Origin of the sequence: Amycolatopsis sp. lyj-90, assembly GCF_046549035.1 — a bacterium.
Lineage (GTDB): Bacteria > Actinomycetota > Actinomycetes > Mycobacteriales > Pseudonocardiaceae > Amycolatopsis.
The window spans coordinates 565,837-622,449 of sequence record NZ_JAJPWP010000002.1; the positions used below are offsets into that span (position 1 = coordinate 565,837).

The window sequence follows — 56,613 nt, forward strand, 5'->3', positions numbered from 1 at the left end:
CCAGCAGTTGGTCTCCGAGGTCCGATATCTGCTGGGGTCCGGCCTTTCGGGCGAGGTCGGCGAGGGTTGTCTCCGCGTGCTCCCGATCCTCCACCGATACCTCGGCCGGGATTTTCCGCAGGATCTCCACGATCTGCTTGATCCGCTCCTCACCGATCGCACCCTCCGCCGCCGCAACAGCGGTCGCCGGTGCGAAGGCCGGGATCTCCGAGCCATCCAAAGCGCGCGTCGGATTCAGATCGATGGCACGCTTCACATACGGCCGCGCCTCGCCCTGGCTCAGTCCGGCGATATCGGCGAACCACGCCAACGTCGTCCCATAACCGTATAAGTCTTTCGCGCCCCGAGAATCAATCTCCGCCAAATACCGCCCCAAACCCGCGGACGCCACCCGCATCACCTGCAAGAACTGCTGCACGCCATGAGCAAGCTCCAGCTTGCCAGCGCGCCACAACTCCTGCGGCAACTCGGGAATAAAGGTCTCGGACACACCACAATAATACCGCACATCTATCGAACATGTGTTCGTAATTTTAGGCAACAAGCAGACCGCGCATTCACCACTAAAGAGGGATTCGGCAAAGTCACTCGATCACACGTCGCGAGCATGCTTGAGCGAAGGAGTCCGCGCGATCTCGAGTCTCCCGAGTGCGCAGCAAACGGATGACTGCTCGGCGAACTGCGAACTCGGCGGCCGGCGTGCCCGCGCCAAATCGCGCTGTTTCGCGAACCCGCCGCGGCGGTACTCCTCTCGGTGTGCGGCCGTGCACCGACTGACCGGGGGTTGGGATGGATGTCGAGAAGATCACGAAGCGTGGGTATGTCCGGACACTGGTGTGGTGGCCGTTCCTGCTGGTCGTCCTTCCCTTGTTCTTCGGTGTCGGCCTTGCCGTCCGCATAGCGCTTCATCACTGGGTTTTCGAGCCGAAGCTTCTGTTCGACGCGATGCCCCAGGCGATCATGATGTGGCTGGGGCTCGCCGGGCTGTGGCGCTATCGGATCCGCAAGGAGGGGAGGCGGTAGACCTGCCGGAGAAGCAGCGCTCCGCGGCCTTCCTGAGGTGGCCGAGCCAGGCGGCGAGGGAGTCGCCGAGCGCGGCCCGCATGCCGTCGACGTCGGCGAGCACGGGGTCTCCGTCCCATGACTCCTCGGTGTGGACGCGCACCGAGGACCCGATCACCTCGAACGTCCACAGGTGGATGCCGGTGATTCCGCCGGCGGTTCCGCCCCAGAGGATCCGGTCCGGGGTCCGTAGCTGGTACACGGTGGACTCGATGTCGAGCCCCGCCGTGCTCCACCGGATCGCGCTGTCCGTCCGAAGTGGACGATCGGCCGCCGCGGCGCTGATGTCGGGTTGCCAGTCCGGCCACGAGGACACCTCGGTGAGCAGCCGCCACACGCACCGCAGCGGCGCGTCGACGACGGTGTCGCAGCGCACCACCACGGGTGCTTTGACGTCGATTCCGGTGATCATTCGCAGACCTTTCCGAGGACCGGAGCGGCAGGCTCCGCGTGTCTGCGACCATCGTCGCGCGGCTCCGGCGCCGTTCGCGTCGGCAGAAGTCACCTAAGCCGTGTCACCCGAGTTCGGACATGTCCTTGAGCTGCCTGCGTGAGGTGATACCGAGCTTGCGGAAGATGTTGCGCAAGTGGGCGTCCACCGTGCGGGGGCTGAGAAACAGGCGCCCGGCCACCTCTTTCGTCGTCGCGCCCGCCGCGACCTGGCGCGCGATGTGCGTCTCCTGCATGGTCAGGCGGTCATAGGTGTGCTCGGAACGGCTACGGGCCACTTCCCCGGTCGCGCGCAGCTCGTCCGCGGCCCGCTTGGCGAACGCCTCCAGCCCGATCTCCGACAACTGTTCGTGCGCGGTACGCAGGTGTTCGCGTGCGTCGCGACGGCGGCCCGCCCGGCGTAACCACTCCCCGTACCGCAGGTGTGCCCGTGCGAGATGCGGGGTCAGCGAGCTACCCGTCAGGTGCTCGAGTGCCTCCCGGTAGTCGTCTTCCCTGTCGCTGACCAGCGCCCGCGCGCCTGCCGCCACACCGAGGGCGAAGCGGGTTCCCGCGGGTTCCGTGCGCTCGGCCAGGGACTCGAGCGCCGACCCTGCGACGGAGTTCTCACCACATCGGACAGCGGCCTCCACCAGTTCGGGCAGCGCTATCCCGGTGAGGAAGAGGTCGTTGCCCGCCACGGCTCGCGTGGCCGCTTCCAGCGCGGCCGGGTATTCGGCGAGGCCGTTGTACAGCACGGCCGTCGCCCAGTGCGCGTTCGCGGTGAGCTGGCCGCTGCCCCGGATCGTCACCTCGGCGAACAGATCGAGCACTTCCTGACGGCGGCCGCGCATCGCGGCGAGGTGCACTCTCGGATAGAACTGTGGCGGGTCGCCGAGAGCGTCGGCGATGGCCTCCTCCTCGGCGACCGCGTCGATCGCCCGCCCGAAGTCGCCGAGGAGGACCGCGGACACGGCCACCTGTGACAGGCCGAGCCGGATGGCCATCGGGGACCCCGTCTCCTGCCCGGTCCGCACCAGCCACTCGACGACCGACGTGTGCAGGTCGAGGTCCCACAGTTCGCCCGCGAGCACCGTGGCCAGCGCGGGCACCCTGGTCCAGTCGGCGTCTTCGCCGGTGAGCACCCGCCGGAGCGCGGGCACCCCGGCACGGTGTCCCTCGGTGTTCAACAGCACCAGCGCGTCGAGGAGATCCGGAGGGCCCGGCGACGGCGGTGCCGAACGGGCCGCGTCGAGCACCCGGTCCATCACTCCCGCGGCCCGTCCGACGGCCAGCCCCATCTCCAGCGCCGCCACGAAGCATTCGCGTGACCGTGCCGGATCGACGGCGGCGAGCCGCTGCGCCGCCCGCAGGATGAGTTCCGGTCCCTTGACGGCCCCGTCCGCGCCCTGGACGAACGCGACCTGCCCGCGCAGGAGGTCCGCCTCGGCGTGCCGGACGTCGTCCAGCGTTTCGGTGTCGATACTGGCCACCAGGTCCGCCGACGCGGTCGCCCGGCCCGCCGCGAGCGTCGCCCGCGCGGCCGCGAGTGTGCGCTCGGTCTGCTTGCCGGGGTCCAGCGACAACGCGGCGGCGCGTTCGAGGAACGCGGCGGCGGCCGCGACGCCACCACGCGCCTGCGCGCGCGACGCCGACGACTCCAGTTCCGCCGCGACCTCCTCGTCCGGTCCGGTGGTGGCCTGCGCCCGGTGCCAGGCATGCCGGTCCGGGGCGGCGACCGGGTCGGTGGCGTCGGCCAGCGCCCGGTGCGCCGCGACGCGCCGCTCCGGCTCGGCCGCGCGGTAGGTGGCCGAGCGGGCCAGCGGATGGCAGAAGCGCGCACGCGTGTCGAACCGCACCAACCCGGACGCTTCGGCGGCGGCACTCGCGGCGGGCACGTCGATGCCCAGCAGCCGCGCGGCCGTCCACAGCAGTCCCGGGTCGCCAGTGGGATCCGCGCTCGCGAGAAGGAGCAGCAGCCGCGCGTCCGGAGGCAGTTCCGTCATCCGGGTCCGGAAACTCCGCTCGATCCGGCTCGCGACCGGCGACGGCGTCGGCAACGCGAAGCCACCCGCCTTCGGCAGCTCGATCAGGGCGAGCGGGTTCCCGCGTGCCTCGGCGAGAAGGCGGTCCTGCACCCGTTCGTCGAGCGTCGCGGTCTTCTCTTCGGCCAGCAACGCGCGCGCGTTCGCGTCGGTCAGGCCGCTGATCGTCAACCCCGGCAGATCGTCCAGCCCGTGAACGGCGTCCTGGTCGCGGGCCGCGAACACCATCGCGATCGGCTCCGCCGCGACGCGCCTCGCCAGGAACGTCAACGCCTTCACCGAGGCGGCGTCCAGCCAATGGGCGTCATCGACGACGCACAGCACCGGACGTTCCGCCGCGGCGGCCGCGAGCAGTTCCAGCGTGGCGAGGCCGACGCGGAACGGATCCGGCGCGCCATCCGCCAAGCCGAACGCGACGGAAAGAGCGTCACGGTAGGGCGCGGACAGCGTTTCGAGGTGCGCCAGCACCGGAACGCACAGCTGGTGCAGTGCCGCGAACGGCAGTTCACCCTCGAACTCCGCCCCGGACGCACGGATGATCCGGAACCGCTCCGGCGCCGCGTGTTCGACGTGCTCCAGCAACGCGCTCTTGCCGATCCCCGGTTCACCGCGGAGGACGAGCACACCGCCCTCACCTTGTTCCGCCGCGCGGACGAGGGCGAGGAGTGCCGTGATCTCGTCGCGCCTTCCGACGAGGGATCGGGACGTCGTGGGCATGGGGTGAACCCTAAGGGTGACGCCGTCGCACCAGGGCATCGGCACAGGCGGGCAATCGTCACCGGCGGCGGGTGATCGTCTCGACGATGTCGGTGTCCTTCAGCTTCGCGCTGGGGGTGTGTGAGCTGAGGCGGAGCACCGCGGGCCCGAGGACCGGCGCGGTGACGAGCCGCGTGATCACTTTGCGCCGACGCGCTTCACGCTGGTTGCCAGGAGTGAAAAAGCCGCGCTGGCCAAGCCCTGTCCGCAGGTAACGTTCGATGTAGGGACGCAACGCTTCTTCCCACCGGCGCAAGGCTCCGCCGACGTCGTCCGGCCGTTCCTGGAGAAAGGTGGCCAGCAGGTCCGCGCCCGCCAGACCGGCGGACACCCCGGTGCCCGCGTAGGCCGTCGCGCACCAGGCCGAGTCGCCGACGAGCACGACCCGCCCGTTCGACCAGCGGTCCATGCGGACCTGTTCGGCGGAGTCGAACAGGACGTCGCCGGCCGATTCGAGCGCGGCCAGCACACTGCCCAGCGTCGCCCCGAACGGCTCGGGGCCGAAGACCTCCCGCACCCGCTCGGCACAGGGCCGGGTGAACTCGGCGTCGATGTCGTCGCTGCGGTAGGACAGCAGGATGGTCGGGTCCCGGTCCTCGAAGGCGAAGACCCAGACGGATCGGCCCAGTTCGATCATCGTGGCCCCTTCCCCGCGGGCGAGACCTTCGGGGACGCCGGGGAATTCGTACGCGACCAGCATGTGCCCGAGCCGTCGCAGGTAGCGCCGATCGGGCCCGAAAGCGAGTGATCGCACCGCGGATCGCAGTCCGTCCGCCCCCACGACGAGGTCGAAGCGCTCGGTCACCGAGGTCCCGGTGGTCGTCGACCGCAGTTCGACGTCCACCCCACCGGCGTCCTGGGCGATCGCCACCGGAACCGTGGAGAACCGGATCTCGACTTCGGCGGGCAGCGCGGCGTAGGCCGCCTGCTCGATGTCGCCGCGGAGCATGAGCCAGGGGGTGCCCGGCAGATCCCGGAAACCCATTCCCGGCGATCTGCGGCCGCCGCGGTCGAGTTCGACGTGCGCGCCGCCGGACGCCCGATCGCGCAGGCCGCCGAGTATTCCCATCCGCCGCGCGGCGGACTTGCCCGCGCCGAACAAGCCGACGAAGTAACCGTTGGTGCGCCGGCCGGCGGCTCGCTCCACGATCACCGGCTGCCAGCCGATCTCGTGCAGCCGGAGCGCCGTGGCGATACCGCTGACCCCCAGTCCGACGATCAGGACGCGAGGGCGGGTCGGAACCGAAATGACAGCCTGCCTTTCCACTTCACGAGAGACACCGAGACGAAGGTGGCGCCCTTATACGAATACACCGATTTTGTGGCCGCGCAGGCTCGCCAGGCACCGCGCGGTGAACGACGGCTAGACTCATTGGCACTGCGCCAATCCGAACCGGCGTGAAATGACCTAGCGGAAGGCACTCTCGATGGTACAAAAGGTATCCGTTCAGATCGTCGACGACATCGACGGTGGCGAAGCCACCCAGACAGTGCCCTTCGCACTCGACGGCGTCACCTACGAGATCGACCTCTCCGACGACAACGCAGGCACCCTGCGCGACGAGCTCGAGCGCTTCATCGACGCCAGCAGGCGAATCGGCGGACGCAAAGTGAAGGTCGCGACCGGACAGTCCACCGTGGTCAGTGGTACGGCGAAGCCCACCGACCGCGAACGCAACCAGCAGGTCCGTGCCTGGGCCACCGCCAACGGCTACCCGATCGCCGAACGCGGCCGTATTCCCAACGACATCTACGAAGCGTTCGACAACGCCGAGTCGGCCCCCGTCGAACCGGTCGCCGAAGAGGCTCCCGCCAAGCGCAAGCGTGCACCTCGCAAGAAGGCCTGACCTCGGCAAGATCACGTCGCTCGTCCCTTCCCCGTCACTGCCGGGAAAGGGACGAGCGATGATGTAAGCCCCGGATCCGAGTCCATAATGGACTTTCAGCGCAGTAGGGCCGTACCCCATCGGTCCGGTCTCGACGTCGGAGAAGTTCCGCCATTCCCTCAGGGTAAACCGCCGCCGTGGCGAGCCGCACGGAGATTTCCGCGAACCGGCCTTCAGAGAAGCGCGGCCAGTGCCGGACCGAACGCCGCCCCCAGCAGATAGGCGAGGTTGAACAAGCCCATCCCCGCCGCGCGATGCGACCCGGCCGCGTCCCCGGCACGCACCGCGTAGACACCCTGACCCGAGGCCGCCGCGAGCGAAGTCAATGCCTGCGCGATCAGCAGTACGGCAGGGGAAACACTCACCCCGGCGAGTACCAGCGCGAGGGCGGCGAGCGCCGGGAACAGCACCGCCACCGCCCGGAACGGGGCTTTCGCCGTCACCGCGACGACCACATAGGACATCAGCCCGCCGAACAGCAGCGGCCACAGGATGGCGAGCCCGACCTCGCCACTGGTCCAGCCGGTCTGCTCGGTCAGCAGCCGCGGCAGCACGTACACCAACCCGAAGTTGGCCACCGCCAGCGCGAACGCGAGCCCGGCCGCGATCAGGAAGACCGGCGTTCGCAAAAGCGCGGCGGGCACGAACCCGTCCGGCCGCGCCCGCAGGTGCCCGGCCAGCAGGACCGCGATGACGGCGACCGTGATGGCCGCGGGCAGCCGGAAATGCGGCACGAGCACCAAGGCGGTGACCATCGCGGTCACGAGAATCGCGCCTGCCAGGTCGAAACGTGACGGCTCGGCGGGCGTCACGTTTCGACCTGGCCGCAGGGCCGCGGGTACGCCGAGCAAGCTGACTGCGGGCAGTGCCAGCGCCAGCTGCCAGCCGAGCGCGTCGCCGACCAGATCGGCGATCAACGGCGACGCCGAGCCGACCACCGCCAGCGAGGAGGTGACCAGGCCCATCGCCCGCGCCGACCCGGCGAGGCTCATGGCCATCGTGGTGAAGCCGGCGGTACCGAGCCCCTGCAGGGCGCTACCGGCGATGAGCGCCGGCAGCCACGGAACGGTCGCCACCGCGATGGCACCCGTCAGCACCAGCGCGGCGCAGGTGAGCAACGCGGTCCGGACGCCGCGATGGCTCTGCAGACCGGCGAGCAGCGGCGTGCCGACGGCGATACCCCAGCCGAACGCCGTCACGATCCACGTCACCGTGGCGATTCCGGTACCGAGGGCCGCGGCCGCGTCCGGCAGGATCAGCAACGGGCCGGCGATGCCGAACGACAGCGGGCCGGCCAGCAAAGCCAGCCACGGCGCCGAAATCCGGGCGCTCATCGCCCGTCCATGGTGGGGTAGTCGGTGTAGCCGCGGTGGTCGCCGCCGTAGAACGTCGAGGGATCGGCCGCGGTGAACGGGCCACCGGTGGCGATCCGCGCGGGTAGGTCCGGGTTGGCCAGCCATAGCTGGCCGAGGCTGATCGCGTCGGCGACGTCGTCGCGCAACGCGTCCGCGCCGTCAGCCGCGCTCGCCGGTTCCTCGCCCGTCGGGTGCGGGTTGAGGATGAGAGTGCCGGGCCACTCGGCGCGGATGAGCTTGGTGATGTCCCGCGTGCCGGACTCGGAGATGTGCACGTACGCCAGTCCTGCCGGGACGAGGGCGCGGATGAGCGCGGGATACAGCTGTTCGGTGTCGCTCTCTCGTATGCCGTTGAGGGTCGAGCCGGGTGACAGCCGGATGCCGGTGCGCTCCGGGCCGATCGCGTCGCCGACCGCCCGCGCCACCTCCACCGCGAACCGGAGGCGGTTCGCGAGCGGGCCACCGTAGGCATCGGTGCGCCGGTTGGTGTTGCCGGCGAGGAACTGGTGGATCAGGTAGCCGCTGGCGCCGTGCAGTTCGACACCGTCGAATCCGGCCTCCATCGCCAGCCGCGCGGCGGCGACGAAATCGTCCACGGATCGGGCGATGTCCGCCAGCGTCATTTCCCGCGGTTCCGGATGGTCGAGCAGATCACCCGGGACGTACAGCTTTTCGCCCGACGCGATCGCCGACGGCGCCAGCGGCAGGGCACCGTCCGGGTAGAGGTACGGGTGCCCGATCCGGCCGGAGTGCATCAGCTGGACGAAGATCCGTCCGCCGCGCGAGTGCACGGCGTCGGTGACCACGCGCCACGCGGCGGCCTGCTCCGGTGTGTGCAGGCCGGGAGTGTCGATATAGCCCTGACCGATGATGCTCGGCTGTGTACCTTCCGTGACGATCAGGCCGGCTCCGGCGCGCTGCGCGTAGTACTCGGCGGTCAGCCCGGTCACCCGGCCGCCTGTCGCGCGGCTGCGCGTCATCGGCGCCATGACCAGGCGGTTCGGCAGTGGCAGGGTGCCCGTGGAGTGCGGGGTCAGCAGAACGTTCATGCGGTGAACCTTCGTCCGGGCGAGCGGCCGCCGAATCGGTAAGGTTTCGGTACCGGGTACTGGGGTTCGGCCTACGTACCTCCCCGCGGTTACGGAGGCTGGCGTGTTGTACGGCAGGGCCGACGAGCAGGCCGCGATCGAAGCGCTGCTCGCGGCGGCTCGCGGCGGACGCAGCGGCTCGCTGGTGGTGCGAGGTGAGGCGGGCATCGGGAAGTCCGCATTGCTGGACTGGGCGGACGAGGCCGCGGCCGGACTGCGCGTGCTGCGGGTGACCGGGATCGAAGCCGAGGCCGACCTGGCGTTCGGCGGGCTGGTGCACTTGTTGTGGCCGCTCCAGGACCGGCTCGCCGCGCTGCCCGGTCCGCAGGCTGAGGCGTTGAGCGCTGTCCTGGATTCGGGCCGCACCAGCGGGCAGGACCGGTTCGTGACCGGGCTCGCCGTGCTCACCCTGCTCTCCGAAATCGGCGACGACGGTCCGGTGCTGTGCCTGATCGACGACGCGCAATGGCTGGATCGCGCGACCGCCGACGCGGTGCTGTTCGCCACCCGGCGCTTGGCCGCGGACCGCGTCGCGATGCTGTTCGGAGCGAGGGACACCGGTTTCATCGCACCGGATCTTCCCGAACTGCGCCCGGCCAGGCTCGACGCGGCAGACTCCGGCCGGCTGCTCGCCGAACGCGGGCTGACACCGCCGTCGCCGTCGCAGATCTTCGCGGAATCGGCGGGCAATCCACTGGCACTGCTCGAATTCGCCGCCGCGCAACGGGAACACCACGTCGCCGCCGGACCGCTGCCGGTGGGCGACCGCGTGCTGGCGGGCTTCCGCGCGCAGATCAGCGCGCTGCCCTCGCGGACCCGGCTGATGATGCTCCTCGCGGCGGCCGAGGGACGCGGGCACCTGCCGACGCTGCTCGGTGCCGCCGAGGCGCTGGGCGTCGGGCTCGCCGATCTGGAACAGGCCGAGACCGCGCGGCTCCTGGATGTCACCGGAACGACGATCGCTTTCCGGCACCCGCTGATCGGCACGGCCGCCTACCAGGGTGCCGTACTCGCGCGCCGGGTCTCGGTGCACCAGGCGCTCGCCGAGTCCACTTCGGACGCCGACTGCCGGGTCCGGCATCTCGCCGCCGCCACCACCGCTCCCGATGAGCGGGTCGCCGCCGAGATCGCCGGCTCGGCCGAACGAGCGCGGGCACGTACGGCGTTTTCCGCGGCCGCCGGGTTGTACCGGCAAGCAGCGCAACTCACCGCCGAAACCGGCGTGAGAGCGGCACGGCTGGGAGAGGCGGCCTCGTTGGCACTCGCCGCCGGGCACGGCGAGCAGGCCGCCGAGCTGGTCCGCGAGGCGGAGCCGCTGACCGAGGACACCAAGGCGCGCGCGGGCATGGCGCAGGTGCGTGCCGCCGTGGAGTTCGAACGGGGAGACGGGCGTGCGGCCGCGCGTCTGCTCGTCGAGCACGCCCGGTCCGCCGAACCCGCCGATGCGGTGGCGATGGTGCGCACCGGTGCCCGGTACGCCTGGTTCTCCGGCGACCGGGAAACCGTGCGCGCCGCGAACGACGCGCTGGACGGCACCGATCCGCTGGTACGGGGCATGGCCTGCCTGGTGGACGACGACTTCGCGACCGGATTGCCGCTGCTGGCCGAGTTCGTCGGGCGCGCTCCGAGCTCCGATCTCGCCTGGACCTACAGCGCGATGATCCTCGGCGACGACACCACCACCAGGGAACTCGCGTCCGCAGAGGTGGCCCGCTGCCGACGTGACGGGCTGATCGGCGTACTCCCCCAGGTACTGCATGACCTCGCGGGCGCGCAGATTTCGGCCGGACTGCACCAGGACGCCGCCGCGTCGGTGGCCGAAGCGGCGCGGATCTCCCGCGACACCGGGTCGCACCGGCGGCTACCGCGGCTGAACGCCGTGATGGCGCGGATGGCGGCGATCGAAGGTGACGAGCGGCGCTGCCAGGAGCTGGCAGAAGCGACACCGGACGCCGGCGGTGCGGCGAGCACCGCCGCGCTCGCACTGCTCGACCTCGGCCTCGGCCGTTATCAGTCCACTTTGGACCGCCTGGAGACCGTGCAGCGCGGACCACTCGCGTACACGACGGTGGTGATCACGGCGGCCGCAGACCAGCTGGAGGCGGCGGTGCGCCTGGGCGATCCGGGCCGGGCCGAACCCGCGTTCCATCGATTCGAAGCGTGGGCGACGGCGGGCGGACAGCCGTGGGCCCAGGCCGTGGCGGCGCGCTGCCGCGCCGTTCTGGGTGACGACGAAGCGCTTTACCTACGCGCACTGGAAAGGCACACACCCGGCGAGCGCCCCTTCGAACGAGCACGCACGGAACTGCTCTACGGCGAATGGCTGCGCCGGGCCAGACGCCGCAGTGACGCACGCGTTCCGCTGCGCTCGGCACTGGAGATCTTCTCGCGGCTGCACGCGAAACCGTGGGCCGATCGCGCGTCGATCGAGCTCGAGGCCACGGGCGACTCCGGCCCGGCCGCCGAACCCACCGCCGAGAATCTGCTGGACCGCCTCACCCCACAAGAACTCCAGGTCGTCCGGCTGGCCGCGGACGGCGGTACGAGCCGTGAGATCGCCGCACAGTTGTTCCTCAGCCCGCGTACCGTCGAGCACCACCTCTACCGGGCGTTCCCGAAACTCGGCGTGCGGACGCGCCGGGAGCTGTCGCGATTGGACCTCGGCCAAGTGTGCTGACCTGGCTGTGCGGCAATCCCGGATGAGCTAGTCACGGAACCGATCCGTCGCCTCCAGCAACGCGGCCAGGATGCCGGGCTCGTCGTACACGTGCCCGGCACCCGGCACGATCACCAGTTCCGACTCCGGCCACGCCTTGTGCAGGTCCCACGCGGAAATCGCGGGCGTGGCGAGGTCGTACCGTCCCTGCACGATCACGCCGGGAACGTCCTTCAAGGCGTCCGCGTCCCGGATCAGCTGCCCCTCCTCGAGCCACCCGTTGTGCACGAAGTAGTGGTTCTCGATCCGCGCGAACGCCAGCGCGTAGTCCGGCTCGGCGAATTCCGCCACCATTTCGGGCCGGGGAAGCAGCGTCGTCGTAGCGGCCTCCCAGGTACTCCACGCGACAGCGGCAGGCCCGTGCACCTCGGGGTCGGGGTCGGCGAGCAGCTTCGCGTACAGCTCGACGGGATCGCCGTCGAGCCCGGCGATCGGCGCCGTGAACTTCTCCCACAAGTCCGGGAAGACGTGCGCCGTGCCGCCCCGGTAGTACCAGCTCACTTCGGACGAACGCAGCGTGAAGACCCCGCGCAGCACCAGCTCCGCCACGCGCTCCGGGTGCTTCTCGGCGTACGCCAACGCCAGCGTCGACCCCCAGGACCCGCCGAACACCTGCCACCGCGAGATGCCCAGCGACTCCCGCAAGCGCTCGATGTCGTCGACGAGATGCCAAGTCGTGTTCGACGAAAGATCGCCCGACGCCGAAGCGTGCGGCAGCGACCGCCCGCACCCGCGCTGGTCGAACAGGACGATCCGATAGGCGGACGGGTCGAACAGCCGGCGATGCGACGGTGAACAGCCGCCGCCGGGGCCTCCGTGCAGGAACACCACAGGCTTACCGCCGGGGTTTCCGCATTCCTCCCAGTACACGTGGTTGCCGTCACCGGTGTCCAGGTGGCCTGACGCGTGGGGCTCGATCTCCGGATACATGAGCCTATCGTCGGGCATACGGCGCGGTCGTCGTACGCAAGCTCCTGCGACTCGAAGGCGCCGTCTCGCTCAGTCCGGTGGTCCGGCCGCGGCGGACCGTGAGGTACTTCTGGATGGCGGCTGTGGTTCGGACCAGGAGAGAGGGCGTCCTGCTTCCAGGTTCGTGCCGGTCGGCGGCGTGGGGCGCAGGCTGATGAGGCTGCCAATGTGGAGGTCGGTCGTGGTCCCGGGGCTCCGCAGGGCTGTCGGGGTGGAACCGACGAGCAGGCGAAAGTCGCGGTTGAGGTGCGCCTGGTCGGTGTATCCGCATTGGGCGGCGAGCGCGGGTAGTGATGGCGGGTTGGTGCCTGTCAGGAGCCGGATGGCGTAGTGGCATCGGGCTATCCGTCCGACGGCTTTCGGCGGTAGCCCGATCTCCCGGTGGAAGCGAGTGGCCAGATGTTGCCGGCTCAGGCCTGCCCGTTCCGCGAGGTCGTCGATCTTGACGGCACCGCCCGATATCGTCAGGTTGCACCAGCTGCGGTCGAGCGAGTTCGGTAGTTCCGGTTCGTCCAGGAGCCAGCTCGACAACCGGCGGTCGAGGATCCGGAACCGGTGGTTCGAATCCCGGGCCTCCTGCAGTTCTTCCCAGAGAAATCTGGCTCGTGCGCCCAGGAGATCGTCGAGACCCACGCTGGTTTGGCCGATTTCCCGCAGTGGCAGGCCGAAGAGCGCTCGGGCGCCCAGCGGGGTCAACTCGATGATGACCCCCCGCTCCCGGCCCGCTCGTGTGTAGACCATCGGCTTGGTCGACAGCCCGACCACAGGGGAAGCCTTTTCCAGCGGTGATCCGGCCACCGGATGCCGAACCGGTGTGTCCAGATCGATGACCACCACGACCGAGTTCAGCGCCGCCACGGTCCGCGTCTCCGGCGCCGGTGCGATTCGCTGGAAAGCCAGGTAGAAACTGACCCAGCGCGCCAGCCGGCGATCCGGTGACCGGGACTTCCAGAACTCGTCGTCGGACGACGGAGTCTCCTCCACTGCTGTTCCCCCAGTTCCGGCGATGCTGTGCGACATCGTGGCGCGGACAGAGCATGGCAGGACATGCGCTCCCGGCGAAGCCTCCTGACCGTGAATGAACCGAAAAGAGGCAGCCGAGATTCATGGCGGTGAAGCCTGATACGACATTAGCCGGTTCAGATGCGCCCAGATGTACCATTGCGCAGAGAGAGAGACCATGACACCGGCATAGCTGCGAAGAGCGGCCTGGCATCCGGCGCGAAAGATCGGCGACCTTACATTTTTCCAATCCAAGGGGCGGTGTTCGTCGCTAACCTCGGGTTCGCGTTCTCGGCTCGATGAGCAACAGCTCGACACGGATGTCAACTCGCCGGCGGGTAAGGGGTGTGCCCGAAGCGGCTCGGCGTGAGATCTGCCGTGCGGTTCGAACGTGCCACTGGGGAGAGGCTTTGCGGAATCAGGGGGACCGAACCAGGACAACATCATGCGTAGGACAAAACTCGCATCCGTGCACGTCGCAGCGTGCCTCGCGCTGTCGATCAGCGCAGGTGACGCGCTTGCCTCAGCTTCGCCGGTCCAGGGGCGCAGGACCGGCAGGTGGTCGTCGCCCGATCGTTCCAGGGCATCCTGAAAACTTCGTCGACAGCGCGTGCGTGGGCGGCTGATCCGTTTCACAGTTACAACCCCGCCTTGCTCATAGTCCGATTCGCCAGATTATCCGCCGCTGATCAATGAACGATTGGTCTCGGACACCTCAGAGTGCCTGTATCGCAGTGAATCCGGTTTTCTGTTCGCATCGAACGCGGTCAAGTGGATATCACCCTAGGGGAACTATATGAGATTGCGAAAAAGGCCTGCGGTAGTGTCCGTCGTGGCCCTGCTGGTAGTAGCGTGGGGCATCGTGACGGCTTCGCCCGGCATGGCAGCCGAGACGACGTCGACCCTGGGCGGTCCGATCAGCCGGGCCGAGGTCATCAGCCGGGCGAAGGCCTGGTACGACCACAATCCCGGCCCATACGACCAGAACGCGTTTTCGACCGGCCCCAGCGGTGACGGTTCCTACCGCCATGACTGTTCCGGCTACGTGTCCATGGCGCTGCATCTGGCTCACAGTCCCAGCACGGGCGAGTTGCCGTCCTATGCGACCGAGATCTCGCGGACGGAACTGAAGCCGGGCGACTTCCTCAATCGATCCAACGCGCAATACCCGGTCGGGCACACGTTTATCTTCGAGAAATGGGATGACGACAACGGCAACTTCAGTTTTTACAGTTGGGGCGTGACGCCGATTCAGCACGGCCACACCAACATCAACAACCCGACACTGGTCGGCTGGCCCAACGGCAGCTACAGGGCATACCGCTACAACAACATCCTCGAGGACGCTCCCAGACCGCCGGGCTCGTCGTTGTCGGGTGATGCCCGGGCGGAGATCGTGGCTTTGCAGGGTGATGGCACTGCGACAGCTTGGTTCAACGCGCGTGGCTTCGCTGAGCCGCCGTGGGGCGGGGACAGCAAGAGGATCGCTGCTGGGCTTGGTGCGCCGAACACGGTGCGGATGGCCGATCTGGACGGCGATGGCCGCAAGGAATTCATCAGTGTGCAGCCGAACGGTGACATTGTCGCCTGGTACAACGCGCTCGGATTCGCCGAGATGCCGTGGGGCGGCGACAGCAAGAAGATCGGCGCCGGATTCACCGACCCCAGCCGGGTGTTCTTCGCCGACCTGTCCGGCGACGGCAAGGCCGAGATCATCGTCCTGCAGCCGGACGGCGTACTTACGGCCTGGTACAACGCGCTCGGTTTCGAGGCTATGCCGTGGGGGGCGAGCAAGACGATCGGGACCGGATTCTCCGACCCGGCCCGGATCCGTTTCGCCGACCTGTCCGGTGATGGCAAGGCCGAGATCATGAGCATTCAGCCGGACGGCACGATCACTGCCTGGTACAACGCCCTGGGATTCGAGACCATGCCCTGGGGCGCAGCCAAAACCGTGGGAACCGGATTCACCGAACCAAACCGCGTTCTCTTCGCCGACATCTCCGGCGACGGAAAAGTGGAGATCGTGACCGTTCAACCCGACGGCACCGTGACGGCCTGGTACAACGCCCTCGGATTCGAGACCATGCCCTGGGGGCCATCGGCCACACTCGGCGCCGGATTCCCGGAACCTGCCCGCGTGCTCTTTTCTTGACGGCTTGAGTTCACCCCGAATCCGTATGGCCCCGCAGGCCGGCAAGAATTTCTCAAGGAGCTGCCCCGAAATGAGTTATCTGAACATCAAAGCAGTATTCGTCGGAGTTGTCTCAGTGGTCTTGATGAGCGTTGGTTTCCCCGCCGCGGCCGATCCGGTGACCGACGAAATGGCCGCCGACCTCACCGCCCTGCCCTGCGTCGCGGGCGGGCCGACCCCCTCGGACGCGTCCCTCGCCAATGAACTGAACCCGCTCCTGGGGAACAAAATGAGGGGCCACATGAACGCATATCGCGTGTCATGCGCCCGCGCGATCATCGACGAGGTCAAGGCTCGCGAGTTCAACGAGCGTGCCGGTGCCATCGCGATTGCCACCGTCATCGTGGAGACCAGTATCTCGAACTACGACGGCGGTGACGCGGACTCGGTCGGCCTATACCAACAGCGCGCCGGCTGGGGAAGTTTCGAGGAGCGGACCAACCCGGCGATCGCCACCGGCAATTTCCTGCGGGAGATGGTCCGGCTCTATTCCGAGAACTCGTGGAACTTCGCGCCGATCGGCGACGTCGCCGCGAACGTGCAGCGACCTCGCGAGGATCTACGCTACAAGTACGGCGTCGAGGCAGGCGACGCCACGATCATCGCCCACAAGCTGTGGACCGGCGAAACACGGCACGGCTCGTCGTTGTCGGGTGATGCCCGGGCGGAGATCGTGGCTTTGCAGGGCGATGGCACTGCAACGGCTTGGTTCAACGCGCGTGGCTTCGCTGAGCCGCCGTGGGGCGGGGACAGCAAGAGGATCGCCACTGGGCTTGGTGCGCCGAACACGGTGCGGATGGCCGACCTGGACGGTGATGGCCGCAAGGAATTCATCAGTGTGCAGCCGAACGGTGACATTGTCGCCTGGTACAACGCACTCGGATTCGCCGAGATGCCGTGGGGCGGCGACAGCAAGAAGATCGGCGCCGGATTCACCGACCCCAGCCGGGTGTTCTTCGCCGACCTGTCCGGCGACGGCAGAGCCGAGATCATCCTCCTGCAGCCGAACGGTGACATTGTCGCCTGGTACAACGCACTCGGATTCGCCGAGATGCCGTGGGGCGGCGACAGCAAGAAGATCGGCGTCGGATTCACCGACCCCAGCCGGGTGTTCTTCGCCGACCTGTCCGGCGACGGCAAGGCCGAGATCATGGCCATCCAGCCGGACGGCACGATCACTGCCTGGTACAACGCCCTGGGATTCGAGACCATGCCCTGGGGCGCAGCCAAAACCGTGGGAACCGGATTCACCGAACCAAACCGCGTTCTCTTCGCCGACATCTCCGGCGACGGAAAAGCGGAGATCGTGACCGTTCAACCCGACGGCACCGTGACGGCCTGGTACAACGCCCTCGGATTCGAGACCATGCCCTGGGGGCCATCGGCCACACTCGGCGCCGGATTCCCGGAACCAACCCGCGTGCTCTTCGCATAGTTGCCTCTGTCAAGTGACTTCGGAACCAGAAGGTTCCTCAAGGGCCGCCGATGAGCTTCGAGCCGGCACCGTACTGCCAGGGAAGCATTCAAGTTCTACAGGCAGGAGTATCCTCCATGAAGGGAGTGGTCGTGTCGACCATGTCAAGAAGAGTCCTGACCTTGCTTTCGGTGTTCCTGGTCATGACTGGAGGTGCTGGGCCCGTAGTGGCTGCCGCGCAGGCTGACCCCGTGGCGCCAACTCTGCGTGTCACCGGAAGCGAGAAAGGACAAGTGCATTCTTCTCCTGCGGGAGCAGAGGGCGTCGGGTTCGGCGTGACATCGGACATCCCCAATCTTTCTCTCTTTCAATGTGTCACGACTGGGTGCAATGAAGGTCATGCGAATCAGCAGTGGCCGATCCGGGATGACCTGGCGGACATCTGCTACTTCACGAACGTCAACTCACCGGAGACGGCTTGGCACCTGGTGCTCGACCATAACCCGATCAACGAGGTGGTCGGAATCGTCCGGTCATATTACCTCCAAGGTACGCTCATAAGACAGAATTGCAACACGGTCGGGGTCGGCGTTACGTCGGACATCCCGAACCTTTCTCTCTTTCAATGTCCCACGGTGGCGTGCAATGAAGGTCATGCGAATCAACAGTGGCCGAAACGGGATATTCTGGCGAATATCTGCTATCTCACGAACAGTGATTCGCCGGATGGGACTTGGAATCTGGTACTCAACCAGAATCCTCTCAACAGGGTGGTCGGATTCGTCCGAGCGAAATACCTCAAAGGTACATTGACCGCGCAACGCTGCTAACGGTTCGCACGGGGCAAGGTGCCTATTCAGGAATCTCGGATATTTCCGACGTTGCCGCCGAGGTGCCGTCGTCGAAGTGGCAACGCCATCCGTCACGCGGACCCTGCAAGCCGATAGCTACCGCACGGTGACTTCCTGCCGGATCGAGCACGGTAGCTATCGGCCTGTGGACGTTTACTCGAAATCGAACCCTTCAGCCGGTGCGGCGTTCGGGACTCTGTGGAGGGACTGCGCGATGTCCGGCAGGGCCGCGCCGAGCGGTCAGCCGCGGAACGTTCACCCGCCGAGCGACGCCCGTGCCCGGCGGGTGACGTCGGCCGGAGCCGCGGCGATGACGTCGTTGAGCGCGTCCATGGAGGCTTGAAGATCGCTGATGCCCTGAGCGATGCGGTCGCGCTCCTGGAGGAGATCGGCGAGCAGGTCCGAGCAAGTCGGGACGAGACGGTCTCCGGTATCCCGCAGGCACGGCAGGACCGTGGTGATCGTCGAAGTGCCCAGACCGGCGGCCAGCAGACTGCGGACCCGGCGGACGACTGCGACGTCCTCCTCGACGTACTCACGGTAACCACTGGGGCGCCGCTGCGGGTGGAGCAGCCCCTGCTCCTCGTAGTAGCGCAAAAGATGCACGGCCACACCGGTCCGCCGGGACAACTCACCGATGCGCACGCGGACCTCCGGACTTGACTCTCATATCGATGTGAGAGTTTAGCGTCTGCGGCATGAAGGTGAACAAGGGTTTCGCGACGCTCGGCGCCTTGTCCGCAAGCGTCTTCGTCGTAGGTACCTCGGAGTACCTGATCGCCGGGCTGCTGCCCCAGGTCGGCGAGGATCTGGACGTCTCGGTGGGCACCGCCGGGCAGGCGGTGACCGCCTACGCGCTCGGAGTCGTGATCGGCGGCCCCCTCATGGCCATGCTGACCTCACGCCTGCCGCGTAAGGGACTCGCCATCGGGCTGATGCTGCTGTTCGCCGCGGGGAGCGCGATCAGCGCTGTGGCGTCGTCGTTCGGTCTGCTCCTGGTAGGTCGTGTCGTGTCTTCGCTCAGTCACGCCGCTTTCCTGTCCTTGGCGCTGATAGCGGCGACCCGGGTGGTCCCGGCCGAGAAGACCGGAACGGCCATCGCCACCGTGGTCTCCGGATTCACCGCGGCCACGCTCCTCGGAGTGCCGTTGGGCGCGCTGCTCGGGCAGAGTGCCGGATGGCGGGCCCCCTTTGCCGTGCTGGCCGTCCTTTCCCTGGCGGGCACCATGCTTCTGGCCGCCGTACTACCCCGGCAGGAGGCGCCGTCCACACGACTGCGTGACGAAATACGCGTGGTGGCACGTCGGCCGGTCGTGCTCGCCATCGTCACCACCGCGGTGGGCTTCTCCGGAGTCGCCACGGTGTTCACCTACATCGCCCCACTGCTGACCCGCGTCTCCGGCTTCTCCCCCGCGGCGGTTTCCGGGCTACTCCTGGCCTACGGTGCGGGCAGTTTCCTCGGCAACCTCACCGCCGGAAGGCTTACGGACAAGTCGCTGAACGCCACCGTGCGCGGAGTTTTCGGAGGACTGACGGGAACGCTCTTGCTCATCCCGTTCGCCGTGGTCTGGCAGCCCACCGCCGTGGCGGCCGTCCTCGTACTCGGCCTGCTCGCCACCGCGACCATCGCCCCGCTTCAGGGAATGATCCTGCGACACGCGGGCGCGGCGCCGAACCTGGCGGTCTCCCTCAACGTGGGCGCCTTCAACCTCGGCGCCGCGGCGGGTTCGATCATCGGCGGCGCGATCGTCGCCGCCGACGCCCTGCGGTGGACCGGCCTGGCGGGCGCGGCACTGAGCCTGATCGGTTTGGCCCTGACCTATCTCGTGCTACCCCGGACACGGAGCCAAGACCGCGTGTCACTCCTGTGAATCGGCGAGAAGCTTCAGCGCGGGCGGCCTCCTCGCCTGCCGGCAGGAACGCCGTCGACCACAAGATGCGGACAGACCAGGCCGTGTCCTGCAATACAGTCACTAGCCCTTCACTTGCACTTGCTTGAAGGGGTGCCCTCCGGGGTGTTCGCGACCGTGATCCGGCACGACAGCCCATGACTTCCGTCGACCTCGATGAGGACGCTGTCGGGTACCGGCGTGTGCGGGTCCGGGTAATGGGCGATCACCCGGTACCAGACCTTCTCGCGGGCATCGACATGATCGCGCACCGTCGTCTCCACGTTGTGCAGCATCCCGGGGTTGTTCGCCCGGGAGTACATCGCCACCACGTTGTCGATCATGCGCGAACCCCAGAACATGGCAGCCACCAAGTGGCCCTTGACCATTCCGGAGATCTTGTCGTGCGGTTCCTCCGGCCTCGGCCCGCTCGGACGCCGCACAGCGGTCAGGCATACCGCTCCACCGATCGCCCTGCCGTCCTCGAAAACCTTCCCGCCGACGCTGGCGGGCTCGATGGCCGCGGGGAAGAACTGATTGACCGGTGTCCCGGGTGGGCACGGGTCATGACACGGCTCACCGGCCGGCGACGCGAGTCCGATGCATTCCTCGCCCCCGCGACGTCGTTCGGCGAGTTCTTCGCGCACCCGATCTTTGATCCTCTCCACGTCCGGTTTGATCAGCGCACGGGCTTGAAGTTCGCCCTTGGCTTGGATGAACGTGATCGGCTTGACCTTCTTGGCCGCCTCCATCAGCGTGTAGATCGCGGTCCACTCGAGGTCGTCGTGCACGCAGGAAATGGTGCCGGCGCCGGTGGCGGGCAGTTGGCCGGTCGTGCGGCATTCACCGGCCGGGACGCCGTCGATCGTCATGTCGAGCCGGACGTCGGCGGTCACCGGTCCGACGACTCGCCCTGCCGGCGAGGTCGCCTTCGCTTTGACGGCCACCGTGCACGACAGCGCTTCGCAGTCGGTGAACCGGGCATTCGCGTCGACCTCGAACAACACGCCGGCGTCGATGGCGACTTCAAGGTTTCCTACCTCGGCAACCAGTTTTTCGTACACTCCGATGACGCGCGACTTACCCGGGTACGACAGGTCCATGCGGACCTTTCCGGGCTGGCGCACTCCCGTTCCCGCTCCCCCGCCCCCAGGGCGTGACGGCATACCGGGAAGAGCCGGCGCACCGGGCGGCATGGTGGGGAGCCGCGGCATCGGCGGGAGCGGCGGTATGGCAGGTGCGGATGCCGCGTCGCCGAATCGGAGGACGCGATGGGGCGCGTTTTCGGTGATGAACAGGTCGCCGTCCAGGGTGGTGACCTTCAGCGCGGGAGTGCCGTCGACAGGCTCCTCGAGGTGCGGGAACTCCGTGGTTCGATCCAGTGCGGTACGAATTCGGGCGGCGAGTTCGGGCGGCGACATCACGTCGCCCATGGCCGCGCCGAGCGGACCGTCGGTACCGGTGATCCATTTGCCGCGCAGGTCGGTGGGCGATTGCTTGGGTACCACCGTCGAGAGCAGCTGATCCGGCACCCGCAGATAGGACTTCCCGCCGATGGACATCAGCTCGATGCGCCGGCCGGCGAACAAAAGGTTTCCGAACGCCGTGCCGTCGGCCGTCGCCTCGATGTCCAGTTCCGCTCCGGCGAGCGCCGCCTTGTAGCGCGCCATCGGCTGACCGGCGAGGTCGGCGACCGCGGCCGAGAACTTGTCGCGGTCATCGGATTCGCCGGTCACGGTCGCCACGCTGATCAGTCCGGCGACCAGCACGACGACGACCCCGCCGATCGCGGCGAACAACCGGGTTCGCTTGTGTCCCTTGAGGATTTCCATGTTCCCGTCCTTGTCAGTTCAGGTCGATCGGGATCTCGGCGGGCTCCGGGCCCGGTGCCCAGCGGGCGGGTAGCTTCGCGTCGCGGTACTCGCCGATGACGGCTGCCGCGCCGAGGCGCGCCACGTAGGTGCCGGTGCGGAAGTCCGCGGGCACGTCGAAGGTCAGATCGGGGCCGGGGTCTCCGAGGGAGCCGAGGGTGATCGGTGTTTCCCTGCTGCCCGGTGCGGCAGGCACCACGGTGCCGTCAGGGAGGCGCAGGTGGAACGAGGCCTGATCGTCGACCTTGAGCGTGAGCAGCGGGCCGGGCAGCACGTTGCCGGAAAGGGTCGGTCGCGGAACCGTCAACCATGCGCGGCCCGGCGCGGCCCAGCCGTTGCCCGGGCTGTACGGCGTGAGCAACACCGCCGGATCACTCAGGATCCGGGACGGGGCGTAGCTCCTGAGCCCCATGTCCAAGGTGCCGCGATAGCTGTGTCCCGCCACCGAAACGCCGATCGGCACGTCGTCGCGGCGCCACACCAGCTTCTGCGTCGTCTTGCGGTAGTAGCCCGCGATCGCGTCACTCGCCCGGAGCCCGGTCCGTACGTCGACGGTCTGCGTCCGGCCCGCGTCGGTCACCCGGACGGAGACCGGCACGCCGACGGGAACGCCGGCCACGACGAGCAGACCGTCCCGGGGAAGACCGAACCTGCCGGTACTCGGCCGCAGCGGAAGCTTCGCCAGCTTGGTGGGAACTCCGGCGACCACGAGTTCGGCGACCGGCGCGGGATCGGCGTCACGCCGTGTCCAATGGCCGGAACGAACCGCCGGATCCACCTGGAACACCAACAGTTCCTGGCCGGGCGCCGCCCTCATGAGCTCGTTCACCGGCAGGCTCGGCGGGTGGCCGGTGATCGCCCGGCCGGTCGCCGCCCAGGCGATCTTGAGCCCGAAGTGCGGCCCGGTGAGAAAACCGAACCCCGCCGGATGGGTCACCGAGGACATGCCCGGCGGCGGAACCACCGGCGCCGGCACGTTCCGGGTGATCTCGCGGACCGTGCCCGGCGGCAGTTCCGGCAACGCGGCGATTTCCCGGCTTTCCCGCGACGAGTCGGCCGGCGCGGCGGAATCAGTGGTGCACCCCGTCAGCAGGAGAGCGCCCGCACAAACCGTGGCCGCCAGGAATCCAGAACAGCGTTCGATCCTCCGGGGTTTCCAGGGAACTTCCGGTTTTCCCTTACGCGGCAGCATGATTTCGGCGATGGCGGAAGTGTCCTGCGGCATGGCCGATCCCCCTTTCCTTCGATCGCGACCCGTACATGCATGAGGTGGCGTCGAAGAGGGGATCGGTTAGTAACGAATAGATCACGCCCGGGAACAGGCGGTCTGAACAGCGAAAATCGCGTCAGTGATCAACAGATACGGCGGGGGCCACGTCCGTCAGGACGCTTCCTTCAGGTACTTCTTGATGGCGGTCCGCGCCTCGTGAATGCGGAACTTGATCGTGGTCAACGGAAGATCCAAATGCGCGGCGATGTCGTTGTACTGCCAGTCGGCCAGATCCCGCAGCACGAACGGCGCGGTCAGCTCCGGCGACCGCCGCTCCAGCTTGTCCAGCGCCTCCAGCAGGTCGACGCGCGAACCGGCGATCACGCTCGTCGTCCGCGGGTCGGGCCGCTGCGGCAGTTCCTCCGCCGGGTACTCCGGCGACTTCCGCTTGAGCTTCGTGTAGGTCTGCCGCACGCTGTTGACCACGACGCTGTAGAGCCAGGTGCTGAACTTGGACCGGCCCTCGAACGTCGCGATGTCCCGCGCGACCGCCCACAGCGCGTCCTGGCAGGCTTCTTCGGCGTCGGCCCAGAACTGGAGCATCTTGGCGCACCGGCTCAGCACCGACGGCCGGATCCTGCGCAGCAACTCGTCGAGCGCGGATTCGTCACCGTCCGCCGCACGGCGGGCGAGTTCGTCGTCGGTCACGTCGTCCACTTGATCTTGCACCCGCCGTATCGAACTGGTCGCTGTCCGCCATCATAGGGTGGTGACTCCCCCAGCCTTCATCGGGCGCTACGCCATCAAGCGGTCGCTCGGCTCCGGCGGCTTCGCGACCGTGTGGCTCGGCTTCGACGAGCGCCTCGATGACCAGGTCGCGATCAAGGTCCTCGCGGAGAACTGGGCGCAGCGGCTCGACGTGCGCGACCGGTTCGTGCACGAGGCGCGGGTCCTGCGCCGCGCCCGGTCGCCGCACGTCGTACAGGTCTTCGATATCGACGAGCTGCCTGACGGCAGGCCTTACTTCGTGATGACCTACGCCGACGGCGGGAGCCTGTCCGATCGGCTGGAGCACGGTCCACTGCCCGCCGAAACCGCGCTGGGCTACGGCGCCGTGATCGCCGCGGGTGCCCAAGACCTGCACGACAGCGGAGTGATGCACCGCGACATCAAGCCGTCCAACGTGTTGTTCCGGTCCTCGTCGGAGGTGCTGATCGCCGACCTCGGTCTCGCCAGGGACCTCGACCGCGGCTCACGTCTCACCATGACCGCGGGCACGCCCGGCTACATGGCCCCGGAACAGGCCGACGGCGACGCGACGATCGATCATCGCGTGGACGTCTACGCGATCGGAGCGACGGTGTACCGGGCGCTCACCGGCCACACGCCGGTACTGGGAGCGGTCACACCCGTCGGCCAGCTGCGCCCGGACCTGCCACCCGGCGCCGACGCGGTGCTGATGCGGGCGCTGGCCACGCATCCCGGCGACCGCTGGTCCACCGCCGGAGAACTGGCCGAGGAACTTCGGCGCGTCGTGAACGGCAAGGCGGGCAACGAGGCGGTGGTTCCGCCGACCAGGTCGAGGACCCGCCGCTGGTGGATCGCCGCCGCGGCGGTGCTCGCGATCGCCGCGACGGTCGCCGGCGTGCTGATCGCCGCGAACCCGGGTGATCGCCCGGCCGGCGCGCCGGCGCCGGCCGCGCTCTCCGCGTCGTCGTCCAGTGCGGCGCCTGTGCCGTCGCCCGCCGGCTCCCCTTCGGCGACGGCCACCACTTCTCCACCGCCCGCCCCGACCACGTCCGGCCCCGCCGCGCCACCCGCGACCGCCTCTCAGCCACCGCCGTCGCCGTCGACCTCACCGGCGACGGCGCCGAAGTTGCCGAGGCAGGAAGCCCCGGACTCCAAACCTCCGGCGACCTGCACGAATCCGCGCACGATGTGCTTTTACCCGCTGGAGAATTTCTACGGGACGCCTGAGGTGTACCCACTCGACTGGTCCGCGGACGGAACCCAATGCCGCAACACCGCGAAGCCGTTCAAGTCCGTCTACAACCACGGCGACCAGAGTCAGCGGATCTTCGCGGGAGCCGGCTGTTTCGGCCCGCTGAGCAGCCGCGGCGGGGTCGTCGAGGGTGGTTCCGGATGGCGGTACGTGGACGGCGCGGCGTTCCAGCACACCTGAGCGTTATCGATCCGTTACTAACGAATCACCGCCCGCACGCCACCCCAATGACATGCGAGAAAGTACGCGAATCGAGCCGGGTCGCGCGGCTGAAGCCATCGCGCACACCCCGACCCGGCAGGCCGAGGTTCGCCGCATCCTCGACCTCGTGCGCGAGGCACGCGCCGCCGCTGAGGGCAACTGCCTCCCGCCAGCCTTCTCACCATGGACGAGCATCGACGCGGCCAACCTGCTGGAGGCGGGCGCGAGCGTCGAGCAGGCGGCCCGCTGGCTGCACTGGGGAAGCCGCCGACGCGGCGAACGCACGAGTGTCCCTGGCCGGGCCACAGTGGCGGGATCTGCCGTGCACCGCACGATTTTGGTGGTCGACGTGGAGGGCTTCGGCGACCCGCGGCGAACCCTTCCCCACCAGCTAGGCACTCGCGCTGGCCTGTACCGCGTGCTGGAACAGGCACTGCAGGCCGCCGGGGTGCGCTGGACCGACTGCTACCACGAGGACCGCGGCGACGGCGTCCTCGTCCTCATCCCATCCGAGTCGCCGAAAGCCCCGCTGGTCGAGGTGCTGCCCGGCGCACTGGCCCAGGCACTGCGCTGCCGGAACGCCACCGTCCCTCTCGAGCAGCAGACCCATCTGCGGATCGCCGTGCACGCCGGAGAGATCGCTTTCGACGACCACGGCATCACTTCCACCGCCCTGATCACCACCTTCCGCCTGCTCGACGCCACCGCGCTGAAACAGGCACTGGCCGGCTCATCCGGCACGGTGGCCCTGATCGTGTCCCGGTGGATCTTCGACGAGGTCGTTCGCCACTCGGCGCTGCTCGACGCCGCGACCTTCCGATCCGTGCCGGTCGTGGTGAAGGAAACCCGCGAGACGGCCTGGATCGCCCTGCCCGACCACCCCTACCCCCACGATCCGGCGGTGCTGGACCAGGTCGCCGATCCCGGCGCGGCTCGAAGCATGCCTACGGCGGCGCCCGCCGACTGCACGCAGCGCCCGCCCTGTCCGTCGGCCGCCATGCCGAGGCAATGAGGAGAAGGGCAAAGATGCCCTACGCGCTATCCCCAGGTGAGCGGGTCGAGATGGAGGTAGAACCGCTGCCGGTCGGTGTCGAACGTGGTCCCGTAAGCACGGGCGAAGGCGTCGTCGGCGGCGATAGCTTGGTTCTCGTCATCCCAGACTCCTCGGGCGTTGGCGAGCAGCAAAGCGATGTCGACATAGGGATCGGCCCGGCCGAGGCGACCGAGGTCGATGAATCCCGCGAAGTTCAGGGCGACCGGGTCGAGGATGATGTTGGGCAGGCAGAGATCGCCGTGACAGACGACGGTGTCGCCTGCCTCCTGCACGAGACGGCGCTCGACTTGCCCGGCAAGCCGAGCGAGCAGCTCGACGGGCGGCGTCTGCTGCTGCTCGACCGGCAGGAACTCCGGGTTGACCTTGTCGCGGGCGACGACATCCTGGGCGATGGCGAACATCTGTGCCAGATCTCTGTTGAAGGGACATTCCTTCGCCGGCAACGCGTGCAGACCTCGTACGCCCTCGCTGATGGACGGCCAGGCTTGCCAGAGCGCCTGAGCCGGCACGCTGTCCGCGGGCACGCCTGGGACGGTGCTGGTCACCAGATACGCGCCGTCGGCGTCGGCGCCCCATTCGAGCACCTCGGGTCCCGGGACGCCACTGCCGCTGAGCCAGTCCACACGGTCCCGTTCCTCTTCCAGAAGAACCCGCTGCTCGCCCGTGACGCACTTGGCGTACCGCGAGCCGTCGGCACTGCGGAAGACAGAGGCGCCGGACTGTCCACTCGTGACAGGCTTCCACTCGCCGGGATGAAGCCGGGCGAGCAAGGACTCCCACTCGCGAACCGGTGACCTATGCACGAAAACCATTCTAGCTTTCCGCTGTCATGGTCGAGGCTTGCTCGCGAAGACCCACCTGTTGCTCGCCAACGCGTCGTCCGGCTCGGGCCGTGGGCCGCGACCGAACTGGCGAGTGAAGTCGAAGGGCGTCTTGACCTCGGTGGACCACCCCTTGCGCTCAAGGTCTCTCGTGGAGTCGGGGCGTGGTTCACGGTCGAACAGGGTGAGCAGGTCGATCCCGATCCGCTGTTTCGCCGAGGTGTAGACGGCGTTCGCCCGGACTTCGGGTCGTTCCACGCCGAGTTTGACTTCGAACGCCAATGAACTTCCTTCGGCGCTCAGGCTGTCCACGGTGTCGATGAGGCCGCGCTCGGCGGCACTGGACAGGTAGAGCATGAGGCCCTCGGCCAGCCAGACACTCGGCACCGCCGGATCGAACCCGGCGGCGATCAGGGTGGCCGTCCAGTCGCCGCGCAGGTCGCCCGCGATCGGCACGCGGCGCGTTTTCGTTGTGGCGCCCAGCTTGTCGAGGACGTCCTGTTTGAATTCCAGCACCGGCCCGCGGTCGATCTCGAACAGCACACAGCCCGAGGGCCAGTCGAGCCGGAAGGCCCGCGAGTCGAGGCCCGCGCCGAGGAGCACGACCTGACGTCCTCCGGCCCGCGCCGACCGGAGGACGAAGTCGTCCAGGACCCGGGTGCGCAGACCGAAGTAACGCCCGAGCCTGCCCCACAGGGGATCGGCGTCCCCGTCCGGGACCTGCTCCATGCGTAACGGCCAGTCTTCGCAGGTCCGGGCGGCACGCACGAAATGCTCCGCGAAGCCGTCCCTGGCGAGCGAGTCCGGGCGGTGGGTTTCGATCGCGCGGGCGGCGGCGACCATGAGCGCGGTCCGGCCGACACCCAGCTCTATCGCGCCGCCGTCGTGCTTCGTACCGGCCAAGGCTCCTGCCTTTCGGGCGGTGACCACACTTCCGGATCGTCGAGGATGGCCAGACGAGCGCCGTAGACAGTGCCCATGAAGCCCAGGATCGTGTCGTCGGGCAGGTGGAGACTCATCGTGCAGTCGGTCAGCACGGTCACGTGGAACCCTTGTTGGAACGCCGTCCGCGCGGTGGAGTCCACGCAGACATCGGTGTACAGACCCGCGAACACCAAGTGCCCGAAACCCTTCCGGACGAGGTACTCCTCGAAACCGTCGGTGAGGAAGGCGTCGAAGCGCGCGTTCTTGGTGAAGACACGTTCGCCGTCGGCCGGCGAGACCCGGTGGAATTCCGCGCCCCAGGTGCCTTCCCGGCACTTCGGGCGTTTGCCGAGCATCAGGTCCCGATGCCGCCAGCTCGGGCCTTGATGCTCGAGGTCACCGTGGAACCGGACGAAGACGACCTCGACGCCGCGAGCCCTCGCGACGTCCACCGCCCGCGCGGCACCGGCCGTCGCGGTGTCCACTGTGGAGAGATCACCCGCGTACCTGGCCGCCACGACCGGCCCGGTACAGAAGTCGTTCTGCAGGTCCATGACGACCAGCGCCGTCCCGGTCACCCTTCCACTGCCGAGAGGACGTCGGCGGATCGCCCGGGTTGCTTCAGCAGGTCGACCACGGCTTCCGTCACCTCCGTGGTCGAGTGGGGCCCGCCGAGATCCGGAGTCGTGATTCCCTGGCGTCCGACGGAATCGAGAGCGTCCTCCGTGCTCTTGATCGCGCCCGCGCAGCCGGCGTGCCGTTCCGCGATCGCCGCCGCCGCCCGGATGGTCGCCACGGGATTGACGATGCCCAGGCCCGCCAGGTCGTCCGCGGAACCGTGGACGGTCTGGTACTCGACCAGTCCGGCAACGTCGGGACGCAGGTGGATGTTCTCCGTGTAGCGGTTTTCCTGCCGCTCGGAGCCCAGCCGGTCCAGCAGGACCACGTGCATGATGTCGGCCCATTCGTTGGCACCGATGATGACGGTGCGCCGCGGCAGCCCGTGCTCGATGAGGTTGCGGTTGACCGTGTCCGGCTGGGCGAGGGCGATCTCCACGCCGTGCCGTGCCGCGATCTCCTCCACCCAGTCACCGAGAGCGCCGTCGAGGAGATGGAACTTGTAGGCCATCACCACCCGTTCCACCTGCTCGCCGGGCCACTGCCGCCGCGCCCGCTCCAGGGCGGCGGCGACCACCTTCCCGGTGATCTCCGCGCTGAACTTCATGGTGCGGTGGACGACACCGGGACCGTGACTGTTCTCGCCGGTGTAAAAGCCCTGGGCCTCGTCACGCACCATCAACAGCGACGAGTCCCGATCCTCGATGAGGTCGACCTTCACCGCCTGCAGTCGCTCGCGGACCAGGTACAGCGACTGGGCGTTGATCGCCGTGCGGAAGACGGCGGTGGTGCCCGCGAGTGCCTGGGCGCGGCAGAACCGCTCGTAGTGGTCGGCGTCCTGCCGGGTCAGGCCGCCGATCTCCGCGAAGCCGCTTCCTTCGGCCTTCAGGGAGAAGTACGAGTGATACAGCCTTGGCGAACGCACGATGCGGATGGTCGTCGAAGACGCCTTCCCGAGGGTGATCAGGACACGTTCGAAGACGTTCGCGAGTTCCGGCCCGGTTCCGCGGCCGACGGCCAGTCCGATGGTGGGGTCCACCGTGCTCCTTCGCTGTTCGGATGCCGGATTCAGGCCGTGGCCGCGCCGCTGACCAGGTGGTCGCCGGGGATGCCCGTCTTCGAGGGGCTGTAGTAGTCCTTGATCCCGGCCACCCAGGTCGAAACGGTGATCTGGTCCGACGCGGACGGGCCGAAGGCGTCGAAGAGCGCCTCGATGTTGGCCTGTTCGAAGCCGATCGCCGTCATGAGCGCGTGGAAGACGTGGCGCTCGATGAGACCGTCCCCGTCCGGGTCGCCCAGCGCCGCCAGCGACTCGGCGAAAACCCCGATGGTCGGGTCGAACCGTTCCGGGGACAGTACGACGGCGGTGTACTCGTCGAAAGTGATCTCACCGTCGCGGTCGACGTCCAGTACCTCGACCAGGGTCCGCCAGTACTGCCGGAACGCCGCCCGCATCGCGTCCTTGGCCGCCGCGCCGGATCCGGGTGCCGCCTCGACGACGTCGGCGGCCATGATCTCGAAGTCTTCGGCTTCGAGATGCCCGTTCCCGTTGCGGTCGAACAGAGTGAAGATGAGCGTGACACGTTCGAGGGCATCCGTCGGCATCAAGGAACCATCCTTTACTCGAAGCGAAAGGGAATGGCGAAATGTTCGGTCGTGACTATGCCAGCGGTGGCATCGGGGAAATATACGAATAACCCGGCCGCCACCGTAAAGTGTGAACTGGCACCGAACAGGGCCGGAATGCCCGAAAGCACGTTGTTTCAGCCTCGCCGACGTGCAGCGCCCCTACCGGACCCGTGCCGAAGACACTCTCGGTCTTCGTTCTCACCGCCCAGGCTCCATCCTCCGGCAGCGCCGAAGTCCTGATCGGGTCCCCGGCCGCGACCCACTGTCACCCGATTCGAGTCGACGCCGGATTTTCGGCCTTACTCCGAATATCGGATTCGGAGAATGGCATTCTCGAGCGGACCGGCCGGGTCCTCACAGCACCGCCAGCAGTTCGGCGGCGGCGCGGCGACCGCTGTCGATCGCACCGTCGATGAAACCCGGCCACCGCTGGGCGGTGTGGGCCCCGGCGAAGTGCACCAAGCCCTCCGGCACGGCGAGATCCCGTTCGTAACGGGAGATCTGCCCGGCCCGGAACGTCGTCCAGGTGCCGCGCGACCACTCGTCGTCCACCCACTCGTAGGTGGTCGCGGCGACGACCTCGGCCTCGGGCGCGAACTCGCGCACCGCGCGCTGCACGTCCGCCACGTCGTGCCCGTCCACCCGGTCGTGCTCGGGCGCGAAGCACACCAGCACCACGCCCTCGGGCACGGTGTACATCGCGCCCACGTAGTCGAACGCGGTACCCCAGCCGTAGCCGCTCAGGTCGTCCGGCACGTTGCGGGCCAGCGCCCACACCTTCTGTCCCTGCCCGGCGTGGTTCTCGGTGGAGATGGCCAGCTTCGCCGGGGACAGCGCGGGCGTGAACTCGATGTGCCGCTGCACCCCGATGGGAACGGTGACCAGCACTCGCCGCGCCGTGACCTCTCCTCCGTCGTGTCCGACGACGACGTGGTCCGCCTCCTGGCGCACCCACCGCACCGGCGTGCTCAGCCGGAGGTCCGCGCCGCCGTCCTCCGCCAGCGCCGTGGCGAGCGAGACGGTGCCGTCGTCGAAGGTCCGCCCGAGCACGCTCGCCCGGACCATGCCCCAGACGGAGTTGCCCATGGCGGCGATCCAGCGCAGGATGTCCAGCGCGGAGCCGGTGTCGGCGGAAGCGTTGCCACAGCCGCAGAACCAGGAGATCAGTAGTTCCCGCGCGTTGCCCTTCAAACCGGCTTCGTCGGCCCACTGCCGGATCGGCACGTCGAGGTCGGCCAGGCCCTGTCCGGAGAGCGGGCGGTCCACGTCGAGCCGGGCGCCGGCCGCCACCAGTGCGCGCACCGCCAGTTCCAGGTCCTCCAGTTCGCCGGGCGGTACCGGGAGCAACGATTTCAGCACGGTGCCGCGATCCGACCAGGTCATCCGGGCGGGCAGCTCGCTGTCGCTGACCGCGATCCCGTACCGGCGGACCTCCTCGGTGACGAAGGTCTGCTCGGGGACGATCCACGTACCGCCCATCTCCAGCCCGACCCCGTCGAACAGGTCGGTCCGGTACCAGGTACGGCCGCCGATCCGGTCGCGCGCCTCCAGCACGCGCACCGTTCGCCCGGCCGAGCCGAGATCACGTGCGGCCGTCAGCCCGGCGAAGCCCGCGCCCACGATCACGACATCGACTTCCGGAGAAACCATCGAACACCTGCCTTCTGTCAGCGTGCCCGGCAACGTACGTGCGCCGTCCCGCCTCGGTCGATGGACTTGAAGTCCAATCTGGCCGGTCATTGTGGACGCGACGGCGAATCCCGGCCGGTGTCGGCGTAGGCGAGCGCGTCCCGGGCCTCCAGCGCGAGCCACAGCTCGTAGCGCGCGGAGGCGGTCGTCAGCGTCCGGCCGGTGAGCTGCTCGATCCGGTCGATGCGGTTGCGCACGGTGTGCCGGTGCACGCCGAGGCGCTGCGCCGTGACGTCCCAGGCGGAGTTGGCGTCCAGCCACGCGCGCAACGTGGCCAGCAGCTGCTCCCGCTGGTCGGCGGCGTCGACCGGCGCCAGCACGGTGTCGGCGAACGAGGCCAGCAGTTCCGGCGGCCCCAGGGTGAGCAGCAGCCTGCTGGTGCTGTGCTCCCCGGCCTCGGCGGGACGGTCAAGACGAACGCTGGTGGCCAGTAGCGCCCGCGCCTGCCGGAGCGAGACGGCCGCCGAGCCCGGCCGCAGTGCCGCGCCGACGCCGGCCGGGCGCCCCGGCGCGAACCGGTCGAGCAGCGCGGTCACGTCCACTTCGTCGACGACCAGCGCCTCCACGGTGTCCTCGGACCACCGCACGAGGCCACCGGGCAGCACGAGGGCGAGATCGGCGGCCAGGTCGTCCGCTTCCCCCGTCCCGGCCACCACCGCCAGGCCGCGCACCGAGGACACGGCGAGCCCGAACGCGGTCAGGACGGACTCGGCCCGGTCGTCGGGCAGCCCGTCCAGAAGCCGGGCCAGCGCCTCCGCACCGGCTCGCCGTCGCGGTTCGTCGGCCAGGTGCCTGCGCTCCAGTTCCAGTGTCAGCAACGAAACCAGCGCGGCGTCCAGCGTGCCCGGCTGTGGTTGGGGCGACCGGGCGAGCAGCACGTGCCCGCGCAGCCGCCGGGCGCCGATCGGCTGCACGGCCACGGTCACCCCGCCCACCGCGACCGACGCGCTGCCGAGCAGTCCACGGCCGCCCACCTCGTCCAGCACGGTGCGCCCGGCGGCGAGCAGGGCGGGCGCGGACTCGCCGACGGCGACCAGTTCGCGGCCGAGCAGATCGGTCACCACGGCGGCGCGACCGGTCGCGTGCAGCCACACCTTGAGGATCGCGTTCAGGCCGCCGCCCGAAGTCGCCGCGACGGTCAACCTGCGCTGCACGTCGACGGTGTGCTCCAGGGCGCGCCGGTCCTCGGCGGCCAGCGCGGCGAACACCGCCTTGGTGACCGCGATGAACGGCACCTCGTCCGGCACCACGAGCAGCGGCAGCCCGGCGGCTTCGGCGGCGGCCACCAGCTCGCCGGGCGGCTCCCGGTGCGGCTGGCCGTGGCCGACGCCGAACGCCAGCGCCGCCGCGCCGCCCTCGACCACGTCCCGCACGAAACCCCGGCAGGACCGCCGGTCCGTCGGCAGCACCACCCCGGCCGTCATCAGCAGTTCCCCGCCCTGCAGCCATTCGCCGGGGCGGGCCAGTTCCGAGACGTGCGCGGCCTCGATCACCCGGTCCCGGCCGCCCTCTCCGGCGACCAGGGTCAGGCGGAGCTCGCGCACGGCGAGCAGGGCGGCGACAGTCAGCGGCATGGACGCAGTGTCCACCGTCACGCGCAAAGTTCAACCCCGCGTCCATCGACGCGGCCGGGCGGCCCGCCCTACCGTCCCCACACCCCGTGACCAACAGACACTCAGTCCACAGAGGACACCGCTGGAGGCCCCGCAGTGATCCAAGACCCCGCCAGTAGAGCGATACCCGAACCCGTTTCCGCACAGGCCACCCGGATCGAGACGCACGGCATCGACGTCATCGGCGACGAGGAACGGCACGGCCGGGCGCGCGACCTGTTCGGTGTGTGGGCCGCGCCGAACGTGAGCTACCTCAGCCTGGTGGTCGGCGGCGCGCTCGTGGTGCTGGGCCTGAGCCTGTGGCAGGCGCTCGGCGTGATCCTGGTCGGCAACCTGTTCTGGGTGCTGGTCGGGCTGATCTCGGTCAGCGGCCCGGCCGCGGGCACGCCGAGCTCGGTCATCACCCGGACCATGTACGGCGTTCGCGGAAACCGGGTGCTGGTCACGTTCAATGGTTCGCTGATTTCCGTGTGTTACGTCGCTTTGAGCCTGTCGGCGGCGTCGGTGACGGCGTTCAGCCTGTGCTCCAGGTTCGGCCTGGAACTCGGGACGGTGGGCAAGACGCTGGTCATCGTCGGCGTGGCGGCGGTGACCCTGGCGATCAGCGTCTACGGGCACGCCACGATCATCCGGCTGTACATGCCGCTCGCCGCGGCACTCGCGCTGGTGTTCGCGGTGCTGGCGTTTTTCGTGCTGGGCAACGCCGACTGGGGTCACCGGCCGCCGCAAGAGCTGCGGGGACCCGACCTGTGGGCGGCGCTCGCCGCGGGGCTGGCCATGGTCGCCTCGGCCCCGCTGTCCTACAGCACCAGCGCCGACTTCGCCCGCTACCTGCCGCGCACCGCCAAGCCGTCGGCCATCGTCGGCTGGACGGCGGCGGGCGCGTACCTGCCCAGCGTCCTGTGCACGGCGCTGGGCGCGGTCGCCGCCACCACACTGGACATGAGCGACCCGCAGACCGCGCTCACCGGTCTGCTGCCGGGCTGGTTCTCCCCGGTCTTCCTGATCGCCATGATCCTGGGCGCGATCGCCAACAACGCGCTGATCATCTACAGCTCGGGGCTCGCGCTCCAGGCGATCGGGATGCGGGTCCGCCGGTCGCGCAGCGTGCTGTTCTACGGCACGGTCAGCATCCTGCTGACCATGTACGCGCTGCTGGTCTCGAACTTCCTGGACACGGTCAGCCGGATGCTCCAGATGATGGTGGCGGTACTGGCCCCGATCATGGCCATCTACGTCACCGATCTGCTGCTGCGGCGCAACCGGTACGACGGCCACGCGCTCAGCGATCTCGGCCGGAGCAGCCCGTTCTGGTACCGGGGCGGGGTCAACTGGGCCGGTTTCGCCGCTCTGGTGGTGGGAGCCGCGTTCGCCGTCGAGTTCCTGGCCGTTCCCGGCGTGCACATCGGGTTCCTGGCAGACCTGGTGGGCGGGATCGACCTGTCGCTGCCGGTGGGGCTGATCGTCCCTTCGCTGATCTACGTCCTGGCGATGCGTTCGTCGACACGAGGAGTGAAATGAGCAAGCCGGAACTGGTCCACTACCGGGGCGGCCGGATCTTCACCGCCGACGAGCCCGCGTGGGCGGAATCCCTGGTCGTGCGCGGGGAATCGATCGAGTTCGTCGGTGACACCGCGACGGCGGACGGTCTGGCCGACGGCGCGCGGCTGGTGGACCTCGGCGGGGCGTTCGTGCTGCCCGGTTTCGTGGACGCGCACACCCACCTGCTGGGGATGGGCGAAGCGCTGCGGCAGGTCGACCTCTTCGACGCCGCCGACGTGGCCGAGATCCAGGCCAGGATCGGGGAGACGGCGGCCGCCGACCCCGGCGCGCCACGGATCCTGGGCCGCAGCTGGTTGTTCGGCGCGCTGGACGGGCGCGGCCCGGACCGCGGCATGATCGACGCCGCCGTGCCGGACCGGCCGGTCTACCTCGTCGCCAACGACCTGCATTCGACGTGGGTCAACAGCGCCGCGCTGCGGGAACTCGGGATCACGGCGGACACCCCCGACCCGATCGGCGGCCGGATCGGCCGTGACGAGGCGGGCGAGCCGGACGGCATGCTGTACGAGGCGGCCGCGTTGCAGCTGGCGCGGCGGTTCCTCGACGCGGAAGCCGGCGACGACGAACGTGACGCCGCGCTGGCCTCGACATTCGAGCAGTATCTGGCCGACGGTGTGACCGGCGCGGTGGACATGGGGCTGGGGCAGGACGACCTGGACGCGCTGGAACGGGCCTTGGCCCGCGGCGACGGCCGGTTGCCGCTGCGGGTGGCCGGGCACTGGCTGGTCGAGCGGACCGGCCGCACCGAAGACGATCTGCGGCAGGTCCGGCGGGCGGTGGAACTGGCCGGGCGGCTGTCGGGGCCGTGGTTGCGGGTCACCGGAATCAAGCTGCTGGTGGACGGCGTGATCGACAGCTGCACGGCGGCGATGAAGGCCCCGTTCGCCGACGGCAGTCACCCCGGGCCGATCTGGGACCTGGCCGCGCTGTCCCCCGTCGTGGCGGCGGCGGACGCGGCCGGGATGCAGGTGGCGCTGCACGCGATCGGCGACGAGGCGTCGGACATCGCGCTTTCCGCGCTGGAGCACGCGATCGAGACCAACGGGCCACGCGACCGGCGGCACCGGCTCGAGCACGTCGAGGTGGTGACCGAGGAGAACGTGCGCCGGCTCGCCGGGCTCGGCGTGGTCGCGTCCATGCAGCCGGTGCACGCCGATCCGGCGATCCAGGACAACTGGCGGGCGGTGCTCGGCGACGACCGCGTGCGGCGCGGGTACCCGTGGCCGGAGCTGACCGCCGCCGGCGCGGTGCTCGCGTTCGGCTCCGACGCGCCGACCGCACCGCACCCGCCGCTGCCGAACATGTTCATCGCCACCACCCGGCGATCGGCGTCCGACCCCGGACTGCCGGCCAACATCCCGGAGTACGCCCTGCCTTTGGCCGACGCTCTCGCGCACGGCACCCGGCACGCCGCGTATTCGTGCCGATGGGAGGAATTGACCGGGCGCCTGGCACCGGGGCTGGCGGCGGACTTCGTGGTGCTGGACCATGATCCGTTCGCCGAGGGCGCCGACTCGCTGCTGCGGACCAAGATCCGGTTGACCGTGGTCGCGGGTGAGGAGCGTGCCGGAACGCTGTCCTGATCCGCGTGCCTCAGGCGTTGGCGGTGGGTGGCGCGGTGTAGCGGGCTTGGCCGAAGCCGATGATGAGGTAGCCGATGATGGAGAACAGGAACAGGCCGAAGAAGCCGAAGACGCCGCTCTTGCCGAATGCCTTCGCGACGTCGATCGAGACGATGATCGCGATGACGATGTTGACCACCGGGATGAGCAACAGGATCAGCCACCATCCGGAGCGCCCGGCGACCTTCAGCAGCGTGTAGGCGTTGTAGAACGGGATGATCGCCGCCCAGCCGGGTCGCCCGGCCTTGGTGAACACCTTCCACAGCGCGATGATCATGAGCACCGCGAAGATCAGGCCCGAGGCTCCCCAGCCGAAGCCGAGGTCGGGGGTCGTGACGGACGTCGACGTCTCTTGGTGCACGGAGCTGGTGTCCTTCCGGAAGCGGGCTGCCAGGCCGGTGACATTAGCGCCGACGAGACACCTTCGCAGCGGGGAAGGCACGGATGGTGGAGACGTTCACCGACCAGGGTCACTGGCGACTGGCTGGTGACCCTGGATGTCGAGCCGGCTCAGCGCGGTGCTGAGGAACGCGTCCCGCCGTTGCCCGAGAAGGCCGGCATCGAGGTCTGGCCTGCCCTGGTCGTGGAGCGCGGGAACACAGAAAGCCATGTCGGCCAAGGTGCCCAACGCCGCCACGACGTCCCAGTAGGCGACCTGTTCCGCCCGCCGGCCGGCGGCACGCTGCCAGCCCTCCAGCACCTGCTCGGCGGCGGGGAGCCCGAACAGCAACGCCGCGTCGAAGCGCGCCCCGCCGAGGTCGACTCCCGGCGATCCGGCACCGGCGCAGTCCCAATCGACCAAACCGGTGCAGCGGTCACCGGACCACAGGGTGTTCCCGAACCACAGGTCACCATGCACGAAGACCGTCGGGCCCGCGGGTACCGGGAGCCGGTTCAGGCGTTCTTCCGCGGCCGTCAGCAACGCCGTGGTCCCCTTTTCCCGGCGTTGAGCCGCGAAGTCCACATCCGCGATCGAGCGGGCCCGCAGCGGCAGAGCGGCCCGGGGCGCCAACGGGACCGCCCGCAGTGCGGCCGCTGTGGCCCCGAGGCCCTGCAGTCGCTCGGTGGACGCGACCGGCGGGATCCGGCTGTGCCCGGACAGCACGGTGGTCAGCACGGCCAGGACGCCCGCCGCGGAACCGTCGAGATCCGCGGCGATCAGCTCGGCCGCGGGCAGCCGGTGTTCACCGGCGACTCGCAGTGCCGCGGTCTCGGTCGCGAACCGCCGGCAGTGCTCGGGATCAGCGGGGTCCCCGAGTCGCAGCACGGCCGCCTCGACGCGACCGGCCGGTTCGAACCTCAGCAACCACGGATTGGCTCCCTCTCGCAAGCCGGCCACCGTGGCCACCCGAGCGCCGCCTCCGACCGCCTCGGTCGCCCAGCGCAGGGCCTTCTCGGACAACTCCGGCACCGAAATCACACCCCCGTGACACCCCGTTCGAGCAGCCGGCTCAATTCGTCCGCGAGGGCGATCGATGCCTCGATCTCGACCCTGCGGATGGACACGCTTTCGACGAGAAAGCCGAACGGCATGCCGAGCTTGCGGCAGAAGGCGACCAAGTCCCGCGCGGTCGCCACACACTGTTCGTACGATTCGGCCAGCGTGTCGTCCGCGTGGCGCAAGGAGTTCTCGAGCCAGCGCGGGACATCGACGCCGAGCCACTCGAGGAACGCCAGCGTCTTCATCGACCCGCAGACCGAAAGCGTGAAGAGGACGGGCTTGGGTGTGAGTCGCCTCTCGCGGCAGGCATAGAAGTAGTCCGAGACCATGCTCTTCGCCGCGTCAGCGTTGTAGACGACCTGCGAGATGAAGTACGAACATCCCGCCTCCTGCTTGGTGACCAGCCGCAGGTGCTCCTCGGGGCGCTCGGTGATGGCGACGCCGCCGAGCAGCATGTCCGGACGGACTTCCCGGCGCAGGTCCTGCGCCTCGGACAAGCTGGTCAGCACCGGCTTGTCCTTCGAGGACGCACCGACGAAGACACCGTGCACGCGCTCCGGATCCGCAGTCCGCAGCCAGGTCCGCAGTTCGGCCCCGGCGTACTTGCCGACGCACCGGTAGACGATCGCGGGGCGGTTCCACCCGTCGAGGTATTCCGCGTGGTAGGCGGCGGGATCCATGGTCGGCAGGTACGGAAACGGCCGCTCCGCCGGATTGCGGTCGCTTTCGTCGTCGATGTCGTAGAGCGCCAGACCGTCCACATCGAGAGCGGCCAAGCGTCCCAGGGTGGCCGCGGTGATCTCCCGGATCCGCTCCGGAGCGGTGCTCAGGCGGGGTGGCGTGATGCCGAACAGGAGAATGCCGCTCTCGGCGCCGGTCACCAGCGCCCGGAAAGCCGTGCTGTCGCTGTGGTCCACCATGACGCGGAAGCTAGCAGTTCGCCCGCCGCGCGGTTGGCGCGCGTCGGCGGCGTCAGCGAAGCTCAGGCAAGAGCGGCGACCAGCAGCGCGAAGGCGGCGATGATGACGGCGACCCGGATGTAGTGGAAGCGGTCCCAGCGGTTCATCTGCTGTTTCCAGTCGGCGGGCCGGTTCTCGGCGGTCCATGTCTTGCCCCGGTTGTTGATCGGGACGAGCAGCAGGAGCGACATGACCACGCTGACGATCAGCAGCGCGCCGGCGGTGACGACGAGTCCGGCTCCGGGCTGCTGCCATCCGGCGATCGCCCAGACCGCGACGAGGATGAGCGAACCGATGTACCAGACCGGCATGACGGCGCCGAGCATCCGGCCCCCGTGGGCACGGCCGCGCACCAGGCTGTCGTCGGGGAGGGCGTTGAGGATCGGGTTGATGACGAACGCGACGGAAAACTCGACGCCCACCATCAGGCCGACGATCACGGTGGTGACGATCTCAAGTGCCGTGAACATGACTCTCTCTCCTGGAATCTAGCATTGCTAGGACGAGAGGAACGTTAGCCTAGCGGCGCTAGATTGTCTAGCACCGCTAGGTTCTCGTTGCCGAGTCTCCAGTTCGCCGGCGTGGACGCCGGGTACGAGGAGCGGGGGCACCGGATTCCGGTGCCCCCGCTCGTGTTCTGTCCCGTGCCCGTCAGACGGTGCTCAGGTGGTGTCCGGCGTTGTTCCAGCCGTTGGCGTGGACGTCGGCGTCGCCGCCGTCGCCTGCCGGGCCGGAGTTCCCGCCGGTGGTGGTGCTGTGGTTGACAGCGTCACCGGTCGCGCCGGTGTCCCCGGTCGAACCGGAGTCACCCGAGGTGACCGTGGTGTTCGAGCGGTCACCTTCGTGCTTCCAGCCACCGTGGTGACGGCCCTGGTCCTGGCCCCGGGTGCTCTCGACGGCGGTGTTGCCGCCGGTCGAGCCCGAGTTCCCGGAGTCGCCGGAGTCACCGGTGACGGCGTTGTTCCCGCTGGTGGCGTTTCCGGCATCGCCGGAGTCACCACCGTTGCCGCCCTTGGCTTTTCCGAAGACAGCGCCGAGGACGCCGGTCTCGCCACCCTGATGGTGACGCGACTTGTGCCCACCGTCGTGGTTCATCGCGGAATTGCGACCCGACGCGAGGACCGCGGCGTCGCCGCCGTGACCCGCCGGACCGGAGTCGCCGCCGACGGTGGCGCTGTGGTTCACCGCGTCCCCGGTCGCACCGGTGGCGCCGGTGCTGCCCGAGTCACCCGAGGTGACCGTCGTGCTCGAGTGGTCACCTTCGTGCTTCGAGCCGTGGTGCTTCCAGCCACCGTGGCCGAAGTCCCGGCCGCCGATCGTCCCCGTCAGCGCGGTGTTGCCACCGGTCGAGCCGGAGTTGCCCGAGTCGCCGGAGTTGCCGCTGACGGCGTTGTTCTTGCTGGAGGCGTTCCCGGCATCGCCGGAGTCACCACCGTTGCCGCCCTTCGCGGTCCCGGTCACGATGCCGAGCACACCGGTGTCACCGTTTCCGTGGCGACGGTTCCAGCCACCGTTGTTCGTGGCGGAGTTCTGGCCGGACACGGCGGTGGCGGCGTCGCCACCGTTGCCTGCCGGACCGGAGTCGCCGCCGGTGGTGGTGCTGGAGTTGTGCGCGTCGCCGGTGGCGCCGGTGCTGCCGGTGTCTCCGGAGTCGCCCGAGGTCACCGTGGTCTCGCACCGGGCGAGCACGCAGAGCCCGTAGGCGCTGTTCCCGCCGGTCGAGCCCGAGTTGCCCGAGTCACCGGAGTTGCCGCTGACGGCGTTGTTCTTGCTGGAGGCGTTCCCGGCATCGCCGGAGTCACCACCGTTGCCGCCCTTCGCGATCCCGGTCACCGTGCCGAGCACACCGGTCTTTCCGCCGCGGGCGCCCCGCGAGTCCGCGGTGTTCCGACCGTTCGAACCGGCGGTGGCGTCGCCGCCCTTGCCCGCGGAACCGGAGTTGCCCCCGGTGGTGTCACTGGTGTTGGAGGCGTTTCCGGTCGCACCGGTGGATCCGGTGTTGCCGGAGTCGCCCGAGGACACCGAAGTCGAGCAACTGGCCAGCACACAGATCCCGTAGGCGCTGTTGTGCCCGGTCGAGCCCGAATTCCCGGAGTCACCGGAGTTTCCGCTGACGGCGTTGTTCTTGCTGGAGGCGTTCCCGGCCTTGCCGGAGTCGCCTCCGTTGCCGCCGTGAGCGGTCGCCGACGAGGTGCCGGCCACCACCGAGTGCACTGTGTCACCGAGCCCGCCGAGCGGGTTCGAATTCCCGGTGTCCGCGCTCGCCACCGCGGTGCCCAGCAGGACGAACCCGCCGGACAGCACTGCGGCGGTCAATCCGCGTCGCACGTACTTGTGCATGACTTCCCTTTCCTTACCTTCTGTCCAATGTGGAGTCGAGGGTGGAAAGGGTTCGTCAACTGGGATGGTCGTGGCCGTACTCGTCCGGCCACGGGACGGATTTCCGGTCGTCCGGTGGTGCTCGCCACGCCCGGTCCGTTCCGGGCATGCCCGTACCGGACTCGGTCACCGCGTACTCACCACCGTGCGATCCGCCCGAACTCGCCGACATCGAACCACCGACGCCGACGAAACCCGGCCCACTCGGCAAAGCGGGGCCGCCACCGGCCGGACCAGGAACCTTGACCACAGACACTTCACCGGAATGAGTCGTCTCCGGAGAAACCGGCCGTTCGCGCCCTGGAACCGACTGTCCGCGCTCTGCGGCGCGGGCCCAGGCCGAATCCGCACTCCCGACGAGTCCACTGTGGACTTCGATCGCGGGCGAGGGTGCCGAACCCGCGCTGACGTCGCTGCGCGACGCCGACCCGGACACAGCCGGCTGCTCCGACTTGGACGGTTCACCGTCCAGAGCCGTGATCACCCGTTCCGCGCCCACCGCGTGGGCGACCGGTTCGGTGACCGGAGCCAGCGAATCGAGCAATGGCCGTGTGACCGGCCCGGTTACCGGCTCGAGGACCCGCAGCACCGGCTCGGCAACCTTCGCGACCGGTCGTACCACCTGCGACAACACCGGCTCGACCGGCTTTGTCACCTGCTCCACCACGGGCGCCACCTCCGACGCCACCCGATGAACGGGTTTCGCAACCGATTCGAGGAGCGGCATCACGGGTTCGGCACCCGCGCCCACGACGTCACCGAGCAGACCTGAGCCGCCGGGTTCCGGAGACCGGTCCGACGCGTTCGCCGTCCCGGACAACAGAATCGACAGGAGAGCGAGACCGAACAACGCGCCTGTCACCACGAGCACTTGCCTCAGGACAATGAGGCCGTCACCGGACAAGGCTCGCGACTGGGAAGTATTCATCCATTTCACCCCCCTTCCGTGTCGGAACTTCACCTGTCATGGGGTTTTCGTTCCGAGGGGTGTCACCAGATTGGGGGATGAACAACCTTTTTTAATTGCCGTGCAAGGGTTTTCTACCGCTAAGTAGCGGGTAGGGTGCCGAATTCTTCAACGTTCGGCGCATTTTTCCACGAAGAGGTATCGCGAGGCAGCACAGAGTGACCAGGGAAGGGCGGGCCGCCGGCGGCGATATCGGACAGGGCCGGTCCACTGGAGGTCACCAGCGCGATGACAGCGTCCGGCTACGCGAGCTCGACGAGGGTCGGGTCCTCGACGAGGACGGCGGCCAGGTCGCGGATCTTGCGGTTCGTGCGTTGTGAGACATCGATGATCCAGGCGAAGGCCTCGTCGGCGTCGACTTCGCGTCGGGCCATCACGATGCCTTTGGCCGTGGCGATGACGTCGCGGGTGGTCAGCGCAGTCTGCAGGTTTTCGGCCAGGATCGCGGCACGTTCCCAGCGGCGCGCGGTCAGCACGACCGCGGAGACCGCGCCGGTGAACATGGTGACGAGCGCGGCTTCGACCGGGTCGAACGCCCCCTGCCGATCGCTCCAGACGTTCACCGCGCCCGCCATGGTGGCGACGGAATCCACTGAAGACGCCGTGGACCCGGCGTCGGGCAGCACCAGCGCACACGCCAGGACAGTCACGATTCCGGCCGAGGCGGCGGCGTCAGCGAACTCGGGCCACCGGCGCGTGGCTTCGGGGGCGTCGGCACGAACGGTGGTCACGGTGCGCAGGGCGTGCAGGCAAGGCCCGTCGTCGGCGTCGTACTGGGCACGGTCGAGATCCATGATGCGTTCGTCGGTGGTGGCGATCGTGCGCGGCCGGCCGTTCTCGATCAGCGTCACCGAGGCGGCGGTGGCGTCGGGCACCAACGAGACCACCCACACGCAGACTCGCTGGAGCACGGCGGGTACGGATTCGTTGGCGGTGAAGGTCTCGGTCAGCTCCCGCAACGCGGTCGCCGTGTCATCGGTCTGCGTCATGATCCCTCCCTGTCCCGCAACTCGGCGGCGTGGTGATCCGTCCTACGGTAGTGAGCTTCGACGGGGTTGCGGGTGCTTCAGGATCGCGGTCAGGTCCGCGGTGCCCCCTGCGACGGCGTGGGCGAGTTCGGTGAGCCGGTGGTGGTGAGTGCGGGCGTAGCCGCGTAGCCGGGTGAAGGCCTCGTCCATCGAGACCTGGCCGTGCTCGGCGAGCACACCCTTGGCCTGTTCGATCACGACACGGCTGTCCAGCGCGGTTTGCAACTGCCCGGTGAGCTGGTCCCCGCGTTCGATGCTGCGCTGCTGCAGGATGCCGATGGTGGCGACGTCGGCCAAGGCCTGCCCGAGTTCGATGTCGTCGCGATCCGGGCCGCCGATACCGGTGTCCAAGAGCGTCATGACGCCGACGACCTGGTCTCGCAGCCGCATCGGCAGGGCATGGGCGGCGCGGAACCCGCACTCCGCGGCCGCGGCGGTGAACCTCGGCCAGCGGTGTGTCTCCGCAGACAGGTCCGCGCTGGACACCGGGGCGCCGCTGCGGACGCAGTCGATGCACGGCCCGTCATCGGTCTGCACCGCGAACAGCCCCAGCAACTCGGCTCGTTGCGAGGAGGTGGCCACGACCTGCAGGCCCCCGTTGGAATCGAGCAGGATCACTCCGGCCGCGGAAACACCGAGCAGGTCGACGCATTGCTCGGTGAGCATGCTCAGGAAGTCGGCGATGTCGAAGTCGGCCACCAGGGTGTCGGCGAGGCTGACGAACGTGCGGGACACCTGTCGCTCACGGTCATGCGACGTTTGCTGCAACGAGTCCGGGGTCTGGGACATGAGCTGCGCTCCTCTGTCTTCTCACGGGGTCACGACCGGGAGACATCGGTCGGGGCGGTCAGCAGGGTGTGCGGATCCAGGGCCATGGTCGCCACATCTCGCGCGATATCGGACAACCGGCGGCGGTGCGCGTGGGCGTAGCCGCGCAGCGCGAGGTACGCCTGGTGCATGTCCAACCCGCCGGCTTCGGCCAGAACACCCTTGGCCTGCTCGACGACGGTGCGGTGATGCAAGGCCGCTTGCAACTGCTCGGACACGATCTCGTCGTGCCGGATCGCGCGGTGCTGCAGGATCCCGATGGTGGCGATGTCGGCGAGCGACTGGCCCAAGGCGACACTGGTGTCGTCGATGGCTACCGGTTTGGTGCCCAGCAGCGTCAAGGCGCCGATGACGTCGTCACGGAGCCGCATCGGCACCGCACACGCCGCACGGAAGCCCGCGTTGACCGCCGCCGGCGCGAAATCGGGCCATCGTTCGAGGTCGGCGGAGAGATCGGCCGAGGCCACCATCACGCCGCTGTCAACGCAGTCCAGACAAGGGCCCTGCTGGGTTTGCGCGGCGAAGACCTCGATCAGCTCGGCCTGTTCGGACGACCCGGCCGTGGGCCGCCATCCGCCTCGCTGATCGGACAGGATCACCGCGGCGGCGTCGACGTTGAGCAAGTCGACGGCCCGTTCGGTGAGCAGACCGAGGAAATCGAGCACATCGAAGTCCGCGACCAATGTGTCCGCCAACGACACGAACGTGTCGGCGACTTTTTGCTCCCGGTCGGTGGTCATCTCGTGGGACTCTCCCTCAGTGGGCATTGTTGCCGTCCTCGGTATCGGTGAAGCGCAGGGAACGCTCGACGACCTGTTGGGCGACATCGGCCAGGGGAACGCCGTGGGTGAAGGCATAGCCGCGGAGTCGCATCAACGCCACCTCCGTGGTCGAACCCAGCTGGACCTGCACCATCCCCGCTGCCTGATGCACCTGGACGTGCGGATCCGCCAGCCAGCTCACATCGTCGACGCTGTGCCCGTCCAGGTCGTCCACGACCCCTTGGGTGGCCAGGTCGCTCAGGATCAGCGCGTCGGCCAGTTCGACCCGGGTGAGGGGGCCGGCCGTGTCGCGATAGAGATCCAGCGATCCCAGCCGCGCCACCCCGACCTGCAACGGGAAGGAGAACACCGCCGCCGCGCCCAGCTCGCACGCGGCGGGCGTGAACGCGGGCCACCGCGCCAGCTCCGCCGCCAGATCGGCGACCAGCACGGGTCCGCCGGTGGCGAAGGCGTCCAGGCACGGCCCTTCTCCCACAGTGAGCTGTAGATCTTCCAGTCCGGCGCTCACCGGATTCGTCGCATGCACCAGACCACGGCTCTGACGCCTGTCGCCATTGCCGTTTCCAGTGGGCATCTCGGCCAGCACGGTCGCCCCAGCGCCGGTGACGGACAACTCCACCACACAACGACCGCACGCCAGGCTCACCACCGAAGCAGGCGTGGCGGCACGGTCGGCGGCCAGCAGCGCTTGCAGCCGCTGACGCCGGTTCTCCACCATCGGTCCTCCCTGGCGCTAGACCTTGTGGATACCCGGAGCGTACGGCCCTCACACCCACGCGGCCGTTCGGAGGCTTCTCGCAAGAGGACCACCGAACCCAGCCGGTCCCCGACAAGGCTTCAAGCCGCGTCGGCGGGGTACTCGGGCTCTGCCACCCCCGAAACAGGAGGACACCGTGATCGAGGTCAGCCGCATCATCGATGTACCACCGGACGTCGTTTTCGTCGTGCTCGCCGACGGCTGGAACTACGCGGGCTGGGTGGTCGGCAGTTCCCATATCCGTGACGTCGACGAGGACTGGCCCGCCGTCGGGTCGCGGATCCATCACAGCGTCGGGCCGTGGCCGCTGCACATCCAGGACGTCACCGTGGTGAAGGCCGTCGAACCCGGCACGTTCCTTTCCCTCGAGGCCAGGGGCTGGCCTTTGGGCGCCGCGGAGGTCAGGCTCACCCTTCTCCCCCATGGCGAAGGCAAGACCGAGGTCCGGATGGCGGAGGAGGTCACTCGAGGTCCTGGCAAGTTCCTGCCGGAGGCGGTCCAGGCGCTCATCGCCAAGCCCCGCAACACCGAAGCCCTCGCGCGGCTGGCCGATCTGGTGACCGGGAAGCACGCGAACCGGAAGGCCGCTCAGTCGTAGACCGCCCGGTTCGCGGCGCGGATCACCGCCGCGTAGCCACCGCCGAGCCGACCGGCCCGCGCCAGCGCGGCGCGGGCCGCGTTGGCTCCGGGGCCGCCGTGGACCGCTCCTCCCGGATGGGCGGCGGATCCCGCCAGGAACAGGCGGTCCACCGGGGTGTCCGCGCGGCCGAGGCCCGGGACCGGGCGGAAGAACAACTGCTGGTGAATGGCCGTGGTGCCGCCGTTGATCGCGCCACCGACCAGGCCGGGGTCGTGGCCTGCCAGTTCGAGCGGCCCCTGCACGTACCGGCCCTGGATCAGGTCGAGGAAGCCCGGCGCGTTCACCTCGACCGTCTTCTCGATCCTCGCGACCTGCCGGTCCAGTGCCTTCCGGTTTTCCATGACCCCGCGCGGCACGTGGGTGTACGCCCACGCGGCTTCGGTGCCCGGAGGTGACCGGTCCGGGTCGCTCGTCGTCATCTGCCCGAACAACAGGAACGGATTGCGCGGGCTCCGGCCGCGAACGAGGTCGCCGCCGAACACCGACAGGCCGTCCAGGTCGGTGCCGAGGTGGATCGTTCCCGCTCCGCGAGCGCCCTCGGCCTTCCACGGAACGGGGCCGGACAGCGCCCAGTCCACCTTCACCGTGGCGCTGTCCCACTGGAACCGGCCGAGATCCTCCAGCAGCCGGGACGGAAGCCATTCCGGCGCGACCATCTCGCCGTACAACGTCGGCGCCGGTACATCCGCGAGGACGGCCTTGCGTGCCCGGATCGGATCGCCCGCGCTGTCGCGCACCCCCATCGCACGCCCGCCCGCGACCAGTACTTCCGTGACAGGACAACGACATCGGATCTCGCCGCCACGAGCGACCAACCGCCGCACCAGTGCCGCGGTCAGTTCTCCCGCGCCGCCGGCCGGCACCGGAAATCCGGCGTCCTGGCCGATCATCGCGAGCAGCCAGCCGAACACGGCGCTGCCCGCGTTGTCGACGGAAAGGTCGCTGTGCGCGGCGTTCCCGGCCAGCAGCAACCGTGCCCCTTCGCCTTCGAAGAGTTCTTCCCCGAAACGGCGCGCGGGCAACGTGAGCATCCGGGCCAGGCGCAGCGCGTCGGCGGTCCCCGTGTGCCGCAGCAGCCGCAGAGCCGGGCGCACCGGCGGGAACGGCGTGAACAAGGCGTCGAGCAACGGTTCGCGAATGTCCTGCCACTGCGCGAAAAGCCGCTTCCAGGCGGCGCCGTCTCCCGACGCGAACTCGTCGGCCGACGCCGCCGTTCGCTCGATGTCCCGTGAGAGCACCGCGCACTTGTTGTCGGGCAAAACGTGCGCGAGCACTTCGGGAGCGTGCCGCCAGCGCAGGCCTTGCTCCTCCAGATTCAGCCCCCGGATCACCGGCGAGACCGCGGTGAGCGGGAAGAAGGCGCTGCAGAGGTCGTTGCGGAAGCCCGGCTCGGTGACTTCTTCGGTCCGCACCGCGCCGCCCGGCTTGTCCGCCTGTTCCAGCACCAGGACCGACCAGCCCTCGTCGGCCAGGAGGTTCGCCGCGACCAGGCCGTTGTGGCCGGCGCCGATGACGACCGCGTCGAAGACTTCCGTGCTCATCCGAGCCTCTCGATCATCAGGTTGCCAGGATTGCGATGGGTGACTGGGCCTCGACCGGGCACACGAACGGAGCCGGGGCAGAAGTCCGTCACGCTCACGGCGTCGTGGCGGGGTTTCCCTCCCAGTGCGGTCGCGAAGTCTCCGCACAACGGAGACTTACCCGGCCGGACGGGGATGAAACCTCGCTCTTCCAGCCGTCCGCGAGGTTTGCCTGCTGATCACCGGGGGTATTTCGGGGTCATCAGGTTCGCCCCAGCCCCGGCGGCACGAGTCCGTCCAAGTGGGGAGCGGCCATGACGATCGAGACCGGCGATCCGACCACTCGCGAGGCGGTGCGCGTCGAATCCGGTGCCGGAATGACACAGGCCTTGGACAGATACCTGGCCACGGGATACGACATCGAGAGCGCCCGCGACGGCTGGGTTCTGCTGCGTGGCCCGCGCGGCCGTCTTGTCCTGACCGTCGGACGGCCACGGACATCTTGAGCCTGCTGGAGTTCTCAGGTCCAGCCCTGCTGATGTTCTCCCGCCTCCCGGTCTGTTTCGGCGGCGGCTCGCTGCGTCAGCGTGGCGACGGCCTCGGCCAAGACGCGTCGCACGTTCTGCCCGCCTTCACGGCCGGTGTGAAAACGTATCGAGACCTCGCACTGACCAGCGCCGCGCTCTTCGACGCTCAGCCTGCCATGGTCATCACCTTCATCAGGTGAACCCCAGCGCAGTGTCTTCGCGTGCCGATCGGCTCGTAACCATGCCTCGCCCTCGGCCTCCACAGGGACTTTGGCACCACTCACGCTGAATGCTTCGGTCAGCTGAGCCAGGTTTCCGGGATCGGCGAGGTACGCGAACAACTTGTCCGCCGGAAGCATGACCTCGGCGGTGTGCTCGAAAGACGGCATCGCCGTCATCTCCTTCCAGGGAATACTGGGAACTTCCAGAAAGCAGGCGCGCGACCGGTCCCCTTCGAGAATGGCCCCTCACGAAGGGAAACCGGCCGCTCTGCGGCGACGGGCCTCCGGAGCGGAGCCCGTCGCGGCCTTCGGTTCCGCGAAAGCGGAAGTCAGCTCGGCTGCTGGGGTGCGCGATCGATGTCACCGCGCCAGGAACCGGTCGCGTGACCGTCCCGGTTCTCGATGAACGTCTTGAAGCGGTCCAGGTCGCTTTGGACGCGACGGTCGATGATGCCGAGCTTGTCGGCGACGTTCTCCACGAATCCCTCGGGATCGATGTCCATCTGCACCGTGACGCGCGTACGGACGTCATCGATGCGATGAACGGTCACCACTCCGGCGTGGTTGGGACCTGAGACAGACTGCCAGGCGACCCGCTCGTCGGGGTGCTGCTCCGTGATCGTCGCGTCGAACTCACGGGTCACACCGCCGATACTGGTCGTCCAGTGCGTATGCGTGTCGTCGATCTGGTCGATCCGCTCGACGCCTTCCATGAACCGGGGGAAGTCCGAGAACTGGGTCCACTGGTTGTACACCGCCGGAACGGTGGCCTCGACGTCGACGGACTTGATGATGGCGCTCACGGCGACAACTCCTTGAAGTGGTGGTTCGTTTTGCGGCACCTGAGTGCACGGGCCTCTCCTGGCTACCCGCCCAGCGCAAAGGCAAACCGATCCATATTCGACTCACTTCGGGAACGGTCGTCCCGCCGCGACCGCGCGGAGGAGCGGCCAGGCAAGTCCGCTACGACTGCGGAGACCACCGCGACACGCCCTCCGTCCAGGGCGCGCTGGTGTCGGTCAGCGTGCCGCCACCGTCGTTCTCACCGGGCGATGGCGCGTCGTTTCGATCCCGGCGGGCCAGGTATGCGCCGAAGGACACTCGTCGAGGCCGAAACCGTCGGTAGCGGGGCGAGCGGCAACAACACCGCGAAGGTGACCGCGCTGCAATCCACGAAGTATTCGACCTTGACCAGGTCTCACAGCGCCTCGACCGTGGCCGCCTACGCGTCGGCCGCCACAGCCGGTGTGGAACTCCTGTCCACATCGGCCGAACCGTTCGACTGCGACGTGCGGCGCGCTCCGGCGGCGACCTTCGCCCTGACCGAGGCCGAACGCGACATCGTCCGCTCCGAAGCGGACGCGGCGGTGAAAGCCGGACTCGCGGTGGAGTGGGCCGAGGAGTTGGATCTGCCCTTCCCCACCTACGGCGCCGTCCGCCTGCACGATCAACTCGTCCTGCATCCGGTGAAGTACCTACGGGGGCTCGCGGCCGCGTTCGTCGCGGAGGGCGGGAAGTCCTTCGTATTCCTTCGGCCGCCACGGCGGACACCTCGTCCTCGGCGGCCAGAGTCATCCGGTCGGAGACCGCGGCGTCGACTTCGAGCGCTATACCGCCCTCACCGACTTCGCCCAGAAGTACTTCGACGTCGCCGAAGTAACCCACCGCTGGTCAGCGCAGGATTCACACGCCTACGACGGCTTGCCCATGGTCGGCTCCTATCTGCCGGGCGCTTCGCGACTGTGGGTCGCGACAGGATTCGCCAAATGGGGCCTCGCCATGGCCACGATCGGCGCCGAGGTCCTCGCCGATCGCGTCAGCGGTGCCGGGAATCCGCACGCCGCCCTCTTCTCCCCCCATCGGCTCGGTCTCCGGAACGTTCCCGCGCTGGTTCGGCAGAACACGAGGACCGCCAAAGACCTCGTCGAAGACCGGCTGTCTCCTGTGGACGAACACGACACCGCCGAGATCCCGATCGACGAGGCACGGGTCCGCCGTGACGGAGCCGGCAAGAAGGGCGTGTTCCGGGATCAGGCGGGCGCCCTGCACGCGGTCTCGTTGCGGTGCACCCACCTGGGTTGCCTTCTGCGCTTCAACGGAGCCGAACGCAGCTGGGACTGCCCCTGCCACGGCTCTCGATTCGACGTCGACGGCGCGGTGCTCGAAGGACCCGCCGTCGAGCCACTCCCCCAGCGCGATCCCTGAAGCACCGCTCAGTGCGGCTCCGGCCAGTGCCCGTGTACGCGTTCACGCGCGGGCGCCGGCCGGTGCACGTTGCCCACCGTGGGCTCCGAGCGTCCGCGGCTGAGCGCGGCCAGCCGGAACAGAGGGCCGACCAGCCTGTCGTAGAGCAGCGGCAGGAGCCGGAATCCGGCGATGACAAGCGGATTCCCCGGCCCGACCGGCACGGACACGTGTCTGCGGGGCCGGTCGGCCAGCCGGACGATCGCCGCGGCCACCCGTTCCGGGGCGAGGACCGGCCACGGCGGCCGAACGACCCGGCCGGAGTAGTTGGCGGCCTGGTAGTAGATCGGGGTGTTGATACTTCCGGGACTCACGATGCAGACGTGGACCCGGGGTTCGTCCCGCGTTTCTTGTTGCAGGGTGCGCAGCACGGCACGCTGTCCCCATTTCGACGCCGCGTAGGCACCCATCTGCGGGACGGTGACCGGGCCGAGCAGCGAATTGACCCCGATGAACGTGCCCGTGCGCTGTCTGCGCAGCACCGGGAGAACCGCGCGGCTCAAGTGGACGGTGCCGTGTACCGCGGTGTCGACGACGGCGGTGAACACGTCCGCCGGCATCGCCTCGACGGTGCCGTAGGCCATCACCGTCGCGGTGTGCACGACGACGTCGACGCACCCGTGCCGGTCCAGCGTCCGCGCGACGATCCGCTCGGCGGCCGCCGGATCGCCGATGTCTTCGACAACGGCGTCCACTTCACCGCTTCCCGCGTCCCGGCAGGCCGTTTCCGCGGCTTTGAGCGCGTCGGCGCTGCGCGAGACCAGCACCAGGTCGTCATCGAGGGCGGCGAACGCGATCGACGCCGCCAGTCCGATCCCGCTGCTGGCACCGACGACGATCACGACCCGGCCGGTCAAGGGTTGAGCACCACCTTGACGCAGCCGTCGAGCTTGTCCCGGAACATCTCGTAGCCGCTCGCGGCTTCGGCGAGGGGAAGGTGATGCGTGGTGAGGTCCAGCGCACCGAGCGGGTCGGCCGGGTCGAGCAGCAACGGCAGGATCTCGTCGGTCCACTTCCGCACGTGGGCCTGGCCCATGCGCAACTGAATGCCCCGGTCGAACATCTCCATCATCGGCATCGCGTCGAGTTCGCCGCCGTAGACACCGGAGATCGACGCCGTCCCGCCTCGTCGCACCCCCTTCACGGCCGCGTGCAGAGCGCCGAGCCGGTCGACGGCCAGCTTGTCGGTCACCTTCTGGGCGAGCGCGTCCGGGAGGAGACCCATGGCCTTCTGCGCGGCCGCGACGAGTCGTCCGCCGTGGGCTTCCATCCCGACGGCGTCGATGGTGGCGTCCGGGCCGCGGCCGTCGACCAGGTCGATCAACGCGGCGGCGACGTCGTCGACGTGATCCAGGTTGACGGGTTCGGCCCCGTACCGCGCGGCGAGCGCGAGCCGCTCCGGTACCCGGTCGACCCCGATGATCCGGCCGGCCCCGAGGTGGGCGGCGATGCGGACGGCGAACTGCCCGACCGGACCGAGGCCGAGGACCGCCACCGTTCCGCCGGGTGGCACGTCGGCGTAGCGGACGGCCTGCCAAGCGGTCGGCAGGATGTCGGACAGGAACAGGAACCGCTCGTCCGGAGTGCCCTCCGGGACGACGATCGGCCCGAACTGGGCCTGCGGTACGCGGAGGTACTCGGCCTGTCCACCCGGGACGGAGCCGTAGAGGGAGGTGTACCCGAAAAGGCTCGCGCCTTTGCCCTGATCGCGGACCTGAGTCGTTTCGCACTGCGCGAAGAGGCCACGGCCGCACATCCAGCAGTGACCGCACGAGATGTTGAACGGCACCACCACGCGGTCCCCCACCGACAGGTGACCGGCGGCGCCGGAACCCACTTCTTCGACGATGCCCATCGCCTCGTGACCGAGTACGTCACCCGGCTTGAGGTACGGGCCCAGCACACCGTAGAGGTGCAGGTCCGAGCCACAGATCGCGGTCGAGGTGACCTTGATGATCGCGTCGGTCGGTTCTTCGATGCGCGGATCCGGCACCTCGGTGACCTGAACCTTTTCGTTTCCTTGCCATGTCAACGCTTTGATGTCGACTCCCGGGTTCGTGATTCCAGGCGACCCCGGACGAGGCCGACTACGGACGGCATACCCTCGCTCACCGGCGCCAAACAGGCTGTCGCGGCTGCGATCAGGCGGTCGCCGATTCGCGTCGGCGACTGAGGGCCGCTGCTCGTTCAGCGACCGTCAGGCCGCCCCAGACGCCGTAAGGTTCCTGTACTGCCAAGGCATGCGCACGACACGACTGGATCACCGGGCAACGGAAACAGACCGCCTTGGCGCGGCTGTCGCGGCGATCTACCGCCTGACCGCGTTCGTATTCCGGATGAAAGAACATGTCGCTGTCGAGCTCGCGGCACGCGGCGTCCATCTGCCAATCCCAAATCGTCGTGATCGGGCGGGGCAACCGGCTCACATCGACCATGACGACCCACGAAAGAACAAGAAAATATACGGCGCGGCGAAACCTCGCGAAGACGAACGCATGTCGACCGGCCTCCTCGAGGCACAGCTTTCCCGGGCGAGTGCCGCCATGGACCGGGGCGGTGGCGCGAGCCGGAACGGTCACGGCCGCCCACCGGCGCGCCGCGTGCCGAGATCGACAGCTCGACCAAATCACAGCGTTGCACAAGCGATTCACTCCGACAAGAGGTGCGATGTGTGAGATCACCGCCGAGGGGTATCCGCCCGTCAGTCGATGCCGGAACGGTATCCCTTTCCGGCACCCCGACGAAACAGCACAACGATTCTGAGCCCGCCCCCACCGGTTCGGAATCCGACGACAGACAGGATCAATGATGTTCACGGTGACCGAGTCCGCCATTGAGGCGATCACCAAGCTGGTGCAGGCAGGGGACGTGCAATCCGAGGGAGGCCTGCGCCTGTCCCTGGACGGCCTCCCCGAAAACGGGGCGAAGATGGACGTCGAGGTCGCCGCCCGACCGGCCCCGGGTGACGACGTCATCGCGACCGCGGGCACCCAGGTTTTTCTCGCCCGCGACACCAGGGTCCGTCTGACCGACAAAGTCCTCGACGTCCGCAAAGACGTCAACGGGCACTACACATTCCTCATCACGTCAGAGCTCTGAGTCCGCCCGGCGCCGATGGGCGGGGACCCCGCAGCAGGTCCGGCTGCCGGCCGGCCGGAATTGCGCGGTCACTCGCCTGACCGCGGTGGACGGGTCAGTGCCGCGCCATCTCTCGCACCGCGTCCGCCAGCCGCGGATAGACCGGCACCCGCACATCGACGGCGAACAGCCGCAAAATCCGCAGCACCGACGACCTGGCGGTGACCAGACCGATCCGACGGCGCTCGGCTCGCGCGCGGGCGGAGGCGGTCTCGAGCACGCGCAGCCCCGCGGCGCCGAGGAACGTGACCCCGGCCAGGTCGATCACGGTACTGGCGGGCAAAGGCTGGTTCAGATTCCGTTGCAGCAACGGGGAGGTGGTCACGTCCAGCTCGCCGGACACGGCGAAGATCAGCAGGTCGGCGGAGTAAGCGTGCTCGACAACTCGCGTCGGCCCGAAGACGACGGGCTGAGCGTAGAAGCCGAGGCAGTCACCGGAGGTCGAGGCCTCGAGAACCCTGGCGGCCTGTTCGTGATCGAGTCGCGCCGATGGCTGAAATGGAGAGGTCATGAGGATCTCCCGGGGAAGCGGGACGACGCGGAACCTCCGGACGGGACCAGCACGGCATGCAACGGCCTCGCGGTAGCGCGTCGCCAAGCCGCACGTCGCAAGAGCGCGGACGGTGCGGCTGCGGATATTGGCGTCGGTCACGCGAAGCTGGGTCTGGAACCCCACGCACCTTCATCATAACCCCGTTGGGGGCTTCTCACAGTGCTCACACCAGGGGTTTCTGAAGATTGAATCGATCGTGCATCGTTTCCGGTGGGCCTTGGACCACCATCGTGGGACCCGATGGTCCCGGCACGACGGGTTTAACGACTGATCACCGGGGTATCCAGCGGCGACAAGGGCTGCCCCAGTCCCCGGCGGTGTAGATCTACCCGTCCATTGGGGAGCGGCCTGGTGACCGACATCGACAATCCGGCACTCTGTCAGATTCTGCTGCAGCGAGCAGGGCACGGCGATACCGCCGCCTTCGCGGAACTATACGACCGCACCTCTCACAGTGTCTTCAGGTTTGTTCGCAGCATCCTGACCGACGCGAGCGCGGCCGAAGACGCCACCCGAGAGGTGTACTTGCAGCTGTGGCGCACAGCACCCCGCTACGATCCCGGCCACGGCGAACCGTTCACCCTCTTGATGACCATGGCACGCACCTACGCGCGCGATCAGGTCGGAGACGCCACGCCCCGTGACGGGGCATCAGAACCACCACCGCGCCCCGCCTCCACCGGGTGCGCCGCCAGACTCGTCGAGCAGTGGGCGTGCAGTCACCTGCTGACCGAAGTTCCCCTCGAGTCCCGCGAGGCCCTCGTCCTGGTGTACGCCCGCGGTCGGACGCCGGCGGAAGTCGCCGAGCAGATCGGCATCCCGGTGGCCACGGTGATCACACGGCTGCACGATGCCTTCTCGGCTTTGCGTCAGCAGGGCTGCGACCACCCCGATACTGCTTCGTCCCAGGCCGCTACGCCGAATCAGTCTCGACAGCGAGAGGACGCGCGGTGACCGCCGGGGCGCTGATGTCACTGACATCACCCACGGAAGATCAGGGCGTTCTCCATCGGCCGGCGGCCGGAGACTAGAACAGGTCGAAGGCCCTCACGATAAAGAAGCCGCCCACGCCCAGGACGACGACTCCAATGATGATGATCGTGATGATCGCCGGCAGCCGGGACGGAATCGGTTGCGGGTGGGACAAACCCGAGGTCTGTCCGGCGTCCGGCGGGGTGTCCCCGGGCTGGACGGAGCCGCCTGGCTCCAGGCCGGGAACGTCTTGTGGTTCTGGTCCGGGTGCAGTCATGATGCTCGATTCTTCTCGGTGATCGGTTCCGGCCGGTCAAGAGCGCGGGATGGATCTCAAGTAGTCGTCGGCACACAACCACTCGAGGAGTGTCGTGTACACGAGGTCGTCGCGGAGCAGGGCGAAGTGATTGAGCCCGCCGAGCCAGACGATCTCGGCGGGCTCCGTCAGTTCCTCGGGCAGAACGGGCGTTACGAGCAGATCGCCGATCAGCCGGCCCCACGTGCTTCCTTCCCGCCGTGACAACGTGGCTGACACGAAAAGGCGGCGGATGCCCAACGAGGGCGAGGGGTCGGCTGTCGATGACAGGTGCGGTTCGGTGGCCCATTGCCGTCGGTGCACGTAGCCGTGCGCGAGGTCCTGGATGCCGTTGCTGCGCAGAGCGAACAGTTTCGTCAGAGGAGCGGTCACCGTCGTTTTGCCGAACAGCGCCGTCAACTGCGCGACGCGCCGTTCCAGCGGCGCGCCGCTGTGCGGTGTACCCAGGCACACCAGCCGAGTCACGACGGACAGCCATGACACGTTCCGTTCCTGTGCCTGATACAGGGCGCTTCGTGCCACGAGGCCCCCCATCGAATGTCCGATCAGGACGATCTCGGCGACGGGAACCGGCCACGCGGCCACCAGCCTGGAGAGCAACGCGACCAACTCGGCCCCGTTCTCCGAGACGTGGCGCCCGGAGTTGTAACGCACGTACACCGGGCTACTGCCGAAGTCATCCGCCAAGCGGGCTCCGAAGTCGCCCTCGGGCGCGGACCCGCGAAACCAGCCGAGTTCGGTCTCGACCAAGCCGTGCAAGAACACCACCACGCGACCTGTCGCCCGGGGGAAGGCCGCGGCGAGCGAACGCCGGTCGAGCCCGACCGGTCGCCGCCCGACGCGGACGGTCATCCCCTGACGCGCCCCT

Annotated in this window: 53 protein-coding genes and 2 pseudogenes (2 of these 55 cut by a window edge); 17 read left to right on the plus strand and 38 right to left on the minus strand. The window is 68.6% G+C overall.

Annotated features, from left to right (window positions below):
* The 4 genes from ACLJPX_RS08330 to ACLJPX_RS08345 form a co-directional block, all read right to left on the minus strand.
* On the minus strand, positions 1–490 hold the beginning of the coding sequence (locus ACLJPX_RS08330; RefSeq protein WP_410599519.1) for a DUF222 domain-containing protein. 758 nt of this gene lie to the left of the window's left edge; 490 of the gene's 1,248 nt are visible here — the first part of the coding sequence; its start codon is at positions 488–490; its stop codon lies beyond the left edge, outside the window.
* 468 nt (positions 491–958) lie between these two features.
* Positions 959–1,474, minus strand: coding sequence for an SRPBCC family protein (locus ACLJPX_RS08335; protein WP_410599520.1), 516 nt, complete (start codon positions 1,472–1,474; stop codon positions 959–961).
* A gap of 103 nt (positions 1,475–1,577) precedes the next feature.
* Entirely contained in the window at positions 1,578–4,253 is a 2,676-nt protein-coding gene (locus tag ACLJPX_RS08340) for an AAA family ATPase (RefSeq protein ID WP_410599521.1), read from the minus strand.
* A 58-nt stretch (positions 4,254–4,311) separates the two neighbouring features.
* Positions 4,312–5,559: an FAD-dependent monooxygenase gene (locus ACLJPX_RS08345; protein ID WP_410599522.1), complete on the minus strand. Its 1,248-nt coding sequence runs from the start codon at positions 5,557–5,559 to the stop codon at positions 4,312–4,314.
* Between the two features lie 160 nt (positions 5,560–5,719).
* On the opposite strand from ACLJPX_RS08345, the gene ACLJPX_RS08350 reads away from it, so the two are divergent.
* Entirely contained in the window at positions 5,720–6,139 is a 420-nt protein-coding gene (locus ACLJPX_RS08350; protein WP_101609146.1) for a histone-like nucleoid-structuring protein Lsr2, read from the plus strand.
* A gap of 212 nt (positions 6,140–6,351) precedes the next feature.
* Here ACLJPX_RS08350 and ACLJPX_RS08355 read toward each other — a convergent pair whose 3' ends face one another.
* Positions 6,352–7,512: an MFS transporter gene (locus tag ACLJPX_RS08355; RefSeq protein ID WP_410599523.1), complete on the minus strand. Its 1,161-nt coding sequence runs from the start codon at positions 7,510–7,512 to the stop codon at positions 6,352–6,354.
* Positions 7,509–8,582 carry an alkene reductase gene (locus tag ACLJPX_RS08360; RefSeq protein ID WP_410599524.1) on the minus strand — a complete coding sequence of 358 codons (1,074 nt, stop codon included), beginning with the start codon at positions 8,580–8,582 and terminating at the stop codon, positions 7,509–7,511. Before ACLJPX_RS08360 ends, ACLJPX_RS08355 begins: the two co-directional genes overlap by 4 nt.
* A gap of 103 nt (positions 8,583–8,685) precedes the next feature.
* On the opposite strand from ACLJPX_RS08360, the gene ACLJPX_RS08365 reads away from it, so the two are divergent.
* The gene (locus ACLJPX_RS08365) at positions 8,686–11,298 is read left to right on the plus strand and encodes an AAA family ATPase (RefSeq protein WP_410599525.1); all 2,613 of its coding nucleotides are present in this window, start codon (positions 8,686–8,688) and stop codon (positions 11,296–11,298) included.
* Positions 11,299–11,325: 27 nt separating this feature from the next.
* Here the strand turns inward: ACLJPX_RS08365 and pip are convergent, their stop codons facing one another.
* Entirely contained in the window at positions 11,326–12,267 is a 942-nt protein-coding gene (gene pip, locus ACLJPX_RS08370; RefSeq protein ID WP_410599526.1) for a prolyl aminopeptidase, read from the minus strand.
* A gap of 69 nt (positions 12,268–12,336) precedes the next feature.
* The gene (locus ACLJPX_RS08375) at positions 12,337–13,290 is read right to left on the minus strand and encodes a helix-turn-helix domain-containing protein (protein ID WP_410599527.1); all 954 of its coding nucleotides are present in this window, start codon (positions 13,288–13,290) and stop codon (positions 12,337–12,339) included.
* Positions 13,291–14,140: 850 nt separating this feature from the next.
* Between ACLJPX_RS08375 and ACLJPX_RS08380 the strand changes: the two genes are divergently transcribed.
* The 3 genes from ACLJPX_RS08380 to ACLJPX_RS08390 all read left to right on the plus strand — a co-directional run bounded on the left by ACLJPX_RS08380 (position 14,141) and on the right by ACLJPX_RS08390 (position 17,746).
* Positions 14,141–15,463, plus strand: a complete 1,323-nt coding sequence (locus ACLJPX_RS08380; RefSeq protein WP_410599528.1) for an FG-GAP repeat domain-containing protein — start codon at positions 14,141–14,143, stop codon at positions 15,461–15,463.
* Positions 15,464–15,533: 70 nt separating this feature from the next.
* Complete coding sequence (locus tag ACLJPX_RS08385; RefSeq protein WP_410599529.1) at positions 15,534–16,937, plus strand: FG-GAP repeat domain-containing protein; 1,404 nt, start codon at positions 15,534–15,536, stop codon at positions 16,935–16,937.
* 116 nt (positions 16,938–17,053) lie between these two features.
* Positions 17,054–17,746: a hypothetical protein gene (locus ACLJPX_RS08390; RefSeq protein ID WP_410599530.1), complete on the plus strand. Its 693-nt coding sequence runs from the start codon at positions 17,054–17,056 to the stop codon at positions 17,744–17,746.
* Between the two features lie 276 nt (positions 17,747–18,022).
* Here the strand turns inward: ACLJPX_RS08390 and ACLJPX_RS08395 are convergent, their stop codons facing one another.
* Positions 18,023–18,412 carry a MerR family transcriptional regulator gene (locus tag ACLJPX_RS08395; RefSeq protein WP_410599531.1) on the minus strand — a complete coding sequence of 130 codons (390 nt, stop codon included), beginning with the start codon at positions 18,410–18,412 and terminating at the stop codon, positions 18,023–18,025.
* Between the two features lie 53 nt (positions 18,413–18,465).
* Between ACLJPX_RS08395 and ACLJPX_RS08400 the strand changes: the two genes are divergently transcribed.
* Positions 18,466–19,638 carry an MFS transporter gene (locus ACLJPX_RS08400; RefSeq protein WP_410599532.1) on the plus strand — a complete coding sequence of 391 codons (1,173 nt, stop codon included), beginning with the start codon at positions 18,466–18,468 and terminating at the stop codon, positions 19,636–19,638.
* A gap of 110 nt (positions 19,639–19,748) precedes the next feature.
* On the opposite strand, the gene ACLJPX_RS08405 is transcribed toward ACLJPX_RS08400, so the two are convergent.
* From ACLJPX_RS08405 to ACLJPX_RS08415, 3 genes are all read right to left on the minus strand, one after another.
* Positions 19,749–21,488 carry a DNA/RNA non-specific endonuclease gene (locus ACLJPX_RS08405; protein WP_410599533.1) on the minus strand — a complete coding sequence of 580 codons (1,740 nt, stop codon included), beginning with the start codon at positions 21,486–21,488 and terminating at the stop codon, positions 19,749–19,751.
* Positions 21,489–21,501: 13 nt separating this feature from the next.
* Positions 21,502–22,752, minus strand: a complete 1,251-nt coding sequence (locus tag ACLJPX_RS08410; RefSeq protein ID WP_410599534.1) for a hypothetical protein — start codon at positions 22,750–22,752, stop codon at positions 21,502–21,504.
* Between the two features lie 156 nt (positions 22,753–22,908).
* Positions 22,909–23,466 carry an RNA polymerase sigma factor gene (locus ACLJPX_RS08415; RefSeq protein WP_410599535.1) on the minus strand — a complete coding sequence of 186 codons (558 nt, stop codon included), beginning with the start codon at positions 23,464–23,466 and terminating at the stop codon, positions 22,909–22,911.
* A gap of 40 nt (positions 23,467–23,506) precedes the next feature.
* Between ACLJPX_RS08415 and ACLJPX_RS08420 the strand changes: the two genes are divergently transcribed.
* Both ACLJPX_RS08420 and ACLJPX_RS08425 read left to right on the plus strand, forming a co-directional pair.
* Positions 23,507–24,919 carry a serine/threonine-protein kinase gene (locus tag ACLJPX_RS08420; RefSeq protein ID WP_410599536.1) on the plus strand — a complete coding sequence of 471 codons (1,413 nt, stop codon included), beginning with the start codon at positions 23,507–23,509 and terminating at the stop codon, positions 24,917–24,919.
* A 52-nt stretch (positions 24,920–24,971) separates the two neighbouring features.
* Positions 24,972–25,952 (plus strand): hypothetical protein, encoded by a 981-nt coding sequence (locus ACLJPX_RS08425; RefSeq protein ID WP_410599537.1) that lies wholly within the window; start codon positions 24,972–24,974, stop codon positions 25,950–25,952.
* A gap of 26 nt (positions 25,953–25,978) precedes the next feature.
* Here the strand turns inward: ACLJPX_RS08425 and ACLJPX_RS08430 are convergent, their stop codons facing one another.
* The 7 genes from ACLJPX_RS08430 to ACLJPX_RS08460 form a co-directional block, all read right to left on the minus strand.
* Positions 25,979–26,797, minus strand: a complete 819-nt coding sequence (locus tag ACLJPX_RS08430; RefSeq protein ID WP_410599538.1) for an APH(3'') family aminoglycoside O-phosphotransferase — start codon at positions 26,795–26,797, stop codon at positions 25,979–25,981.
* A gap of 24 nt (positions 26,798–26,821) precedes the next feature.
* Complete coding sequence (locus ACLJPX_RS08435) at positions 26,822–27,718, minus strand: SAM-dependent methyltransferase (protein WP_410599539.1); 897 nt, start codon at positions 27,716–27,718, stop codon at positions 26,822–26,824.
* Positions 27,685–28,317: a cysteine hydrolase family protein gene (locus ACLJPX_RS08440; RefSeq protein WP_410599540.1), complete on the minus strand. Its 633-nt coding sequence runs from the start codon at positions 28,315–28,317 to the stop codon at positions 27,685–27,687. The genes ACLJPX_RS08435 and ACLJPX_RS08440 overlap by 34 nt, the downstream gene beginning before the upstream one ends.
* A complete protein-coding gene (locus ACLJPX_RS08445) occupies positions 28,314–29,396 on the minus strand; it encodes an isocitrate/isopropylmalate family dehydrogenase (protein WP_410599541.1) in 1,083 nt (360 codons plus the stop codon). The genes ACLJPX_RS08440 and ACLJPX_RS08445 overlap by 4 nt, the downstream gene beginning before the upstream one ends.
* A 29-nt stretch (positions 29,397–29,425) precedes the next feature.
* A complete protein-coding gene (locus ACLJPX_RS08450; protein WP_410599542.1) occupies positions 29,426–29,962 on the minus strand; it encodes an EF-hand domain-containing protein in 537 nt (178 codons plus the stop codon).
* 378 nt (positions 29,963–30,340) lie between these two features.
* A complete protein-coding gene (locus tag ACLJPX_RS08455) occupies positions 30,341–31,636 on the minus strand; it encodes a flavin monoamine oxidase family protein (RefSeq protein ID WP_410599543.1) in 1,296 nt (431 codons plus the stop codon).
* Positions 31,637–31,722: 86 nt separating this feature from the next.
* Entirely contained in the window at positions 31,723–33,249 is a 1,527-nt protein-coding gene (locus tag ACLJPX_RS08460) for a PucR family transcriptional regulator (RefSeq protein ID WP_410599544.1), read from the minus strand.
* A 135-nt stretch (positions 33,250–33,384) separates the two neighbouring features.
* Between ACLJPX_RS08460 and ACLJPX_RS08465 the strand changes: the two genes are divergently transcribed.
* Both ACLJPX_RS08465 and ACLJPX_RS08470 read left to right on the plus strand, forming a co-directional pair.
* Positions 33,385–34,809, plus strand: a complete 1,425-nt coding sequence (locus tag ACLJPX_RS08465; RefSeq protein ID WP_410599545.1) for a purine-cytosine permease family protein — start codon at positions 33,385–33,387, stop codon at positions 34,807–34,809.
* Positions 34,806–36,434 carry an amidohydrolase gene (locus ACLJPX_RS08470; protein WP_410599546.1) on the plus strand — a complete coding sequence of 543 codons (1,629 nt, stop codon included), beginning with the start codon at positions 34,806–34,808 and terminating at the stop codon, positions 36,432–36,434. The genes ACLJPX_RS08465 and ACLJPX_RS08470 overlap by 4 nt, the downstream gene beginning before the upstream one ends.
* Positions 36,435–36,444: 10 nt before the next feature.
* Here ACLJPX_RS08470 and ACLJPX_RS08475 read toward each other — a convergent pair whose 3' ends face one another.
* From ACLJPX_RS08475 to ACLJPX_RS08520, 10 genes are all read right to left on the minus strand, one after another.
* Positions 36,445–36,834, minus strand: a complete 390-nt coding sequence (locus tag ACLJPX_RS08475; RefSeq protein WP_410599547.1) for a DUF5684 domain-containing protein — start codon at positions 36,832–36,834, stop codon at positions 36,445–36,447.
* A gap of 96 nt (positions 36,835–36,930) precedes the next feature.
* The gene (locus ACLJPX_RS08480) at positions 36,931–37,884 is read right to left on the minus strand and encodes an aminoglycoside phosphotransferase family protein (protein ID WP_410599548.1); all 954 of its coding nucleotides are present in this window, start codon (positions 37,882–37,884) and stop codon (positions 36,931–36,933) included.
* A gap of 5 nt (positions 37,885–37,889) precedes the next feature.
* A complete protein-coding gene (locus ACLJPX_RS08485) occupies positions 37,890–38,834 on the minus strand; it encodes a methylenetetrahydrofolate reductase (protein ID WP_410599549.1) in 945 nt (314 codons plus the stop codon).
* A 62-nt stretch (positions 38,835–38,896) separates the two neighbouring features.
* Positions 38,897–39,343 carry an anthrone oxygenase family protein gene (locus ACLJPX_RS08490; protein WP_410599550.1) on the minus strand — a complete coding sequence of 149 codons (447 nt, stop codon included), beginning with the start codon at positions 39,341–39,343 and terminating at the stop codon, positions 38,897–38,899.
* Between the two features lie 181 nt (positions 39,344–39,524).
* Complete coding sequence (locus tag ACLJPX_RS08495; protein WP_410599551.1) at positions 39,525–41,213, minus strand: YadA family autotransporter adhesin; 1,689 nt, start codon at positions 41,211–41,213, stop codon at positions 39,525–39,527.
* Positions 41,214–41,268: 55 nt separating this feature from the next.
* Positions 41,269–42,180, minus strand: coding sequence for a hypothetical protein (locus ACLJPX_RS08500; protein ID WP_410599552.1), 912 nt, complete (start codon positions 42,178–42,180; stop codon positions 41,269–41,271).
* Between the two features lie 281 nt (positions 42,181–42,461).
* Complete coding sequence (locus ACLJPX_RS08505; protein ID WP_410599553.1) at positions 42,462–43,208, minus strand: ANTAR domain-containing protein; 747 nt, start codon at positions 43,206–43,208, stop codon at positions 42,462–42,464.
* A gap of 42 nt (positions 43,209–43,250) precedes the next feature.
* Positions 43,251–44,036: a GAF and ANTAR domain-containing protein gene (locus tag ACLJPX_RS08510; RefSeq protein ID WP_410599554.1), complete on the minus strand. Its 786-nt coding sequence runs from the start codon at positions 44,034–44,036 to the stop codon at positions 43,251–43,253.
* A 29-nt stretch (positions 44,037–44,065) separates the two neighbouring features.
* Positions 44,066–44,815 carry a GAF and ANTAR domain-containing protein gene (locus ACLJPX_RS08515; protein WP_410599555.1) on the minus strand — a complete coding sequence of 250 codons (750 nt, stop codon included), beginning with the start codon at positions 44,813–44,815 and terminating at the stop codon, positions 44,066–44,068.
* A gap of 16 nt (positions 44,816–44,831) precedes the next feature.
* Positions 44,832–45,575 (minus strand): GAF and ANTAR domain-containing protein, encoded by a 744-nt coding sequence (locus ACLJPX_RS08520; RefSeq protein ID WP_410599556.1) that lies wholly within the window; start codon positions 45,573–45,575, stop codon positions 44,832–44,834.
* 175 nt (positions 45,576–45,750) lie between these two features.
* Between ACLJPX_RS08520 and ACLJPX_RS08525 the strand changes: the two genes are divergently transcribed.
* Positions 45,751–46,212 carry an SRPBCC family protein gene (locus ACLJPX_RS08525; RefSeq protein ID WP_410599557.1) on the plus strand — a complete coding sequence of 154 codons (462 nt, stop codon included), beginning with the start codon at positions 45,751–45,753 and terminating at the stop codon, positions 46,210–46,212.
* Here the strand turns inward: ACLJPX_RS08525 and ACLJPX_RS08530 are convergent.
* Positions 46,203–47,795 carry a phytoene desaturase family protein gene (locus ACLJPX_RS08530; protein WP_410599558.1) on the minus strand — a complete coding sequence of 531 codons (1,593 nt, stop codon included), beginning with the start codon at positions 47,793–47,795 and terminating at the stop codon, positions 46,203–46,205. The two genes, ACLJPX_RS08525 and ACLJPX_RS08530, sit on opposite strands and share 10 nt — an antisense overlap.
* Positions 47,796–48,088: 293 nt before the next feature.
* Between ACLJPX_RS08530 and ACLJPX_RS08535 the strand changes: the two genes are divergently transcribed.
* Complete coding sequence (locus tag ACLJPX_RS08535) at positions 48,089–48,280, plus strand: hypothetical protein (RefSeq protein ID WP_410599559.1); 192 nt, start codon at positions 48,089–48,091, stop codon at positions 48,278–48,280.
* A gap of 14 nt (positions 48,281–48,294) precedes the next feature.
* Here ACLJPX_RS08535 and ACLJPX_RS08540 read toward each other — a convergent pair whose 3' ends face one another.
* A complete protein-coding gene (locus ACLJPX_RS08540) occupies positions 48,295–48,699 on the minus strand; it encodes an SRPBCC family protein (RefSeq protein WP_410599560.1) in 405 nt (134 codons plus the stop codon).
* Positions 48,700–48,851: 152 nt separating this feature from the next.
* Entirely contained in the window at positions 48,852–49,325 is a 474-nt protein-coding gene (locus tag ACLJPX_RS08545; protein WP_410599561.1) for an SRPBCC family protein, read from the minus strand.
* Positions 49,326–49,607: 282 nt separating this feature from the next.
* Here ACLJPX_RS08545 and ACLJPX_RS08550 point away from each other — a divergent pair.
* From ACLJPX_RS08550 to ACLJPX_RS08560, 3 genes and pseudogenes are all read left to right on the plus strand, one after another.
* A pseudogene (locus ACLJPX_RS08550) lies at positions 49,608–49,971 on the plus strand (FAD-dependent oxidoreductase); the annotation flags it as partial.
* 72 nt (positions 49,972–50,043) lie between these two features.
* Positions 50,044–50,325, plus strand: a pseudogene (locus ACLJPX_RS08555) (FAD-dependent oxidoreductase); the annotation flags it as partial.
* Positions 50,302–50,727 carry a Rieske 2Fe-2S domain-containing protein gene (locus tag ACLJPX_RS08560; protein WP_410600023.1) on the plus strand — a complete coding sequence of 142 codons (426 nt, stop codon included), beginning with the start codon at positions 50,302–50,304 and terminating at the stop codon, positions 50,725–50,727. The pseudogene ACLJPX_RS08555 and the gene ACLJPX_RS08560, both read left to right, overlap by 24 nt.
* A gap of 8 nt (positions 50,728–50,735) precedes the next feature.
* Here the strand turns inward: ACLJPX_RS08560 and ACLJPX_RS08565 are convergent, their stop codons facing one another.
* The 3 genes from ACLJPX_RS08565 to ACLJPX_RS08575 all read right to left on the minus strand — a co-directional run bounded on the left by ACLJPX_RS08565 (position 50,736) and on the right by ACLJPX_RS08575 (position 53,201).
* Positions 50,736–51,623 (minus strand): SDR family NAD(P)-dependent oxidoreductase, encoded by an 888-nt coding sequence (locus ACLJPX_RS08565; protein WP_410599562.1) that lies wholly within the window; start codon positions 51,621–51,623, stop codon positions 50,736–50,738.
* A complete protein-coding gene (locus tag ACLJPX_RS08570; protein ID WP_410600024.1) occupies positions 51,620–52,807 on the minus strand; it encodes a zinc-dependent alcohol dehydrogenase in 1,188 nt (395 codons plus the stop codon). Before ACLJPX_RS08570 ends, ACLJPX_RS08565 begins: the two co-directional genes overlap by 4 nt.
* A gap of 100 nt (positions 52,808–52,907) precedes the next feature.
* Positions 52,908–53,201: a WhiB family transcriptional regulator gene (locus tag ACLJPX_RS08575; protein ID WP_410600025.1), complete on the minus strand. Its 294-nt coding sequence runs from the start codon at positions 53,199–53,201 to the stop codon at positions 52,908–52,910.
* Positions 53,202–53,574: 373 nt separating this feature from the next.
* Between ACLJPX_RS08575 and ACLJPX_RS08580 the strand changes: the two genes are divergently transcribed.
* Positions 53,575–53,865 carry an iron-sulfur cluster biosynthesis protein gene (locus ACLJPX_RS08580; RefSeq protein ID WP_410599563.1) on the plus strand — a complete coding sequence of 97 codons (291 nt, stop codon included), beginning with the start codon at positions 53,575–53,577 and terminating at the stop codon, positions 53,863–53,865.
* Positions 53,866–53,959: 94 nt separating this feature from the next.
* Here ACLJPX_RS08580 and ACLJPX_RS08585 read toward each other — a convergent pair whose 3' ends face one another.
* Positions 53,960–54,415 (minus strand): STAS domain-containing protein, encoded by a 456-nt coding sequence (locus tag ACLJPX_RS08585; RefSeq protein ID WP_410599564.1) that lies wholly within the window; start codon positions 54,413–54,415, stop codon positions 53,960–53,962.
* A gap of 393 nt (positions 54,416–54,808) precedes the next feature.
* Between ACLJPX_RS08585 and ACLJPX_RS08590 the strand changes: the two genes are divergently transcribed.
* A complete protein-coding gene (locus tag ACLJPX_RS08590; RefSeq protein ID WP_410599565.1) occupies positions 54,809–55,411 on the plus strand; it encodes a sigma-70 family RNA polymerase sigma factor in 603 nt (200 codons plus the stop codon).
* Positions 55,412–55,484: 73 nt separating this feature from the next.
* On the opposite strand, the gene ACLJPX_RS08595 is transcribed toward ACLJPX_RS08590, so the two are convergent.
* On the minus strand, positions 55,485–55,706 hold the full coding sequence (locus tag ACLJPX_RS08595; RefSeq protein ID WP_410599566.1) for a DUF6480 family protein: 222 nt from the start codon (positions 55,704–55,706) through the stop codon (positions 55,485–55,487).
* A gap of 36 nt (positions 55,707–55,742) precedes the next feature.
* On the minus strand, positions 55,743–56,613 hold the 3' portion of the coding sequence (locus ACLJPX_RS08600; protein ID WP_410599567.1) for an esterase/lipase family protein. 191 nt of this gene lie beyond the right edge of the window; 871 of the gene's 1,062 nt are visible here — the last part of the coding sequence; its start codon lies beyond the right edge, outside the window — the gene reads right to left on this strand; the stop codon is at positions 55,743–55,745.

Bases quoted from the DNA above. Each gene is read 5' to 3' on its own strand.
- ACLJPX_RS08535 (WP_410599559.1), top strand. From the start codon at position 48,089: ATGACGATCGAGACCGGCGATCCGACCACTCGCGAGGCGGTGCGCGTC.
- ACLJPX_RS08470 (WP_410599546.1), top strand. From the start codon at position 34,806: ATGAGCAAGCCGGAACTGGTCCACTACCGGGGCGGCCGGATCTTCACC.
- ACLJPX_RS08450 (WP_410599542.1), bottom strand. From the start codon at position 29,962: ATGCCGACGGATGCCCTCGAACGTGTCACGCTCATCTTCACTCTGTTC.
- ACLJPX_RS08355 (WP_410599523.1), bottom strand. From the start codon at position 7,512: ATGAGCGCCCGGATTTCGGCGCCGTGGCTGGCTTTGCTGGCCGGCCCG.
- ACLJPX_RS08485 (WP_410599549.1), bottom strand. From the start codon at position 38,834: ATGGTGGACCACAGCGACAGCACGGCTTTCCGGGCGCTGGTGACCGGC.
- ACLJPX_RS08455 (WP_410599543.1), bottom strand. From the start codon at position 31,636: ATGGTTTCTCCGGAAGTCGATGTCGTGATCGTGGGCGCGGGCTTCGCC.
- pip (WP_410599526.1), bottom strand. From the start codon at position 12,267: ATGTATCCGGAGATCGAGCCCCACGCGTCAGGCCACCTGGACACCGGT.
- ACLJPX_RS08335 (WP_410599520.1), bottom strand. From the start codon at position 1,474: ATGATCACCGGAATCGACGTCAAAGCACCCGTGGTGGTGCGCTGCGAC.
- ACLJPX_RS08560 (WP_410600023.1), top strand. From the start codon at position 50,302: ATGGCCACGATCGGCGCCGAGGTCCTCGCCGATCGCGTCAGCGGTGCC.
- ACLJPX_RS08520 (WP_410599556.1), bottom strand. From the start codon at position 45,575: ATGGTGGAGAACCGGCGTCAGCGGCTGCAAGCGCTGCTGGCCGCCGAC.
- ACLJPX_RS08580 (WP_410599563.1), top strand. From the start codon at position 53,575: ATGTTCACGGTGACCGAGTCCGCCATTGAGGCGATCACCAAGCTGGTG.
- ACLJPX_RS08585 (WP_410599564.1), bottom strand. From the start codon at position 54,415: ATGACCTCTCCATTTCAGCCATCGGCGCGACTCGATCACGAACAGGCC.
- ACLJPX_RS08505 (WP_410599553.1), bottom strand. From the start codon at position 43,208: ATGACGCAGACCGATGACACGGCGACCGCGTTGCGGGAGCTGACCGAG.
- ACLJPX_RS08410 (WP_410599534.1), bottom strand. From the start codon at position 22,752: ATGCCGCAGGACACTTCCGCCATCGCCGAAATCATGCTGCCGCGTAAG.
- ACLJPX_RS08340 (WP_410599521.1), bottom strand. From the start codon at position 4,253: ATGCCCACGACGTCCCGATCCCTCGTCGGAAGGCGCGACGAGATCACG.
- ACLJPX_RS08595 (WP_410599566.1), bottom strand. From the start codon at position 55,706: ATGACTGCACCCGGACCAGAACCACAAGACGTTCCCGGCCTGGAGCCA.
- ACLJPX_RS08575 (WP_410600025.1), bottom strand. From the start codon at position 53,201: ATGGTCGATGTGAGCCGGTTGCCCCGCCCGATCACGACGATTTGGGAT.
- ACLJPX_RS08385 (WP_410599529.1), top strand. From the start codon at position 15,534: ATGAGTTATCTGAACATCAAAGCAGTATTCGTCGGAGTTGTCTCAGTG.
- ACLJPX_RS08530 (WP_410599558.1), bottom strand. From the start codon at position 47,795: ATGAGCACGGAAGTCTTCGACGCGGTCGTCATCGGCGCCGGCCACAAC.
- ACLJPX_RS08495 (WP_410599551.1), bottom strand. From the start codon at position 41,213: ATGCACAAGTACGTGCGACGCGGATTGACCGCCGCAGTGCTGTCCGGC.
- ACLJPX_RS08510 (WP_410599554.1), bottom strand. From the start codon at position 44,036: ATGTCCCAGACCCCGGACTCGTTGCAGCAAACGTCGCATGACCGTGAG.
- ACLJPX_RS08540 (WP_410599560.1), bottom strand. From the start codon at position 48,699: ATGACGGCGATGCCGTCTTTCGAGCACACCGCCGAGGTCATGCTTCCG.
- ACLJPX_RS08405 (WP_410599533.1), bottom strand. From the start codon at position 21,488: ATGGAAATCCTCAAGGGACACAAGCGAACCCGGTTGTTCGCCGCGATC.
- ACLJPX_RS08460 (WP_410599544.1), bottom strand. From the start codon at position 33,249: ATGCCGCTGACTGTCGCCGCCCTGCTCGCCGTGCGCGAGCTCCGCCTG.
- ACLJPX_RS08390 (WP_410599530.1), top strand. From the start codon at position 17,054: ATGAAGGGAGTGGTCGTGTCGACCATGTCAAGAAGAGTCCTGACCTTG.
- ACLJPX_RS08500 (WP_410599552.1), bottom strand. From the start codon at position 42,180: ATGAATACTTCCCAGTCGCGAGCCTTGTCCGGTGACGGCCTCATTGTC.
- ACLJPX_RS08360 (WP_410599524.1), bottom strand. From the start codon at position 8,582: ATGAACGTTCTGCTGACCCCGCACTCCACGGGCACCCTGCCACTGCCG.
- ACLJPX_RS08350 (WP_101609146.1), top strand. From the start codon at position 5,720: ATGGTACAAAAGGTATCCGTTCAGATCGTCGACGACATCGACGGTGGC.
- ACLJPX_RS08515 (WP_410599555.1), bottom strand. From the start codon at position 44,815: ATGACCACCGACCGGGAGCAAAAAGTCGCCGACACGTTCGTGTCGTTG.
- ACLJPX_RS08425 (WP_410599537.1), top strand. From the start codon at position 24,972: ATGCGAGAAAGTACGCGAATCGAGCCGGGTCGCGCGGCTGAAGCCATC.
- ACLJPX_RS08400 (WP_410599532.1), top strand. From the start codon at position 18,466: ATGAAGGTGAACAAGGGTTTCGCGACGCTCGGCGCCTTGTCCGCAAGC.
- ACLJPX_RS08490 (WP_410599550.1), bottom strand. From the start codon at position 39,343: ATGTTCACGGCACTTGAGATCGTCACCACCGTGATCGTCGGCCTGATG.